At 72.5% G+C, this 55,316-nt stretch carries 55 protein-coding genes (1 of these 55 running past the window's edge); 42 read left to right on the forward strand and 13 right to left on the reverse strand.

Annotation, left to right across the window (positions count from 1 at the left end; all coding sequences use genetic code 11):
* Window positions 1-151: 151 nt before the first annotated feature.
* The 7 genes from EV684_RS10360 to EV684_RS10390 are packed head-to-tail and all read left to right on the forward strand — an operon-like array spanning window position 152 to window position 10,990.
* Window positions 152-304, forward strand: coding sequence for a rubredoxin (locus EV684_RS10360; protein WP_081487558.1), 153 nt, complete (start codon window positions 152-154; stop codon window positions 302-304).
* Window positions 305-357: 53 nt separating this feature from the next.
* Window positions 358-750 carry a response regulator gene (locus tag EV684_RS10365; RefSeq protein WP_132646901.1) on the forward strand — a complete coding sequence of 131 codons (393 nt, stop codon included), beginning with the start codon at window positions 358-360 and terminating at the stop codon, window positions 748-750.
* A gap of 46 nt (window positions 751-796) precedes the next feature.
* Window positions 797-1,162: a response regulator gene (locus EV684_RS10370; RefSeq protein ID WP_132646903.1), complete on the forward strand. Its 366-nt coding sequence runs from the start codon at window positions 797-799 to the stop codon at window positions 1,160-1,162.
* 4 nt (window positions 1,163-1,166) lie between these two features.
* On the forward strand, window positions 1,167-1,697 hold the full coding sequence (locus EV684_RS10375; RefSeq protein WP_132646905.1) for a chemotaxis protein CheW: 531 nt from the start codon (window positions 1,167-1,169) through the stop codon (window positions 1,695-1,697).
* Window positions 1,698-1,716: 19 nt separating this feature from the next.
* Window positions 1,717-4,023, forward strand: a complete 2,307-nt coding sequence (locus EV684_RS10380) for a methyl-accepting chemotaxis protein (RefSeq protein WP_132646907.1) — start codon at window positions 1,717-1,719, stop codon at window positions 4,021-4,023.
* 10 nt (window positions 4,024-4,033) lie between these two features.
* Window positions 4,034-9,964 (forward strand): Hpt domain-containing protein, encoded by a 5,931-nt coding sequence (locus tag EV684_RS10385; protein WP_132646909.1) that lies wholly within the window; start codon window positions 4,034-4,036, stop codon window positions 9,962-9,964.
* A gap of 3 nt (window positions 9,965-9,967) precedes the next feature.
* Window positions 9,968-10,990, forward strand: coding sequence for a GGDEF domain-containing protein (locus tag EV684_RS10390; RefSeq protein WP_132646911.1), 1,023 nt, complete (start codon window positions 9,968-9,970; stop codon window positions 10,988-10,990).
* Window positions 10,991-11,033: 43 nt separating this feature from the next.
* Here EV684_RS10390 and EV684_RS10395 read toward each other — a convergent pair whose 3' ends face one another.
* Together EV684_RS10395 and EV684_RS10400 are read right to left on the reverse strand one after the other, a co-directional pair.
* On the reverse strand, window positions 11,034-12,581 hold the full coding sequence (locus tag EV684_RS10395) for a methyl-accepting chemotaxis protein (protein ID WP_132646913.1): 1,548 nt from the start codon (window positions 12,579-12,581) through the stop codon (window positions 11,034-11,036).
* 134 nt (window positions 12,582-12,715) lie between these two features.
* On the reverse strand, window positions 12,716-14,218 hold the full coding sequence (locus EV684_RS10400; RefSeq protein WP_132646915.1) for a cryptochrome/photolyase family protein: 1,503 nt from the start codon (window positions 14,216-14,218) through the stop codon (window positions 12,716-12,718).
* A 33-nt stretch (window positions 14,219-14,251) separates the two neighbouring features.
* Here EV684_RS10400 and EV684_RS10405 point away from each other — a divergent pair, with 33 nt between their 5' ends.
* From EV684_RS10405 to EV684_RS10440, 8 genes are read left to right on the forward strand one after another with little or no spacing between them, the layout of a single operon-like run.
* Window positions 14,252-14,821, forward strand: a complete 570-nt coding sequence (locus EV684_RS10405; RefSeq protein WP_132646917.1) for a YqgE/AlgH family protein — start codon at window positions 14,252-14,254, stop codon at window positions 14,819-14,821.
* Between the two features lie 26 nt (window positions 14,822-14,847).
* Entirely contained in the window at window positions 14,848-15,258 is a 411-nt protein-coding gene (ruvX, locus tag EV684_RS10410; RefSeq protein ID WP_132646919.1) for a Holliday junction resolvase RuvX, read from the forward strand.
* Window positions 15,255-15,758: a bifunctional pyr operon transcriptional regulator/uracil phosphoribosyltransferase PyrR gene (gene pyrR, locus EV684_RS10415; protein ID WP_132646921.1), complete on the forward strand. Its 504-nt coding sequence runs from the start codon at window positions 15,255-15,257 to the stop codon at window positions 15,756-15,758. The genes ruvX and pyrR overlap by 4 nt, the downstream gene beginning before the upstream one ends.
* Window positions 15,759-15,801: 43 nt before the next feature.
* On the forward strand, window positions 15,802-16,764 hold the full coding sequence (locus tag EV684_RS10420) for an aspartate carbamoyltransferase catalytic subunit (RefSeq protein WP_132646923.1): 963 nt from the start codon (window positions 15,802-15,804) through the stop codon (window positions 16,762-16,764).
* A gap of 4 nt (window positions 16,765-16,768) precedes the next feature.
* On the forward strand, window positions 16,769-18,073 hold the full coding sequence (locus EV684_RS10425) for a dihydroorotase (protein ID WP_132646925.1): 1,305 nt from the start codon (window positions 16,769-16,771) through the stop codon (window positions 18,071-18,073).
* A 5-nt stretch (window positions 18,074-18,078) separates the two neighbouring features.
* Window positions 18,079-18,807, forward strand: coding sequence for a lysophospholipid acyltransferase family protein (locus tag EV684_RS10430; RefSeq protein WP_375138647.1), 729 nt, complete (start codon window positions 18,079-18,081; stop codon window positions 18,805-18,807).
* 13 nt (window positions 18,808-18,820) lie between these two features.
* Window positions 18,821-20,344, forward strand: a complete 1,524-nt coding sequence (locus EV684_RS10435) for a thymidine phosphorylase family protein (RefSeq protein ID WP_132646929.1) — start codon at window positions 18,821-18,823, stop codon at window positions 20,342-20,344.
* Complete coding sequence (locus EV684_RS10440) at window positions 20,341-21,219, forward strand: ribose-phosphate diphosphokinase (RefSeq protein WP_132646931.1); 879 nt, start codon at window positions 20,341-20,343, stop codon at window positions 21,217-21,219. The genes EV684_RS10435 and EV684_RS10440 overlap by 4 nt, the downstream gene beginning before the upstream one ends.
* A 46-nt stretch (window positions 21,220-21,265) precedes the next feature.
* Here EV684_RS10440 and gpmA read toward each other — a convergent pair whose 3' ends face one another.
* The gene (gene gpmA, locus EV684_RS10445) at window positions 21,266-22,009 is read right to left on the reverse strand and encodes a 2,3-diphosphoglycerate-dependent phosphoglycerate mutase (RefSeq protein ID WP_132646933.1); all 744 of its coding nucleotides are present in this window, start codon (window positions 22,007-22,009) and stop codon (window positions 21,266-21,268) included.
* Window positions 22,010-22,058: 49 nt separating this feature from the next.
* Between gpmA and EV684_RS10450 the strand changes: the two genes are divergently transcribed.
* The 4 genes from EV684_RS10450 to EV684_RS10465 all read left to right on the forward strand — a co-directional run bounded on the left by EV684_RS10450 (window position 22,059) and on the right by EV684_RS10465 (window position 24,615).
* Complete coding sequence (locus tag EV684_RS10450) at window positions 22,059-22,670, forward strand: rhodanese-like domain-containing protein (RefSeq protein ID WP_132646935.1); 612 nt, start codon at window positions 22,059-22,061, stop codon at window positions 22,668-22,670.
* Between the two features lie 96 nt (window positions 22,671-22,766).
* Window positions 22,767-23,024: a glutaredoxin 3 gene (gene grxC, locus EV684_RS10455; RefSeq protein WP_132646937.1), complete on the forward strand. Its 258-nt coding sequence runs from the start codon at window positions 22,767-22,769 to the stop codon at window positions 23,022-23,024.
* Window positions 23,025-23,116: 92 nt separating this feature from the next.
* The gene (gene secB / locus EV684_RS10460; protein ID WP_132646939.1) at window positions 23,117-23,587 is read left to right on the forward strand and encodes a protein-export chaperone SecB; all 471 of its coding nucleotides are present in this window, start codon (window positions 23,117-23,119) and stop codon (window positions 23,585-23,587) included.
* Between the two features lie 47 nt (window positions 23,588-23,634).
* Window positions 23,635-24,615 carry an NAD(P)H-dependent glycerol-3-phosphate dehydrogenase gene (locus EV684_RS10465; RefSeq protein WP_132646941.1) on the forward strand — a complete coding sequence of 327 codons (981 nt, stop codon included), beginning with the start codon at window positions 23,635-23,637 and terminating at the stop codon, window positions 24,613-24,615.
* Window positions 24,616-24,767: 152 nt separating this feature from the next.
* On the opposite strand, the gene EV684_RS10470 is transcribed toward EV684_RS10465, so the two are convergent.
* Window positions 24,768-25,238 carry a tRNA (cytidine(34)-2'-O)-methyltransferase gene (locus tag EV684_RS10470; RefSeq protein ID WP_132646943.1) on the reverse strand — a complete coding sequence of 157 codons (471 nt, stop codon included), beginning with the start codon at window positions 25,236-25,238 and terminating at the stop codon, window positions 24,768-24,770.
* 14 nt (window positions 25,239-25,252) lie between these two features.
* On the reverse strand, window positions 25,253-25,939 hold the full coding sequence (locus tag EV684_RS10475; protein WP_132646945.1) for a ComF family protein: 687 nt from the start codon (window positions 25,937-25,939) through the stop codon (window positions 25,253-25,255).
* 20 nt (window positions 25,940-25,959) lie between these two features.
* On the opposite strand from EV684_RS10475, the gene EV684_RS10480 reads away from it, so the two are divergent.
* Genes EV684_RS10480 through EV684_RS10505 form a run of 7 tightly spaced genes read left to right on the forward strand, consistent with a single transcriptional unit; the run spans window position 25,960 to window position 31,585 of the window.
* Window positions 25,960-26,871: a class I SAM-dependent methyltransferase gene (locus tag EV684_RS10480; RefSeq protein WP_132646947.1), complete on the forward strand. Its 912-nt coding sequence runs from the start codon at window positions 25,960-25,962 to the stop codon at window positions 26,869-26,871.
* Between the two features lie 15 nt (window positions 26,872-26,886).
* Window positions 26,887-28,098 carry a cytochrome c oxidase subunit II gene (coxB, locus tag EV684_RS10485; RefSeq protein WP_200222419.1) on the forward strand — a complete coding sequence of 404 codons (1,212 nt, stop codon included), beginning with the start codon at window positions 26,887-26,889 and terminating at the stop codon, window positions 28,096-28,098.
* Between the two features lie 28 nt (window positions 28,099-28,126).
* Window positions 28,127-29,770: a cytochrome c oxidase subunit I gene (gene ctaD, locus EV684_RS10490; protein WP_132646949.1), complete on the forward strand. Its 1,644-nt coding sequence runs from the start codon at window positions 28,127-28,129 to the stop codon at window positions 29,768-29,770.
* Between the two features lie 11 nt (window positions 29,771-29,781).
* Window positions 29,782-29,904: a cytochrome oxidase small assembly protein gene (locus tag EV684_RS24350; RefSeq protein ID WP_242478660.1), complete on the forward strand. Its 123-nt coding sequence runs from the start codon at window positions 29,782-29,784 to the stop codon at window positions 29,902-29,904.
* The gene (locus tag EV684_RS10495; protein WP_132646951.1) at window positions 29,901-30,476 is read left to right on the forward strand and encodes a cytochrome c oxidase assembly protein; all 576 of its coding nucleotides are present in this window, start codon (window positions 29,901-29,903) and stop codon (window positions 30,474-30,476) included. Before EV684_RS24350 ends, EV684_RS10495 begins: the two co-directional genes overlap by 4 nt.
* Window positions 30,473-30,685 (forward strand): DUF2970 domain-containing protein, encoded by a 213-nt coding sequence (locus EV684_RS10500; protein WP_132646953.1) that lies wholly within the window; start codon window positions 30,473-30,475, stop codon window positions 30,683-30,685. The genes EV684_RS10495 and EV684_RS10500 overlap by 4 nt, the downstream gene beginning before the upstream one ends.
* Window positions 30,686-30,706: 21 nt before the next feature.
* Window positions 30,707-31,585: a cytochrome c oxidase subunit 3 gene (locus EV684_RS10505; RefSeq protein ID WP_132646955.1), complete on the forward strand. Its 879-nt coding sequence runs from the start codon at window positions 30,707-30,709 to the stop codon at window positions 31,583-31,585.
* 11 nt (window positions 31,586-31,596) lie between these two features.
* Here the strand turns inward: EV684_RS10505 and EV684_RS10510 are convergent, their stop codons facing one another.
* On the reverse strand, window positions 31,597-31,803 hold the full coding sequence (locus tag EV684_RS10510) for a DUF2909 family protein (protein ID WP_132646957.1): 207 nt from the start codon (window positions 31,801-31,803) through the stop codon (window positions 31,597-31,599).
* Between the two features lie 42 nt (window positions 31,804-31,845).
* Here EV684_RS10510 and EV684_RS10515 point away from each other — a divergent pair, with 42 nt between their 5' ends.
* From EV684_RS10515 to EV684_RS10535, 5 genes are read left to right on the forward strand one after another with little or no spacing between them, the layout of a single operon-like run.
* Window positions 31,846-32,547 carry an SURF1 family protein gene (locus tag EV684_RS10515; protein ID WP_132646959.1) on the forward strand — a complete coding sequence of 234 codons (702 nt, stop codon included), beginning with the start codon at window positions 31,846-31,848 and terminating at the stop codon, window positions 32,545-32,547.
* A 37-nt stretch (window positions 32,548-32,584) separates the two neighbouring features.
* Window positions 32,585-33,151 carry a thioredoxin domain-containing protein gene (locus EV684_RS10520; RefSeq protein WP_132646961.1) on the forward strand — a complete coding sequence of 189 codons (567 nt, stop codon included), beginning with the start codon at window positions 32,585-32,587 and terminating at the stop codon, window positions 33,149-33,151.
* Window positions 33,152-33,153: 2 nt separating this feature from the next.
* Complete coding sequence (locus EV684_RS10525; RefSeq protein ID WP_132646963.1) at window positions 33,154-34,275, forward strand: COX15/CtaA family protein; 1,122 nt, start codon at window positions 33,154-33,156, stop codon at window positions 34,273-34,275.
* An 18-nt stretch (window positions 34,276-34,293) separates the two neighbouring features.
* Window positions 34,294-35,211: a heme o synthase gene (cyoE, locus tag EV684_RS10530; protein WP_132646965.1), complete on the forward strand. Its 918-nt coding sequence runs from the start codon at window positions 34,294-34,296 to the stop codon at window positions 35,209-35,211.
* Window positions 35,187-35,798: an SCO family protein gene (locus tag EV684_RS10535; RefSeq protein ID WP_200222420.1), complete on the forward strand. Its 612-nt coding sequence runs from the start codon at window positions 35,187-35,189 to the stop codon at window positions 35,796-35,798. The genes cyoE and EV684_RS10535 overlap by 25 nt, the downstream gene beginning before the upstream one ends.
* Before the next feature lie 55 nt (window positions 35,799-35,853).
* On the opposite strand, the gene rpoH is transcribed toward EV684_RS10535, so the two are convergent.
* Entirely contained in the window at window positions 35,854-36,774 is a 921-nt protein-coding gene (gene rpoH / locus EV684_RS10540) for an RNA polymerase sigma factor RpoH (protein WP_132646967.1), read from the reverse strand.
* 325 nt (window positions 36,775-37,099) lie between these two features.
* Here rpoH and EV684_RS10545 point away from each other — a divergent pair, with 325 nt between their 5' ends.
* On the forward strand, window positions 37,100-38,386 hold the full coding sequence (locus tag EV684_RS10545) for a hypothetical protein (protein WP_132646969.1): 1,287 nt from the start codon (window positions 37,100-37,102) through the stop codon (window positions 38,384-38,386).
* A 43-nt stretch (window positions 38,387-38,429) separates the two neighbouring features.
* Here the strand turns inward: EV684_RS10545 and EV684_RS10550 are convergent, their stop codons facing one another.
* Complete coding sequence (locus tag EV684_RS10550) at window positions 38,430-39,068, reverse strand: cysteine dioxygenase family protein (RefSeq protein ID WP_132646971.1); 639 nt, start codon at window positions 39,066-39,068, stop codon at window positions 38,430-38,432.
* A gap of 266 nt (window positions 39,069-39,334) precedes the next feature.
* Between EV684_RS10550 and EV684_RS10555 the strand changes: the two genes are divergently transcribed.
* On the forward strand, window positions 39,335-39,790 hold the full coding sequence (locus EV684_RS10555; protein ID WP_132646973.1) for a GbsR/MarR family transcriptional regulator: 456 nt from the start codon (window positions 39,335-39,337) through the stop codon (window positions 39,788-39,790).
* Window positions 39,791-39,799: 9 nt separating this feature from the next.
* Here the strand turns inward: EV684_RS10555 and EV684_RS10560 are convergent, their stop codons facing one another.
* The 3 genes from EV684_RS10560 to EV684_RS10570 all read right to left on the reverse strand — a co-directional run bounded on the left by EV684_RS10560 (window position 39,800) and on the right by EV684_RS10570 (window position 45,096).
* On the reverse strand, window positions 39,800-42,991 hold the full coding sequence (locus EV684_RS10560) for a CHASE domain-containing protein (RefSeq protein ID WP_132646975.1): 3,192 nt from the start codon (window positions 42,989-42,991) through the stop codon (window positions 39,800-39,802).
* 62 nt (window positions 42,992-43,053) lie between these two features.
* On the reverse strand, window positions 43,054-44,148 hold the full coding sequence (gene ychF / locus EV684_RS10565; RefSeq protein WP_132646977.1) for a redox-regulated ATPase YchF: 1,095 nt from the start codon (window positions 44,146-44,148) through the stop codon (window positions 43,054-43,056).
* Window positions 44,149-44,244: 96 nt separating this feature from the next.
* Window positions 44,245-45,096 carry an MOSC domain-containing protein gene (locus EV684_RS10570; RefSeq protein ID WP_132646979.1) on the reverse strand — a complete coding sequence of 284 codons (852 nt, stop codon included), beginning with the start codon at window positions 45,094-45,096 and terminating at the stop codon, window positions 44,245-44,247.
* Between the two features lie 261 nt (window positions 45,097-45,357).
* On the opposite strand from EV684_RS10570, the gene thiM reads away from it, so the two are divergent.
* From thiM to EV684_RS10615, 9 genes are all read left to right on the forward strand, one after another.
* Window positions 45,358-46,188, forward strand: a complete 831-nt coding sequence (thiM, locus tag EV684_RS10575) for a hydroxyethylthiazole kinase (RefSeq protein ID WP_132646981.1) — start codon at window positions 45,358-45,360, stop codon at window positions 46,186-46,188.
* Window positions 46,181-46,846, forward strand: coding sequence for a thiamine phosphate synthase (thiE, locus tag EV684_RS10580; protein WP_132646983.1), 666 nt, complete (start codon window positions 46,181-46,183; stop codon window positions 46,844-46,846). Before thiM ends, thiE begins: the two co-directional genes overlap by 8 nt.
* Complete coding sequence (thiD, locus tag EV684_RS10585) at window positions 46,843-47,685, forward strand: bifunctional hydroxymethylpyrimidine kinase/phosphomethylpyrimidine kinase (RefSeq protein ID WP_132646985.1); 843 nt, start codon at window positions 46,843-46,845, stop codon at window positions 47,683-47,685. Before thiE ends, thiD begins: the two co-directional genes overlap by 4 nt.
* A 63-nt stretch (window positions 47,686-47,748) precedes the next feature.
* A complete protein-coding gene (locus tag EV684_RS10590; RefSeq protein ID WP_132646987.1) occupies window positions 47,749-48,891 on the forward strand; it encodes an FAD-dependent monooxygenase in 1,143 nt (380 codons plus the stop codon).
* Window positions 48,888-49,619 (forward strand): DsbC family protein, encoded by a 732-nt coding sequence (locus tag EV684_RS10595; RefSeq protein ID WP_132646989.1) that lies wholly within the window; start codon window positions 48,888-48,890, stop codon window positions 49,617-49,619. Before EV684_RS10590 ends, EV684_RS10595 begins: the two co-directional genes overlap by 4 nt.
* A gap of 23 nt (window positions 49,620-49,642) precedes the next feature.
* Window positions 49,643-50,077, forward strand: coding sequence for a DUF3429 domain-containing protein (locus EV684_RS10600; RefSeq protein WP_132646991.1), 435 nt, complete (start codon window positions 49,643-49,645; stop codon window positions 50,075-50,077).
* 1 nt (window position 50,078) lies between these two features.
* Entirely contained in the window at window positions 50,079-51,794 is a 1,716-nt protein-coding gene (locus EV684_RS10605; RefSeq protein WP_132646993.1) for a M61 family metallopeptidase, read from the forward strand.
* Window positions 51,794-52,888 (forward strand): DUF3108 domain-containing protein, encoded by a 1,095-nt coding sequence (locus EV684_RS10610; RefSeq protein ID WP_132646995.1) that lies wholly within the window; start codon window positions 51,794-51,796, stop codon window positions 52,886-52,888. The genes EV684_RS10605 and EV684_RS10610 overlap by 1 nt, the downstream gene beginning before the upstream one ends.
* A gap of 66 nt (window positions 52,889-52,954) precedes the next feature.
* On the forward strand, window positions 52,955-53,749 hold the full coding sequence (locus EV684_RS10615; RefSeq protein ID WP_242478553.1) for an enoyl-CoA hydratase: 795 nt from the start codon (window positions 52,955-52,957) through the stop codon (window positions 53,747-53,749).
* Between the two features lies 1 nt (window position 53,750).
* On the opposite strand, the gene EV684_RS10620 is transcribed toward EV684_RS10615, so the two are convergent.
* Both EV684_RS10620 and lysS read right to left on the reverse strand, forming a co-directional pair.
* Window positions 53,751-54,296, reverse strand: a complete 546-nt coding sequence (locus tag EV684_RS10620) for a PNPOx family protein (RefSeq protein ID WP_132646997.1) — start codon at window positions 54,294-54,296, stop codon at window positions 53,751-53,753.
* 41 nt (window positions 54,297-54,337) lie between these two features.
* Window positions 54,338-55,316: the 3' portion of a lysine--tRNA ligase gene (lysS, locus tag EV684_RS10625; RefSeq protein ID WP_132646999.1), read on the reverse strand. Its footprint extends 500 nt past the window's final position; only the last 979 of its 1,479 coding nucleotides appear in the window; its start codon lies beyond the right edge, outside the window; the stop codon is at window positions 54,338-54,340.

Consider the following 55,316-nt stretch of genomic DNA (forward strand, 5'->3'; position numbering starts at 1 on the left):
GGGCCTCGTCGCTCGTCTCATAGTCGACGTCGCTCGCGCCGCGCCGAGAACTGGCAAGGTGATCAGGCAGGCTGACGAACATTTCTAATCAGGACAATCGTTGCCCATTGTAGTGAGTGACCGCCCCGCCGTGAGCCAAAGCCGAACCTGGATGTGTCTGATCTGCGGCTGGATCTACGACGAAGCCGTCGGTGATCCGGAACATGGAATCGCCGCCGGCACCGCGTGGGCCGACGTGCCGATGAACTGGACCTGTCCGGAATGCGGTGCCCGTAAAGAAGATTTCGAAATGGTCGAAATCTGAAGACCAGCGGCGGCCATCGTGGCGGCCGCGCTCTCCAACAGGTGGGCAGTGACGTGAACGAAGCCGTGTCCCCGGGCGCCAAGGTCCTGGTGATCGACGACAGCAACACGATCCGGCGCAGCGCCGAGATCTTCCTGCGCCAGGGCGGCCACGAGGTCGTGCTGGCCGAGGACGGCTTCGACGCACTCGCCAAGGTCAATGATCACGACCCGGAACTGATCTTCTGCGACATCCTGATGCCGCGGCTGGACGGTTACCAGACCTGCGCCATCATCAAGCGCAACCCGCGTTTCGCGAAGGTGCCGGTCATCATGCTGTCGTCCAAGGATGGCCTGTTCGACAAGGCCCGGGGCCGCATGGTCGGCTCCGAGGACTACCTGACCAAGCCGTTCACCAAGGAACAACTCCTGCGCGCGGTGGAGGCCTTCCGCCGCGCCGCCGCCTGAGCCCGCGGCCCTGCCGCCCCCGTCAGAACACCAACTGCGTCCGCCGATGACCATCCGCAACATCCTCGTCGTCGACGACTCGAAGACCGAGCTGCACCACCTGTCGGACATTCTCGGCAAGCGCGGCTACGCCGTGCGCACCGCCGAGAACGGCGAGGAGGCCATGCGCCGCCTCGCCGAACAGGTGCCCGACCTGATCCTGATGGACGTCGTGATGCCGGGCCAGAACGGCTTCCAGCTCACGCGCCAGATCACGCGCGATCCGCGTTACGCCGAGGTGCCGGTGATCATGTGCACCAGCAAGGGCCAGGAGACCGACAAGGTCTGGGGCCTGCGCCAGGGCGCCCGCGACTACATCGTCAAGCCGGTGCAGGCCGACGAGCTGCTGGCCAAGATCCGCGCCTTCGACTGACCCGATGGCCAAGCGCGACGCCCTGCGCGACCTGCAGAGCCGCCTGGCCCAGCGGCTGAGTGCCGTGCGCACCGAGGCGCCGGCCATGTCCTGGCTCGCGCTCGAAAGCGCCGGTGTCGGCGTGCTCGTGCCGCTGGCCGGCGCGGGCGAGATCTTCCCGGTGGGCACCATTGCGCCGGTGCCGCACACGCGGCCCTGGTTCCTCGGTGTCGCCAACCTGCGTGGCGGCCTGCACGGCGTCGTCGACTTCGCCGCCTTCCTGGGCTTGCGGCCGACGCAGACCGCCGCCGAAGGCGTGCGCGAGCAGGCACGGCTGCTGGCGCTGAACCCGGCCGTCGGCAGCCATGTCGCGCTGCTGTTCGAACGTCTGGCCGGGCTGCGCACCGCCGCCCAGATGCAGCGCGAACCCGACGACGAGCTGTCGCGCCCGTCGTTCGCCGGCCCCCGATGGCGCGACGACCGTCAGCGCGTGTGGCAGGAGATCGATCCCGCCGCGCTCGTGCAGCACGACCAGTTTCTCGGCATCGCCCGATGACGAACGCCGCGAGGACCGAATGAGCCTTCTCGACAAGCTGAAAGGCCCCGCGCGGGGCCGCCCCTCGACGCCGACGGCGCCGACCCCAGAGTCCGTCGCCCTCGCCGGCGACGCGATGGACGCGACGATCCGCCTCGGCCCCGGCACGCTGGCGCCGGCCGAGACGCGGCCGCACGTCGAGGACTCGTCGATCATCTCCGAGGCCGCGCCCTCGGAACTGGCGGGCGAGTTCGCCAACACCCGTGTTCCCGAGGAGGCCGCCGCGCCCGCGGCCACCGGGCTGCCCTTCGTCGGCGGCCTGCCGGTCGCGCGCCAGCAGCAGCTGATGGCCTTCGCCTTCGGCATCGGCCTGACCGGGCTGGTGCTCAGCGGCGGCGCCGGCATCGTCGCGGCCAACCGCAGCGCGCAGCAGGTGTCGGCCGCCGGCCAGGCCCAGACGCAGTCGCAGCGCCTGGCCAAGTCGGTCACCCAGGCGCTGCTGGGCGCGCCGCAGTCCTTCCCCGAACTCAAGGAGAGCGCCGAGATCCTGGTGCGCAACGTGCACGGGCTGGCCGACGGCGGCGACGTGCCGGCCGTCTCCGGCGACCACGCCGAGCGCGTGCAGGCGCTGCTGCCGATGGTCGACCGCGCCGACAAGAGCGCGCGCGCGGTGCTCGCGCAGCAGAAGACGCTGACCCAGGTGGGCGCTGCGCTGCGCACCATCAACCGCCAGTCGGCCGACCTGCTGGAGACCGCCGAGACGGTGTCCTCGCTGAAGCTGCAGGGCGGCGCCTCGGCCGGCGAGCTGTCGGCCGTCGGCCAGCTCGTCATGCTGACGCAGCGCATCGGCAAGAGCGCCAACGAGTTCCAGACCACCGAAGGTGTCAGCGCCGAGGCGGTGTTCCTGCTCGGCAAGGACCTGAACTCCTTCCGCGAGATCGCCCAGGGCCTGCTCGACGGCAGCCCCGAGCTGCGCCTGCCGGGCACGCGCGAGCCGCAGGTGCGCGAGCAGCTGCAGCAGCTGCTCGCCCAGTACGACAAGACGCGCGTCGAAGCCGGCGCCATCCTCGGCAACCTGCAGGGCCTGGTCGGCGCGCGCGAAGCGCAGTCGGCGATCATCCGCGACAGCGAGCCGCTGCGCCGCGGCCTCGACGAGCTGCAGGGCGAGCTCGCCGGCTCGGGCGGCCTGCGCGCCGAGATCCTGGTGCCGGGGCTGTTGTCGGCGCTGCTGCTGGCCGCCGGCGCCTTCGGCCTGCTGCGCCTGTTCGTCGCCGACCAGACGACGCGTGCCCGCCTCGCCGAGGCCCAGCGCCAGGAGGCCGAACGCGAGGAACTCGAGGCCCGGCGAGTCAACGACGCCAACCAGGCCGCCATTCTTCGTTTGATGAACGAGCTGCAGACCGTCGCCGAAGGCGACCTGACGCAGCAGGCCACCGTCACCGAGGACATCACCGGCGCGATCGCCGACTCGGTGAACTACACCGTCGAGGAGCTGCGTTCGCTCGTCACCTCGGTGCAGAGCACGGTGGCGCGCGTGACCGACACGACGCAGCAGGTCGAGCAGACGTCCTCGGAGCTGCTGGCGGCGTCGACCGAGCAGCTGCGCGTCATCCGCGAGACCGGCGAGTCGGTGCTCGGCATGGCCGGCCGCATCACCGAGGTGTCGGCCGAGGCGCAGCGCACCGCCGAGGTGGCCCGCCAGTCGCTGGAGGCCGCGGCCACCGGCCAGCAGGCGGTGCAGAACACGATCGGCGGCATGAACTCGATCCGCGACCAGATCCAGGAGACCTCCAAGCGCATCAAGCGCCTGGGCGAGAGCTCGCAGGAGATCGGCGAGATCACCGAGCTGATCTCCGACATCACCGAGCAGACCAACGTGCTGGCGCTCAACGCCGCCATCCAGGCCGCCAGTGCCGGCGAAGCGGGGCGCGGCTTCAGCGTCGTCGCCGAGGAAGTGCAGCGCCTGGCCGAACGTTCCGCCGAGGCGACGCGCAACATTGCCGCCATCGTGCGCACCATCCAGACCGACACCCAGGACGCGGTGGCGGCGATGGAGCGTTCGACCCAGGGCGTGATCGAGGGCGCGCGGCTGTCCGACGCGGCCGGCAGCGCGCTGGCCGACATCGACCGCGTGACACGCGAGCTGGCCGAGCTGATCGGCCACATCGCGGCACAGGCCACGAGCGAAGCCGAGTCCGCCGGCGGCGTGGCGCAGAACATCCAGCACATCTTCGCCGTCACCGAGCAGACCGGCGAGGGCACGCGCTCGACCGCGCAGATGGTGCACGAGCTGTCGCGCGCGGCCGAGCAGCTGCGCGCGTCGATCGCACGCTTCAAGATCGCCTGACGCCGCCGGGATGAACGCCGTCACCGACAGTCTGAGCGGCAGCGCCGACGACCTGAGCCCGCTGGCCTGGGTGCAGGCCGAACTGCGCCGGTCGCTGGAACACGCGCACAAGGCGCTGCACCGGCACCTCAAGGAGGCCGAGGCGGCTGCCGCCTCGGACGTCGACGCGGTCGACCCGGCGGTGCTGCGCACCGCGCGCGTGCACCTGCACCAGGGGGTCGGTGCGCTCGAACTGGTCGGCCTGCCGGCGGCGGCGCAGATGCTGCGCGCCAGCGAGGCGGTCGTGCAGCGCTGGGCCGCCAAGCCCGGGCTCGTCGACGCCAAGGCCGTGCAGACGCTGGAGAAGGCCTCGTTCGCGCTGCTCGACTACCTGGCGCGCCTGCTGGCGCGCCGGCCGGTGTCGCCGGTGGCGATGTTCCCGCAGTACGCGGCGGTGCAGAACCTGGCCGGCGCCGACCGTGCCCACCCGGCGGACCTGTGGCCGCACGACTGGCGCTGGCTGGAGCTGCCGGCCGAGCCCGGCGTGCGGGCGCACGCGGCCGACGACGCGGCGCGTGCGGCGATGGAGTCGCTGTCGCTGGCGCTGATGCGCCAGCCCGACCCGTCGCGGCTGGCGGCGATGGGCGAGGTCTGCGCCTCGCTGGCTGCCGGCGCCGGCGGCCGCCTGGCGACGCTGTGGCACCTCGCGGCGGCCTTCTTCGAGGCCCAGGCGCGCGGTCTGCTCGCCAGCGACGTCTACGGCAAGCGCATCGCGTCGCGCCTGCTGTCGCAGCTGCGCACGACGATGCGCGGCAGCGACGAGGTCTCCGACCGCCTGGCGCAGGACCTGCTGTTCTTCTGCGCCCGCGCGCGGGCGCCGGCCCCGGGCGAAGCGCCGCGGCTGGCCGCGGTGCGCGAGGCCTGGCGCCTGGACGACAGCGCCGCGGCCGACTACGACGTCGCCCGCCTCGGGCGTTTCGACCCGGCCTGGATCGCCCAGGCGAGGAAACGTGTCTCCGGCGCCAAGGACGCCTGGTCGGCCGTCGCGGCCGGCGAGGCGCACCGCCTCACCGGGCTGGCCGAGCAGTTCACGCTCGTCGGCGACTCGCTGCAGCGCCTGTTCCCGTCCGGCGAGGTGCTGGCCACGGTGCTGCAGGACGCCGCCGCGCAGACCGTCGCCGCGCAGGACGCGCCGCCGGCGCCGCTGGCGATGGAGGTCGCCACCGCGCTGCTGTACCTGGACGCCTCGCTGGAGGACGGCGAGTTCGACCATCCGGCCCTGCCCGAGCGCGTGCAGCGCCTGGCGCGCCGTGTCGACGACGTGCGCCGCGGCCAGCCGCCGGCCGCGCTCGAACCCTGGATGGAGGAGCTGTACCGCCGCGTCAGCGACCGCCAGACCATGGGCAGCGTCGTGCAGGAGCTGCGTGCCAGCCTGTCCGAGGCCGAGAAGCAGATCGACGCCTACTTCCGCGACCCGACCCAGCGCGAGGCGCTGATCCCGGTGCCGGGGCAGCTGGCGGCGATGCGCGGCGTGCTCTCGGTGCTGGGGCTGGACCAGGCCTCGCAGGCCGTGCTGCGCATGCGCGACGAGGTCGACACGCTGGCGCAGACCGAGGTCGACCCGACGCACGAGCCGGCGCGGCTCGGTTTCGAGCGCCTGGCCGACAACCTCGGGGCGCTGAGTTTCCTCATCGACATGCTCGGCGTGCAGCCCGGGCTGGCCAAGTCGCTGTTCCGCTACGACGCCGAGGCCGGACGCCTGATCACGCTGATGGGCCAGGAGCCGCGTGCGGCGCTGCCGGCAGTGCCCGAAGTGCCGGAGCCCGAACCGCTGGCCCCGCCGCCGGCCACGGTGCCGCCGCCGGCCGGCGACGACGACGACATGCGCGCCGTCTTCCTCGAGGAGGCCGGCGAGGTGATTCCCGCGGCGCGCGAGGCACTGGCGCGCCTGGCCGACGAGCCCGAGGACCTGGGCGAGATGACCGCCGTGCGGCGCGCCTTCCACACCCTCAAGGGCAGCTCGCGCATGGTCGGGCTCAAGGACTTCGGCGAAGCCGCCTGGGCCTGCGAGCAGCTGTTCAACTCGCGCCTGGCGCAGTCCTCGCGGCTGGACCCGGCGCTGCGGGCCTTCACCACCGAGGCGCTGGACTACTTCGAGGCCTGGGTCGTCGCGCTTGCCGCCGGCCGCGACGACGGCCATGCCTCGGCGCCGGTCGTGCGTGCCGCCGACGGGCTGCGCCTGGACGGCCAGCGCCTGGCGATCTCGCCACCGGCGGCCCCGACGGCGCCGGCTGCGGTCGAGCCCGTGTCGGCGAACCCGCCAGCGCCCGAGGTTGGCGCGGCCGAAGCCGAGCCGGCCCCCGATTTCGAGTTCGACTTCGGCACCGGCACGGCCGCGCCGACGCTGGCCGAACGGGTGCCCGAGCTGCCCAGCGCGACCGACCTCGACCTGGACCTCGGCAGCGACGGCCCCGTGCCCGACGTCGCCGCCTTCGACCTCCCCGACCTTGAGCTCGACCGCGGCGAACCCCTGCCGGCCCTGCCCGAGGGTGTGCAAGCGTCCGAGCTGCCCGAAGGATTCGAGGCCATCGAGGCGCTGCAGCCGGCCGCGCCGATGCCCGCCCCCGAGGCCGGTTACGTCGACTTCGAGTTCGAGCTCGGCGACCTCACGCCCGCGGCCGTTCCCGAGCCGCTGCCGGCCGACGAACCCGCGGCCGACGAGACCGCCTGGCCGGAGCGCCGCGACGAACCGGCCGAGCAGCCGCTGCCGCAGCCGGTGTTCGCCGACTCGGCGCCGACCCCGCTGCCGGCCGCCGAGGTGCTCGAGGCGGACGAACTCGACTGGCCGCTCGAACCCGAGCCGCAGCCCGAGCCCGAGCCCGAGCCCGAGCCCGAGCCCGAGCCCGAGCCCGAGCCCGAGCCCGAATCCCCGCCGTTGCCGGCGGGTCTCGACACCGTGCCGGCAGCGCTGCCGGCGTTCGACGAGTCCGCCTTCGAGGCGGCCGCGTTCGCCCCGGTGCCGGGCACGCCCGGCCTGGCCGAGGCTTTTGCCGAGCTGCCGTCGCTGGACGACCTGGGCGCCATCGGCGCCGAGCCCCCGGCGGTCGAGGCCGATCGCGAGGCGGGCGAGGCCTTCGCCGCCGAACCCGCGCCCGACGAGGAGCCGGTGAAGGTCATCGGCCCGCTGCGCGTGCCGCTGCCGCTGTTCAACATCTACCTCAACGAGGCCGACGAACTCTCGCGCCGCCTGGGCACCGAACTCGCCGAGTGGGCGCTCGAGGCCGAGCACCGGCCGGTGTCCGACGGCGCGGTCGCGCTGGCGCATTCGCTGGCCGGCAGTTCGGCCACCGTGGGGTATGCCGAGCTGTCGGCGCTCGCACGTTCACTCGAGCACGCGCTGATGCGCTCGCGCGCCGGCAGCCGCGGGCGCGACGGGGAGCCCGAGCTCTTTGCCGAGGCGGCCGAGGAGATCCGCCGCCTGCTGCACCAGTTCGCCGCCGGTTTCCTGCGGCCCGCGTCGCCGGCCGTCGTCGAACGCCTGGCCGAACACGAGCGCTGGCCCGCGCTGCCGCCGCGCGCGGCGCCGGACACGCTGGGCCTGGGGCCGCTGGACACCGAGTTCGACGACGAGCTCGATGCCGAGGACGCGCTCGACCCCGAGCTGTTCCCGATCTTCGAGGACGAGGCCGACGAGCTGCTGCCGCAGCTGCTGGCGCGCCTGCGCGAGTGGGCCGACAACCCGGCCGACGGTGGCGCCGGCGCGGCCTGCATGCGCACGCTGCACACCTTCAAGGGCGGCGCGCGCCTGGCCGGCGCGATGCGCCTGGGCGAACGCGCGCACCGCATGGAGACCGCGATCGAGCGCCTGACCGAACGCGGCGGCGTGCATGCCGGCGAGGTCGAGACGCTGCTGGCGCGCGCCGACGCGATGGTCGCCGACTTCGATGCGCTGCGCGCGCCGGTCGCGGCGCCCCTCGCACCCGTGGATGCGGCCGCGTCGGCAAGCGCCGAGCCGGCGCCCGAGCCGCTGCCGCAGCCCGAGCAGCCGGCCACCGGGATCGACTGGAGCCGTTTCGCGGCCGCCACCGCAATGCCGTCCGCCGCGCCCGAGCGCCCGGCGCCGGCCGGCGCGGCGGCGGTGCGCGTGCGTGCTGCGCTGCTCGACCGCATGGTCAACCACGCCGGCGAGGTGAGCATCGCGCGTGCCCGCCTGGACGGCAGCGTGCGCCAGCTGCAGGGCTCGCTGGGCGAGCTGACCGAGAGCCTGGAGCGCATGCGCGCCCAGCTGCGCGACATCGAGCTGCAGGCCGAGTCCCAGATGGTGTCGCGGCTGGAGGCGGCCAAGGCCGCCGCCGAGACCTTCGACCCGCTGGAGATGGACCGCTTCACGCGGCTGCAGGAGCTCACGCGCTTCATGGCCGAGTCGGTCAACGACGTCGCGACGCTGCAGCGCAGCCTGCAGCGCACGCTGCAGTCGGCCGAGGACGACCTGGCGGCGCAGGCCCGCCTGGCGCGCGAGCTTCAGGGCGACCTGCTGCGCACGCGCATGGTCGAGTTCGACAGCGCCAGCGACCGCCTCTACCGCACCGTGCGCCAGGCCGCCAAGGAGACCGGCAAGAGCGTGCGCCTGGACATCCTGGGCGGAGCGATCGAGGTCGACCGCGGCGTGCTCGAGCGCATGACCGGCCCGTTCGAACACCTGCTGCGCAATGCCGTCGTGCACGGCATCGAGCCGGCCGCGGCACGCGCTGCCGCCGGCAAGGACACGACCGGCACGATCACGCTGGCGATCACCCAGGAAGGCAACGAGGTCGGCGTCGAACTGCGCGACGACGGCGCCGGGCTGGACCTGGCGCGCATCCGCGAACGTGCGTTCGAGCGCGGGATGCTGGCCGCCGACGTGCCGGCCGACGACGCGGCGCTGGCGCAGCTGATCTTCGCGCCCGGCTTCAGCACGGCGGCCGACGTGACCGAACTCGCCGGCCGCGGCGTCGGGCTGGACGTCGTGCGCGCCGAGGTCGACGCGATGGGCGGGCGCGTGCAGGTGAACCACCTGCCGGGCCAGGGCACGGGCTTCAAGCTGCTGCTGCCGCTGACGACCGCGGTCACCCAGGTGGTCATGCTGCGATGCGGCGAGATGTCGGTGGCGGTGCCTTCGACGCTGATCGAGGCCGTGCGGCGGGCGCCGACGGCCGAGGTCGAGGCCGCGTACGCGAGCGGTGTCTACGACGACGGGGGCCATGCGCTGCCGTTCCACTGGCTGGCCGCGCTGCTGGACGGGCCGGCACGCGGCGCCACGGCGGCGCGCAGCCAGGTGGTGGTCGTCGTGCGCTCGGCCGAGCAGCGTGTGGCGCTGCACGTCGACGAGGTTGCCGGCAACCAGGACGTCGTCGTCAAGAACGTCGGCCCGCAGCTGTCACGTGTGCCCGGGCTGGCCGGCGTCACGCTGCTGCCCAGCGGCGCGGTGGCGCTGATCTACAACCCGGTGGCGCTGGCCACGCTGTACGGCCCGGCCGCGCGGGCGCGGCTGGAGCACGCCGCCGCCGTCGCCGCCGAGCCCGAGGTCCAGGTGCTGGCGCCGGCGGTGCCGCTGGTGCTGGTCGTCGACGACTCGCTGACCGTTCGCCGCGTCACGCAGCGCCTGCTGCAGCGCGAGGGCTGGCGCGTCGTCACCGCCAAGGACGGCGTCGACGCGCTCGAGCGCCTGGCCCAGGAGCGCCCGGCGCTGATGCTGTCGGACATCGAGATGCCGCGCATGGACGGCTTCGACCTGCTGCGCGCGGTGCGTGCCGACGCCACCCTCGCCGGCCTGCCGGTCGTGATGATCACCTCGCGCATCGCGCAGAAGCACCGCGACCACGCCGCCGCGCTCGGTGCCGACCACTACCTCGGCAAGCCCTATGCGGAAGAGGAGCTGCTGGCGCTCGTGGCACGTTACGCGGGAGCGGCGCGGCCGAGTTAGAGCGTGTCCCGGGTTGCCGACCATCTCGCGGAACTGACCGGGTTCCGTGACCGCGACGCGCTCGACGCGACGCTGGTCGGTGCGCTGCACGACCTGCTGCAGCCGCTGGAGATCGCGATCTACCGCGTGGTCGGTGAAGGCGAGGACCGGCACTGGCTGACGCGCGCGCGGCTCGCCGCCGGCGACAAGGTACCCAGCGCCGACCCGCTGTGGACCGACCTGTCGGCGCTGCCGCCGCTGGCCGAACATCCGGCCCGCCAGAGCTGCCTGCGCCAGCGCGAAGGGCTGATGCTCGACGGCCAGCCGGCGACGACGCTGCTGCCGCTGGACCTGGAGCACGACTGCGACGCGGTGCTGGAGCTGCGCAGCGCGGCGCCGCTGTCCACCGAGCAGCTGCGCCTGATCGCCAGCGTGCTGCGCGTCTACCGCAACTTCCACTCGCTGCTGGACTACAGCGAGCGCGACACGCTGACCGGCCTGCTCAACCGCAAGACCTTCGACGAGAACTTCATGCGCAGCACGATGCCGGCGCCGGTGCAGGCCGAGTCCGGCACCGGCAAGCGCCGCGGCGGGCGCAGCGCCTGGCTGGGCGTCGTCGACATCGACCACTTCAAGCACGTCAACGACTGCCACGGCCACCTGATCGGCGACGAGGTGCTGCTGCTGCTGTCGCGCCTGATGCGCGGCGTCTTCCGCCAGGGCGACCAGCTCTACCGCTTCGGCGGCGAGGAGTTCGTCGTGCTGATGCGCTGCGACGACGCGGCCTCGGCGGCGGCCGCCTTCGAGCGCCTGCGCGCGGCGATCGAAGACCATGCCTTCCCGCGCGTCGGCCGCATCACGGTGAGCATCGGCTTCACCGCCGTGCGGCCCGGCGACACGCCGAGTTCGGCCTTCGAGCGCGCCGACCAGGCGGTCTACCACGTCAAGCAGAACGGCCGCAACCGGGTGGCGAGCCACGCCGCGCTGGTGGCCAGCGGCGACCTGGTCGAGCAGCGCACGGACGGCGACGACGTCGTCCTGTTCTGAGCCGGGCGCGCCGCGGCCGGCGTGGCCGCGCGCGGCCGGGGTCTCAGCCGCGGTCCTGGGCCGGCAGCCGGAACAGCTTGACCGCCTCGTCCAGCGCGGTGGCCTGTTCGGCCAGCGCCGCTGTCTCGCTCGCCGCCTCCTGCACCAGGCGCGCGTTGTCGCCGGTCACGCCTTCCAGGCCCGAGAGCGTGCGGTTGACCTGCTCGATGCCGGCCATCTGCTCCCGGCTGGCGGCGTCGATCTCCGACATGATGTCGGTCACGCGTTTCACGCTGTCGACGATCTCGATCATGGTCTGGCCGGCGCGGTGCGCCATGCGCGAGCCGCCGCCGACCTGCTCGACCGTCGTGTCGACGAGCGACTTGATCTCCTGCGCCGCCTGCGACGAACGCTGCGCCAGCGCGCGCACCTCGCTGGCCACGACGGCGAAGCCGCGGCCGTGTTCGCCGGCGCGCGAGGCCTCCACCGCGGCGTTGAGCGCCAGCAGGTTGGTCTGGAAGGCGATCTCGTTGATGACGCGGTTGATCTCGGCGATGCGCTTGGACGCCGCGTCGATCGAGTCCATCGTCGTCACGACCTGGGCGACGACCGCGCCGCCGGCCTTGGCGACGTCGGAGGCCGAGATCGCCAGCGCGTTGGCCTGGCTGGCGTGTTCGGCGTTCTGGCGCGTGGCGTCGGTCAGGCGCGACATCGACACCGCGGTCTCGTGCAGCGCCTGGGCCTGGTGCACGGTGCGCGACTCCAGCTCCTTGTTGCCGCCGGCGATGCGCGCCGAGGCATGCGCGATGGTGTCGGTGCCGTGGCGCACGCGGCCGACGATCGACGCCAGGCTGACGCGCATCTCGTGCAGCGCGCGCTGCAGGTGGCCGATCTCGTTGCGGCTGTCGACGACGACGTCGCGCGTCAGGTCGCCCGAGGCGATGCCGTGCGCCATGTCCACGCCCGCCTCCAGCGGCCGCGTGACGACGCGGCGGATGAAGGGGTAGATGACGATCAGCACCGGGATGCAGGTGACGATGGCCATCAGGATGGTCTGCCAGCGCTGGCGCGCCATCAGCGCGTTGGTCTGCTCCAGCGAGACCTTCATGCTGACCGCGCCCAGCACCGTGCCTTCGGGCACCTGGTGGCAGGTGGTGCAGTCCTTGCCGAGGTAGTTCTTGGACGCGATGGCCGGGCGCACGACACGCAGGTACTCGCCCTTGTCGTCGGTGGCGACGTGGATCTCGGTCTTGCCGCTGGCGAGCACGGCGCGCTCGTCGGCGTCCGGGTCGCTGGCGTCGGCGCCGGTGCCGTTGCCGAAGATCTTGTTGACCGCCTCGGCGCGCAGCACGCGCAGGTCGCGGATGTTGTCGAGCTGGCGCACCTGGTCCAGCAGCACGGCGCGCTGCGCCACGGTGCCCGTCACCATCATGCCGGTCAGGCCGGCCATCGTGGCGTCGTGCATGCTGCTGGAGAAGGCCGTCGCCTGCTCGATCGCTGCCTCACGGTTGACACGGCCCTGCCAGAAGATGCCCACCGCCCAGACGACGGTGAGAGCCACCGCGATGGTCGTGATCAGCTGAACCCAGATCTTCTTTTGTGCGACGTGCATCGCGCACGCTCCTGACGTCCAATGCCGGCCCCGGATGTTGGGCCAGCCGCATCGTCATATCGGCAGGAAATGGGGTGGAATGAAGTCTGAATTCACTCCCGCCCTGCCGCACGGAGGGCCATTGTTGAGCGAGGTCAGTCGGTGCGCATGCGCGCCGCCGGACGTGGCTTGGCCGCCTTGACGGCGCCAAAACGCGCCAGCGTGCGTTCGCGCGCTTCGTCGTGCGCGACGACCGGCGCGGGGTAGTCGCGGCCGAGCACCACGCCGGCGGCGGCCAGGTCGGCCGGGCGGGCGCGCCAGGGCGCATGCAGCAGTTTGTCGGGCAGCTTCGCCAGCTGCGGCAGGTAGCGGCGGATGAAACGCCCCTCGGGGTCGAAACGTTCGCTCTGGCTGACCGGGTTGAAGATCCGGAAATAGGGCTGGGCGTCGCAGCCGGTCGAGGCCGCCCACTGCCAGCCGCCGTTGTTGGACGCCAGGTCGAAGTCGTTCAAGTGGCGCGCGAACCAGGCTTCGCCGCGGCGCCAGTCGACGCCGAGGTCCTTGCTCAGGAAGCTGGCGCTGATCATGCGCAGCCGGTTGTGCATGTAGCCGGTGCGCGTGAGCTGGTGCATCGCCGCGTCGACGATCGGGTAACCGGTGCGGCCCTCGCACCAGGCGGCGAAGAGTTCGTCGGCGTGCCTGCCGTGTTCCCAGTGGATGCGGTCGTACTCGGGCTTGAAGCAGCCGCCGACGACCCGCGGGTGGTGGTGCAGCAGCTGGTGATAGAACTCGCGCCAGATCAGCTCCGACAGCCAGATCTCGGCGCCACGCGAGCCGGCTGTCGAACGCTGGTGGGCCTCGCGCGCCAGGCGGCGGATCGAGACCGTGCCGAAACGCAGGTGCGGCCCGAGGTAGCTCGGCCCCTTGACGGCCGGGAAGTCGCGCCAGTCGGCGTAGTGGTCGATGCGCTCGAGGAAGTCGGTCAGCAGCTCGCGGCCGCCGGCCGGGCCGCTGGGCAGCTTCAGCGCGTGCAGGTTGGTGGTCTCGAAACCGATCTCGGCCAGCGTCGGCAGCGTCTCGCCGGCCGGCCGGGGCGCCAGCGCGCCGGCGTGGCGCTCGACCGGGTAGGACGCGAGGTAGAAGTCGTCGAGCTTCTTCAGCCAGGCGTTGCGGTAGGGCGTGAACACCGAGAACGGGCCGCCGCCCTGGGTCAGCACCTCGTCGCGTTCGAAGATCACGTGGTCCTTCGAGCCGTGGAAGGCGATGCCGGCGTCGGCCAGCGCGCCGCGCACGCGGGCGTCGCGCGCCAGCGCCTCGGGTTCGTCGTCGTGGCTGGCGTAGACCGCCTGCGCGCCCAGCGCCAGCGCCAGGCGCGGGATCTCCTGCAGCGGCCGGCCGTGGCGCACGATCAGCCCGGCGCCGTCGACGCCGTGCGAGGCCGCCAGCGCACGCAGCTCGGCGTCGACGCCGACGACGCTGTCGCGGATGAACTCCACGCGCCGGTCGGCGCGCGGCAACGGCTCGAGGATGTCGGTGTCGAAGACGAAGACGCACCAGACCCGGCGCGCGGCGCGCAGCGCGTGGTACAGGGCCGCGTTGTCCTCGGTGCGCAGGTCGCGGCGCAACCAGACGAGGGCATGGTCGATGCTGTTCTTCACATCCGCCAGTGTGCCCGGGAATAAGATAGGAGGATGGCCGCCATCGACCTGTCGAACCAGTTCCTCATCGCCATGCCCGGCATGGCCGACGAGACCTTTGCCGGCGCCGTCGTCTATCTGTGCGAGCACAACGAGCGCGGCGCGCTCGGGCTGGTCATCAACAAGCCGATCGACATCAAGCTGCGCAACCTGTTCGAGCGTGTCGAACTGCCGCTGGACCGTGACGAGTTCGCCGAGCAGCCGGTGTTCTTCGGCGGCCCGGTGCAGACCGAACGCGGTTTCGTGCTGCACGAGAAGACCGGCGACGGCAGCGGCTACAGCTCGACGATGTCGGTGCCCGGTGGCCTGGAGATGACGACCAGCAAGGACGTGCTCGAGGCGATGTCGCAGGGCGGCGGCCCGCGCCGCGTGCTGGTGACGCTGGGCTACAGCGGCTGGGACGCCGGCCAGCTCGAGGAGGAGATCCGCCGCAACGGCTGGCTCAACGTCGACGCCGACCCGAAGATCATCTTCGAGACCCCCGTCGAGCAGCGCTACGACCAGGCGCTGTCGCTGCTGGGCTTCGACCCGCGCATGCTGTCGCAGGAGGCCGGGCACGCCTGACGCGTGGCCCGTCGCGTCGCCTTCGAATGAGCCCGGCCGCTCCGCCTGAACCCGCGCGCAGCTTTCTCGCATTCGATTTCGGCGTGCGCCGCGTCGGCGTCGCCGTCGGCAACACCTTGCTGGCCCAGGCGCGGCCGCTGAAGACCGTCGCCGCCGAGGGCGACGCACGTTTCGCCGCCATCGCCCGGCTGATCGAGGAGTGGCGGCCCGACGCGCTGGTCGTCGGCGTGCCGTTCCATCCCGACGGCGCGGAGCACGACAATACGCGCCGCGCGCGGCGCTTCGCCCGCCAGCTGCACGGCCGCTTCCGGCTGCCGGTGCACGAGGTCGACGAGCGCTACACGACCGTCGACGCGCTGGCCGCCGGGGCCCGCGACGCCGACGCCGCGGCCGCCGCACTGATCCTCGACCAACACCTGAGAACCCTCGCCCCATGACCGTCCTGCAGCTCGATGCCGAGGCGCTCTACGCCGAACTGCGCCAGGGCCTGCGCGCCGTCCTCCCGCCCGACGCGGTGCTCGTCGGCATCTGGTCCGGCGGCGCCTGGCTGGCCGAACGCCTGCAGCGCGACCTGGGCCTGCCCGGCGCGCACGGCGTCATCTCCAGCATGCTGCACCGCGACGACTTCGGTTCGCGCGGGCTGGCCGCCGGCGGTGACCCGACCCATCTTCCGTTCTCGATCGACGGCCGCCACGTGGTGCTCGTCGACGACGTGCTCTACACCGGCCGCACGATCCGCGCCGCGATCAACGAGTTGTACGACTTCGGCCGTCCGGCCAGCGTGACGCTGGTGGTGCTGGTCGACCGCGGCGGGCGCGAACTGCCGATCGCCGCGGCGCTGGCCGCGGCGCGCATCGCCCTGCCGGCCGGCCAGCGCCTGTCGCTGGCGCGCGCCGAGGACGGCCGTTTCACCTTCGCCATCGAGGAGGCCGCATGACCCCGTGCCGCCGCGACCACGCCCAGCAGCGGGAGGCCCGCTGATGCTCTCGCGCCGCAACCCCCAGCTCAACCGCCACGGCGAGCTGATCCACCTGCTGTCCATCGAAGGCCTGCCGCGCCCGGTGCTGACCCAGATCCTGGACACCGCCGGCACCTTCCTGTCGGTCAACGACCGCGAGGTGAAGAAGGTGCCGCTGCTGCGCGGAAAGAGCGTGTTCAACCTGTTCTTCGAGAACAGCACGCGCACCCGCACCACCTTCGAGATCGCCGCGACGCGGCTGTCGGCCGACGTCATCAACCTGGACATCAACAAGAGCAGCACCGCCAAGGGCGAGAGCCTGCTGGACACGATCGCCAACCTGTCGGCGATGCACGCCGACATGTTCGTCGTGCGCCACAGCGAGAGCGGCGCGCCCTACCTGATCGCCCAGCACTGCGCGCCGCACGTGCACGTGGTCAATGCCGGCGACGGCCGCCACGCGCACCCGACGCAGGCGCTGCTCGACATGTACACGATCCGCCACTACAAGCGCGACTTCACGCAGCTGACGGTGGCCATCGTCGGCGACATCGTGCACTCGCGCGTGGCGCGCTCGGACATCCACGCGCTGAACGTGCTCGGCGTGCCCGAGATCCGCGCCGTCGGCCCCAAGACCCTGGTGCCGGGCGACCTCGCCGGCATGGGCGTGCGCGTCTGCCACGACATGGCCGAAGGCATCCGCGACGCCGACGTGATCATCATGCTGCGCCTGCAGAACGAGCGCATGAGCGGCGCGCTGCTGCCGTCGGCCGGCGAGTACTTCAAGAACTACGGCCTGACGCCGGAGAAGCTGGCGCTGGCCAAGCCCGACTGCATCGTCATGCACCCGGGCCCGATCAACCGCGGCGTCGAGATCGAGTCCTCGGTCGCCGACGGCACGCACAGCGTCATCCTGCCGCAGGTGACCTTCGGCATCGCGGTGCGCATGGCGGTGATGTCGACGATCGCCGGCAACCAGGCCTGAACCCATGAAGATCCTCATCCGCAACGGCCGCGTCGTCGACCCGGCCACCGGCCGCGACGAGACGGCCGACCTCGCGATCGCCTCCGGCCGCATCGTCGGCCTCGGCGCCGTCGGCGACTTCCAGGCCGACCGCACGATCGACGCCACGGGCCTGGTCGTCGCGCCCGGCCTCGTCGACCTCGCCGCGCGCCTGCGCGAACCCGGCCAGGAGCACGAAGGCATGCTCGAGAGCGAGCTGGCGGCCGCGGCCGCCGGCGGCGTCACCAGCCTCGTCTGCCTGCCCGACACCGACCCCGTGCTCGACGAGCCGGGGCTGGTGGAGATGCTGAAGTTCCGCGCCCGCAAGTTGAGCCGCTGCCGGCTGTTCCCGCTGGGGGCGCTGACGCGCCGGCTCGAAGGCACGACGCTCGTGGAGATGACCGAGCTGACCGAGGCCGGCTGCGTTGGCTTCTCGCAGGTCGACGTCGCGGTCCAGGACACCCAGGTGCTGCTGCGTGCGATGCAGTACGCCGCGACCTTCGGCTACGCCGTCTGGCTGCGGCCGCAGGACGGCTGGCTGGGCAAGGGCGTCGCCGCGTCGGGCGCGGTGGCCACGCGCATGGGGCTGTCGGGCGTGCCGGTGGCCGCCGAGACGGTGGCGCTGCAGACCATCCTCGAGCTGGTGCGTGTCACCGGCTGCCGCGTGCACCTGTGCCGGCTGTCCAGCGCCGCCGGCGTCCGGCTCGTGCGCGCCGCCAAGGCCGAGGGTCTGCCGGTCACGGCCGACGTCAGCATCAACTCGCTGCACCTGACCGACGTCGACATCGGCTTCTTCAACGCCGACATGCGGCTGACGCCGCCGCTGCGCCAGCAGGCCGACCGCGACGCGCTGCGCGCCGCGCTGGCCGACGGCACGATCGACGCGCTGGTGTCCGACCACAACCCGGTCGCCGAGGACATGAAGAACCTGCCGTTCGGCGAGGCCGAGCCCGGCGCCACCGGGCTGGAGCTGCTGCTGAGCCTGGCGCTGCGCTGGGGCCGCGACCACGGCCTGACGCTGGCCCAGGCGCTGGCGCCGGTGACGCAGGCGCCGGTGCGGGTGCTCGGCGAGGCCGTCGGTTCGCTGGTCTCCAGCGCCGGCCGGCTGGTCGAGGGCGGCGTCGCCGACGTCTGCGTCTTCGACCCGGCGGCCGAGTGGCAGGTCGCGCCGGCGGCGCTGGCCAGCCAGGGCAAACACACGCCGTTCGCGTTCTCGTCCACCGGCATGGCGCTGCCCGGCCGGGTGCGTGCGACGCTGGTGGCGGGCACGGTCGCCTACGAGGCCGCTTGAGCGCGGTGCTGCGCGCGCCCTGGCGCGTCGCCGGCGTGCTGCTGCACGGCCTGCGCGGCGTGGTGATGGCGCTGTGGATCTTCCCGCGGCTGGACGCCGCGGGGCGCCACCGGCGCACACGCTGGTGGGCCGCGACGATGCTGCGCTGCCTGGGCATCGAGCTGCGTGTGCAGGGCGAGTTCCGCCCCGGCGCCAAGCTGATCGTCGCCAACCACCTGTCGTGGCTGGACATCATGGCGATCCACTCGGTCTGCCCCGAGGCACGTTTCGTCTCCAAGGCCGACGTGCGCCAGTGGCCGGTGGCCAACCGCCTGGTCGACGCCGCGGGCACGCTGTACCTGGAGCGCGAGAGCAAACGCGATGCGCTGCGTGTCGTGCACCGCATGGCCGAGGCGCTGCAGGCCGGCGACACCGTCGCCGTCTTCCCCGAAGGCACGACCGGCGACGGCCGCGAGCTGCTGCCCTTCCACGCCAACCTGCTGCAGGCGGCGATCGCCACCGGCGCGCCGGTGCAGGCGGTGGCGCTGCGTTACGCCGAACCCGGCCATGCGGTCAGCCCGTCGGCCACCTGGATCGGTGCCGAGACACTGGCGGCCAACGTCTGGAAACTCGCCCGCGCGCGCGGCGTCGTGCTGCACCTGACGGTGCTGCCGGCCGAGGCCAGCGCCCACGCCGACCGTCGCGCGCTGGCGGCGCGCTTGCGCGAACAGATCGCCGCTGCGCTGCCCGGCTGAAGGCCGTGAGCCGATGAACCGTCCGACCCTCGCCGTGCGCCGCCTCGGCATCGACACCTGGCGCGAGAACGTCGCCTTCCTGCACCGCGACTGCCCGGTGGTGCGGGCCGCCGGTTTCCAGGCCCTGTCCAAGGTGACGATCGCCGCCGGCGGCCGGAGCATCGCCGCGGTGTTGAACGTCGTCGACGACCTCCGGCTGCTCGAGCCGCTGCAGCTGGGCCTGAGCGAACAGGCCTTCGCACGCCTGGGGGCTGCCGACGGCGACAGCGTCTCGATCGAACACGCCGCGCCGCCGCCCTCGCACGCCGCGCTGCGGCGCAAGATCGCCGGCGAGCGCCTGGGGCGCGAGGAGCTGCACGCCGTCGTCGCCGACATCGCCGCCGAGCGCTACACCAAGGTCGAACTGGCCGCCTTCGTCGTCGCGACGCAGCAGTACGAGCTCGACCGCGAGGAGGTGCTGCACCTGACCGAGTCGATGATCGCCGCCGGCCGGCGCCTGGACTGGAACGGCAGCGGCGGCGGCCGGCCCATCGTCGACAAACACTGCATCGGCGGCGTGCCGGGCAACCGCACGTCGATGCTGGTCGTGCCCATCGTCGCCGAACACGGCCTGCTGTGCCCCAAGACCTCGTCGCGTGCGATCACCTCGCCGGCCGGCACCGCCGACACGATGGAGGTGCTGGCCGAGGTCGAGCTCGCGCCCGAGCGGCTCAAGCAGATCGTGCACGCCGTCAACGGCTGCCTGGCCTGGGGCGGAACGGCGGCGCTGTCGCCGGCCGACGACGTGCTGATCGCCGTCGAGCGCCCGCTGGCGATCGACTCGCCGGGGCAGATGATCGCCTCCATCCTGTCCAAGAAGATCGCCGCCGGCTCGACGCACCTGGTGCTCGACATCCCCGTCGGGCCGACGGCCAAGGTGCATTCCGAAGCCGCGGCGCAGCGCCTGAAGCGGGTCTTCGAGTTCGTCGCCGAGCGCCTGGGGCTGACGCTGGAGGTGATGCTGACCGACGGCCGCCAGCCGGTGGGCCGCGGCATCGGCCCGGTGCTGGAGGCGCGCGACGTGATGCAGGTGCTGCGCCACGACCCGCAGGCGCCGCCGGACCTGCGTGCCAAGGCGATCCGCCTGGCCGGCCGCATGATCGAGTTCGACCCCGCGGTGCGTGGCGGCGACGGCGAGCGCATCGCCACGCAGATCCTCGACTCGGGCCGCGCGCTGGCGCGGCTGGAGGCCATCGTCGACGCCCAGGGCCGGCGCGCCGACCCGCCGCCGCCCGGGCCCCTGGTCTTCGACGTGCCGGCGCCGGCCGACGGCGTCGTCGCCGGCATCGACAACCTGCGCCTGGCGCGCATCGCCGGGCTGTCGGGCGCGCCGCAGATGGCCGGCGCCGGGCTGGACCTGTTCGTCAAGATCGGCGACGCGGTGCGCCGCGGCGAGCCGCTCTACCGCATCCATGCCTGCGTCGCCGCCGACCTGGAGTTCGCGCGCCGCGAGGCGCTGCACGACTGCGCCTACGTCTTCGCCGGAGCCGCCCGATGAGCCTGCTGCTCGCCTTCGACGACGAACTGACGCTGGCCCGGCCGCTGGCCGCGGTGCTGGGCTGGCCGCTGGCGGTGGTCGGGCGCCACGTCTTCCCCGACGGCGAGTCGCGGCTGCGGCTGCCGCCGGCGCTGCCGCCGCGGGTCGCGCTGCTGCGCGGGCTGCAGCGGCCCAACGAACGCCTGGCCGAGCTGATGCTGGTCGCCGGCGGCACGCGTGAACTCGGCTGCCGCGAGCTGACGCTGGTCGCGCCCTATCTGGGCTACATGCGCCAGGACATCGCCTTCACGCCGGGCGAGGTCGTCAGCCAGCGCCACCTGGGGCGCGCGCTGGCCGCCTGGTTCGACGCCGTGATCACCGTCGACCCGCATCTGCACCGGGTGGCGACGATGGACGAAGTCGTGCCCGGGCGGCGCGGCGTCGCGCTGGGCGCCGCGCCGCTGCTCGGCCGGCTGGCCGCCGAACGTGTGCCCGGCGCGCTGCTGGTCGGCCCGGACGCCGAATCCGAGCAGTGGGTGACGGTGGCCGCCGAGGCCGCCGGGCTGGAGCACGCGGTCTGCATGAAGCAGCGCCACGGCGACCGCGACGTCGACGTCGCGCTGCCGGCGGCCGAGGTCGCCGGGCGTGCCGTCGTGCTGCTCGACGACGTCGCCAGCACCGGGCGCACGCTGCAGGCGGCGGCGCGCGGGCTGCTCGAGCGTGGTGCCGCCAGCGTCGACGTCGCGGTCACGCACGCGCTCTTCGTCGGCGACGCCCTGGCCGAGCTGCGCGCCGCCGGCGTGCGCCAGGTCTGGAGCAGCGACTGCGTCGCGCACGAGAGCAACGCCGTCTCGGTGGTGCCGCTGCTGGCGCAGGCCTTGGAAGACCCGTCCTAGCCGTTCCGTGGCCGGCTCCCTCTCCCGCGTGCGGGAGAGGGGGAACTCAGGCCTTGCCCTGGCTCGCCACCGCGGCGGCGGCCTTGGCCGCGGCCTCGGGGTCGCCGAGGTAGTAGCTGCGGATCGGCTTCAGGTCGTCGTCGAGCTCGTAGACCAGCGGGATGCCGTTGGGGATGTTGAGGCCGACGATGTCGGCGTCGCTGATGCCGTCCAGGTACTTCACCAGCGCGCGGATGCTGTTGCCGTGCGCGGCGATGACCAGGCGCTGACCGTCCTTGATGGCCGGCGCCAGGCATTCGTTCCAGAACGGCAGCACGCGCGCGACGGTGTCCTTCAGGCACTCGGTCAGCGGCACCTGCTCGGGCGCCAGCCTAGCGTAACGCGGGTCCTGGCGCTGGCCACGCGGGTCGGCGGCGTCGAGCACCGGCGGCGGCGTGTCGTAGCTGCGGCGCCAGACCAGCACCTGCTGGTCACCGTACTGCTTGGCCATGTCGGCCTTGTTCAGGCCCTGCAGCGCGCCGTAGTGGCGTTCGTTCAGGCGCCAGTCCTTGACGACCGGCAGCCAGGTGCGCTCCATCGCGTCCAGGCAGTGCCAGAGCGTCCAGATGGCACGCTTCAACACCGAGGTGTAGGCGACGTCGAACTCGTAGCCGGCGGCCTTGAGCAATCGGCCCGCTTCGCGCGCCTGGGCGACGCCGGTGTCGGTCAGCGGGACGTCGGTCCAGCCGGTGAAACGGTTCTCGAGGTTCCAGGTGGATTCCCCGTGACGGATCAGGACGAGCTTGTGCATGGGCCGAATTCTATAATTCGCGCCCTCTGCCGCCTTTGACCCCGACGCCTTGAACTTCCTCATCGAAAACTGGATGCTCGTCTTCATGGCCGCCCTCTCGGGTGGCCTGCTCGTGTGGCAGACGATCCAAGGCGGCGTCGGCCGCGGTGTGCCGCCTGCCGAGGCGGTGCGGCTGATCAACCGCGAGAAGGGCGTGCTGATCGACGTCTGCGAGAGCGCCGAGTACGAGAAGGGCCACGCCGTCGGCGCGCGCAACATCCCGCTGGCGACGCTCGTCGACGCCAAGGGCCTGCCGGGCAACAAGACGCTGCCGATCCTGCTGCTGTGCGCCTCGGGCGCCCGCGCCGGTCGCGCCGCCGCGCAGCTGCAGAAGGCGGGCTACGAGAAGGCCGTCGCGGTGGCCGGCGGCAACGCCGCCTGGCGCGAAGCCAACCTGCCGATGGAAAGCGGCGCCAAGGGCGACAAGCCCGAGAAGGTCGAGAAGGCCGAGAAGACCGACAAGAAGGCCAAGCCCGCCAAGGCCGAAGCCAAAGCCCTGCCGGCGCCGGCCGCCGAAGCCCCGGCAACGCCGGCGGCTCCCGTGGACGAGCCCGCGCCGTCGGTGGCCGAAGCCCCGGCGGTCGAGCCCCAGACCCCGCCGCAGGAGCCCAAGGGCGCCTGAGCCCGGTGCGCGGCACGCCCCGCGCGCTTCTGGGTCTTGTCATCCGCCGGACAATTTGCCCCGAGCCTGCCGTTCCAGCGCGGGCGAGGAAAGTGCATGAGTCCCGTCCGGATGTACACGACCCAGGTCTGCCCGTACTGCCTGCGCGCCAAGGCGCTGCTCAAGCAGCGTGGCGTCGGCACGATCGAGGAGGTCCGCGTCGACCTGGATCCCGCCCAGCGCGACGCGATGATCGCGCTCACCGGACGCCGCACCGTGCCGCAGATCTTCATCGGCGAGACCCACGTCGGCGGCTGCGACGACCTGATCGCGCTGGACCAGCGCGGCGGCCTCGCCCCCCTGCTCGCGGGCTGATCCGCCCGGGGCGGGAGCCCCGGTTCGGTGGTCCATAATCGCCGGCCGCTGCCGCCCGAACCCGGGCGGCCACCCCCCAACACGGAAGCACCATGGCCGACGAGACCCCCGTTTTCCAGATCCAGCGCATGTACCTGAAGGACTTGTCGCTGGAGCAGCCGAACTCGCCGCAGATCCTGCTCGAGCAGCAGCAGCCGGCGGTCGAGATCAACCTCGCGATGGCCGCCGAGGTCGTCGCCGACGGCATCTTCGAGGTCACCGTCACCGCCACCGTCACGACCAAGGTCGCCGACAAGACGCTGTTCCTCGTCGAGGCCAAGCAGGCCGGCATCTTCGAGATCCGCAACATCCCCGACGAGCAGATGCAGGGCATCCTGAGCATCGTCTGCCCGCAGATGGTCTACCCCTACCTGCGCGCCATCGTCTCGGACGTCTGCACGCGCGCCGGCTTCCCGCCGATCCTGCTGAACGAGGTCAACTTCCAGGCCATGTTCGAGGCCCGCATGCAGGCCGAGGCCGCCCAGGCCAACGGCGGCTCGCCGATCATCACCTCGGCGAACTGATCGCCTTCGCGGGGCCTTCGCGGCCCCGCCTTCGCGCTGCCGACACGATGAAGATCGCCGTCCTCGGCGCCGGTGCCTGGGGCACGGCGCTCGCCGCCGCGGCCGCGCCGCGCCACGACGTCCTCTTGTGGACGCGTGACGCCGCCCAGGCCGCCGACATCGCGGCCACCGGCCGCAACACCCGCTATCTTGGCGACGAGCCGCTGCCCGCCGGCCTGCGTGTCAGCGCTGACCGCGACGCCGCGCTCGCCCACGGCGAAGGCGGCCTGCTGGTCATCGCCACGCCGATGGCCGGGCTGCGTGAACACCTGGGATCGCTGCCTGACGAGCGCCCCGCGCTCTGGGCCTGCAAGGGCTTCGAGAGCGGCACCGGCCGGCTCGGCCACGAGATCGCGCGCGAGCTGCGCCCCGGCGCCGCCGGTGGCGTGCTGTCGGGCCCGAGCTTCGCGCTCGAGGTGCTGCGCGGCCAGCCGACGGCGCTGGTCGCCGCCAGCGAGTCCGACACGCTGGCCGCCACGGCGGTCGAGGCCTTCCACAGCGACACGCTGCGCGTCTACACCTCGCGGGACATCGTCGGCGTCGAAGTCGGCGGCGCGGTGAAGAACGTGCTCGCGATCGCCACCGGCATCGGCGACGGCCTGGCCGCCACCGGGCTCAACGCGCGCGCCGCGCTGGTCACGCGCGGGCTGGCCGAGATGACGCGGCTGGGCGTCGCGCTCGGTGGCCAGGCGGCCACCTTCATGGGTCTGTCGGGCCTGGGCGACCTGGTGCTCACCGCCACCGGCGACCTGTCGCGCAACCGCAAGGTCGGCCTGGCGCTGGCCGCCGGCAAGGCGCTGCCCGACATCCTGGCCGAGCTCGGCCACGTCTCCGAAGGCGTCTACAGCGCTGCCACCGTGCTGCAGCGCGCGCGTGCGCTGGGCGTCGAGATGCCGATCACCGAAGCCGTCGTCGAGGTACTCGAAGGCCGCGTCTCGCCCGAGACCGCGCTGCGGCGGCTGATGGGCCGCCAGTCGAAGGCCGAGTAGCCTTCGGCTGTTGACCACACGGCTCCCCCGAGCCCCCTCCGAGAGGGTGCTCCAGCTCGTTCGAGCGCACCCTCCAGCCTCCCTCCGTGAGGGAGGCTCCAGTTTGTATGACGTCCGATGCGCTGCGGGTCCGCCGCGGCCTGCGCGGACGGCTATGCGGCGCCGTCGTATCCGTTCTGCCGCCAGGCGTCGAAGACCGCGACCGCCACCGCGTTGCTGAGGTTCAGGCTGCGCTGGCCGGCGCGCATCGGCAGGCGCACGCGCTGCGTGTCGGGAAAACGCGCCAGCAGCTCGGCCGGCAGGCCGGCGCTCTCGGCGCCGAAGACCAGCCAGTCGCCTGCTTGCCAGCGCTGCTCGGCCAGCGGGTGCGAGCCGCGGGTCGTGAACACAAACATCCGCGCCGGGTCGGGGCGCTCGGTCTCCAGCAGCGCGTCCCAGCAGGCGTGGCGGCGCACCGGCGCGTACTCGTGGTAGTCCAGCCCGGCACGGCGCAGCTGCTTGTCGTCCATCGAATAACCCAGCGGCTCGACGAGGTGCAGCCGGCATCCGGTGTTGGCCGCCAGGCGGATGACGTTGCCGGTGTTCGGCGGGATTTCGGGGTGGACGAGCACGATGTCGAACATCGGCCGACCATAACTCAGTCCGGCGTGCGCGCCAGGATCCAGGCGTCGACCGCCGCGGCGCCGGCTTGGCGCAAGGCGGCGGCAGCTTCTCGCAGCGTCGTGCCGGTGGTCGCGACGTCGTCGACGAGCGCGACGCGGCGGCCGGCGAGCACGGTGCGCGCGGCCGGCGGCACGTGGAAGGCCGCGCGCAGGTTGGCCAGGCGCTCGGTGCGGCCCAGTTCGGCCTGCGGCGGTGTGTCGAGCAGGCGCTCCAGCAGGTCGGCGCGCGCCGGCACGCCGCGCCGGCGGGCGCAACGCCGGGCGATCTCCCAGGCCTGGTTGTAGCCGCGCTCGGCCAGGCGCGTGGCCGACAGCGGCACCGGCACGACGACATCCGGCGCCGGCAGCGCCGCCGCGGCGTCGGCCACCAGCGGCGCCAGCGCGGCGGCGAGTTCGACCCGGCCGTGGAACTTCAGCGCCGCGACCAGACCGTCCCAGGGGAAGCCGTAGTCGGCCGCGCAGGCCGTGTGTTCGAAGGGTGGCGGCCGCTGGCGGCACTCGCCGCAGACATCGCCGGCGGCCAGCGGCAGCGCGCAGCACCGGCAGCGCGGCCGCGGCGCGGCGAAGCGTGCGACGCAGTCGGCGCACAGCGCCGCGCGGGTGGCGCTGCGGCAGACCTCGCACTGTCCGGGCAGGCGGGCGAGCCAGGCGGCCGAAAGCATGGTCTCAATATACTGGCCGCATGCCCGAGACCGACGCCGCCGAGCGCTCCGCACGCCGCCCGCTCGACGAGGCGGCGCTGGCGCGCGTGCTGCGCCGCCTGCGTGCCGCCGACGAGCCGCCCTGGCTGCACGGCGAGGTCGCGCGCCGCATGGCCGAGCGCCTGTCCGTGATCCGCAAGCAGCCGGCGCGGGTGCTCGACTGGTGGGCCGCCACCGGCGCCAGCCGCAGCGTGCTGGCCGCGGCCTATCCGTCGGCCGAAGTCGTCGCCGTCGAACCCGAAACCGCGCCGGCACCGGCCGCGTCGCCGTGGTGGTCGCCGCGGCGCTGGGGCGGCGCGCGTGCGCCGCAGGTCCAGGCCGAGGCCGAGGTCGCGCCCGGCGGCGCCGAGCTGGTCTGGGCGAACATGATGCTGCACGGCGTCGCCGACCCGCAGGCCGCGATGTCGCGCTGGCACCGCGCCCTGGCCGTCGACGGCTTCCTGATGTTCTCGACGCTGGGCCCCGGCACGCTGGAGCGCCTGCGCTCGATCTACGCCGAACAGGGCTGGACAGCGCCGTTCGCGCCCTTCGTCGACATGCACGACCTCGGCGACATGCTCGTCGAGGCCGGTTTCGCCGACCCGGTGATGGACCAGGAAACCATCACGCTGACATGGCCTCACGCGGGAGCGGCAATTGCCGAGTTGAGGACCCTGGGCGGCAACGTCGACGCGTCGCGTCACCCCGGGCTGCGCACGCCTCGCTGGCGCCAGCGGCTCGAAGCGGCGCTCGTGCACGGCGCGGCTCCCGGCGGTCGCCCGGCACTCGCGTTCGAGATCGTCTTCGGACACGCCTTCCGGCCGCCGCCGCGGCCGCGTGTCGCACCGCAGACGGCGGTGCCGCTCGACGACCTGCGAAGCATGGTTCGCGCCGGCCGGAGACCTCCCGGCTAGCGACGCGCGAGCCTGATGGAGTCCAGCGATTTGAACGACATCCAGGCGAGCGCGAACGAAACAGCAGAAGGATTTACCGCCCGGCCGCGCCTGGCGCAGGCGCTGGCCGCCGTGCTGCTGCTGTCGGCGGGGGCGGCGCAAGCCGTCGAGGACCTCGCCGGCGGCCCCGGCGTGCGCCAGCTCAACCTGCAGCCGGCGGCCACCCGCATCGCGGTCGAGCAGTACTCGCTGCACAACGTCGTGATGCTCATCTGCCTGGTGATCTTCGTCGGCGTCTTCGGGGTGATGTTCTGGTCCATCCTGAAGCACCGCAAGTCGCTGGGCCACAAGGCGGCCAACTTCCACGAGAGCGTCACGGTCGAGATCGCGTGGACCGTCGTGCCCTTCCTGATCATCATCCTGATGGGCGCGCTGGCCACGCGCACCGTCGTGGCGATGAAGGACACGACCAACGCCGACCTGACGATCAAGGCCACCGGCTACCAGTGGAAGTGGGGCTACGACTACCTGCAAGGCGAGGGCGAAGGCATCGCCTTCCTGTCGACGCTGGACCCTCGCCACCGGCAGATGTCCGACGCCGGCCGGCCCGAGGGCAACGACTACCTGCTGCGCGTGGACAACCCGCTGGTGGTGCCGGTGCAGCGCAAGGTGCGCATCGTCACCACGGCCAACGACGTGATCCACGCCTGGGGCGTGCCGGCACTGGGCGTCAAGCAGGACGCGATCCCCGGCTTCGTGCGCGACACCTGGTTCCGCGCCGAGCGCACCGGCGACTTCTACGGCCAGTGCGTCGAGCTCTGCGGCAAGGAGCACGCGTACATGCCGATCCACGTCAAGGTGCTCGGCGCCGCGGACTACGCCGCCTGGGTGCAGGCGAAGAAACGCGAGATGGCTGCCGCGGCCGACGACCCGAGCCGCACCTGGACGCTGGCCGAGCTGGTGACACGGGGTGAGCAGGTCTACGCCGCCAACTGCGCCGCCTGCCACCGCCCCGACGGCAAGGGCGGCGGGCCGATCAAGCCGCTGGACGGCAGCGCCATCGTGCGCAACGAGCCGGCGCGCCAGATCGACATCGTGCTGCAAGGCGCCGCCAACGGCGCGATGCCGTCCTGGAAGGTGCTGTCGGACACCGAGATCGCCGCCGTCGTCACCTTCACGAAGAACGCCTGGAGCAACCAGACCGGCGCGCTGGTGCAGCCCGCGCAGGTCGCCCAGGCCCGTCCTTGACGCCGCCCGCAGGCGGCAGGAGCCCCGAATGAGCGTTGTCCTCGAGCCGCCGGTCGGCCCCGCGCACGGACCAGCACATGGCGCGCAGCACGAGCACGCCCACGGCATCCCGCAGGGCTGGCGGCGCTGGCTCTACGCCACCAACCACAAGGACATCGGCACGATGTACCTGCTGTTCAGCTTCGTGATGCTGATCACCGGCGGCGTGCTGGCGCTGGCGATCCGCAGCGAGCTGTTCCAGCCCGGGCTGCAGTTCTTCAACCCCGAGCTGTTCAACCAGCTGACGACCATGCACGGGCTGATCATGGTCTTCGGGGCCATCATGCCGGCCTTCGTCGGCTTCGCGAACTGGCTGATCCCGATGCAGATCGGCGCGTCGGACATGGCGTTCGCGCGCATGAACAACCTCAGCTTCTGGCTGCTGATCCCGGCGGCGCTGCTGCTCGTCGGCTCGTTCTTCATGCCCGGCGGCGCACCGGCCACCGGCTGGACGCTGTACGCGCCGCTGACGCTGCAGATGGGCCCCAGCATGGACGCGGCGATCTTCGCGATCCACCTGATGGGCGCCAGCTCGATCATGGGCTCGATCAACATCGTCGTCACGGTGCTCAACCTGCGCGCACCCGGCATGACGCTGATGAAGATGCCGCTGTTCTGCTGGACCTGGCTGATCACCGCCTACCTGCTGATCGCGGTGATGCCGGTGCTGGCCGGCGCGGTGACGATGACGCTGACCGACCGCCACTTCGGCACCAGCTTCTTCAACCCCGCCGGCGGCGGCGACCCGGTGATGTACCAGCACATCTTCTGGTTCTTCGGCCACCCCGAGGTCTACATCATGATCCTGCCGGCCTTCGGGATCATCAGCCACATCCTGCCGGCCTTCGCACGCAAGAAGCTGTTCGGCTACACCTCGATGGTCTACGCCACGGCCTCGATCGCGATCCTGTCGTTCATCGTCTGGGCGCACCACATGTACACGACGGGCATGCCGGTCACCGGCCAGCTGTTCTTCATGTACGCGACGATGCTGATCGCGGTGCCGACCGGCGTGAAGATCTTCAACTGGACGGCGACGATGTGGAAGGGCTCGATGAGCTTCGAGACGCCGATGCTCTGGGCCATCGGCTTCCTCTTCGTCTTCACGATCGGCGGCTTCACCGGGCTGATCCTGTCGATGGCGCCGATCGACATCCAGCTGCAGGACACCTACTACGTCGTCGCGCACTTCCATTACGTGCTCGTCGCCGGCTCGCTGTACGCGATCTTCGCCGGGGTCTACTTCTGGGGGCCGAAGTGGACCGGGCGCATGTACTCCGAGTTCCACGGCAAGCTGCACTTCTGGCTGTCGCTGGTGTTCTTCAACCTGGCCTTCTTCCCGATGCACTTCCTCGGGCTGGCCGGCATGCCCAGGCGCTATGCCGACTACCCGGTGCAGTTCGCCGACTTCAACGCCGTCGCGACGATCGGCGCCTTCGGCTTCGGGATCATGCAGGTCTACTTCTTCGTCTTCGTCGTGCTGCCGATGATGCGCGGCAAGGGCGAGCCGGCGGCGGCCCGGCCCTGGGACGGCGCCGAGGGCCTGGAGTGGGAGATCCCGTCGCCGGCGCCGTGGCACAGCTTCGAGACGCCGCCGCGGCTGGACGCCAGCGCCACGCGCATCCTGCGCTGAGGGCCGCGGTGATGGCGCTCGACGAGCAGCAGACCCGCCGGCGCGCCAACCGGCGCCTGGGGCTGTGGCTGGCGGCGCTGGCGCTGGCTTTCGGGCTGGCTTTCGTGCTGCGCATGAGCTGGGGGCGCGGGTGACGGCGCGGGCGCTGCTGGCCGACAACCGGCGGCTGTTCGCCAAGCTCGCCGTCGTCGCCGCGGCGATGTTCGGCTTCGGCTACGCGCTGGTGCCGATGTACCGCGCGATCTGCGACGCGCTGGGCATCAACGTGCTGGCGCGCGCCGAGCTCAACACCGTCGGCGCCGCGGCGCCGGCGGCCAACACGCAGGTCGACACGAGTCGCACCGTGGTCATCGAGTTCGACGCCAACGCGCGCGGGCCCTGGGAGTTCCGGCCGTCCCGGCGCACGCTGGCCGTGCACCCGGGCGAACTGGCGCGTGTCGACTACGTGTTCCGCAACCGCCAGCCGGTGGCGATGACGGCACAGGCGATCCCGAGCTACGCCCCGCAGGTCGCGGCGGCGCACTTCGGCAAGCTGGAGTGCTTCTGCTTCAGCGAATGGACGCTGCAGCCGGGCGAGCAGCGCAGCTGGCCGGTGGTCTTCGTCGTCGACCCGAAGCTGCCGCGCGAGGTGACGACGATCACGCTGTCCTACACCTTCTTCGCCGTCGGCGGGCGCACGCCGCCGGCTCCCGGGGGCGGCACGTGAACGCGCCGCGCCGCCTGCCGCTGGCCCGCACGCTGCGCGCCGTCGCCTGGTCCTTCTTCGGCGTGCGCCGCGGCGCCGCACACGAGGAGGACTTGCGCCACCTGAGTCCGGCGCTGGTGATCGCCGTCGGCATCGCCGCGGCGATCGCGCTGGTCGCCGCGCTGCTGCTGCTGGCGGCCTGGGTCGTCGACAGCGGCGTCGCCGCCTGAACCGCCACACGAGGAGTCCGCATGTCCGCCCATCCGCCCGCCCGGTCCGCGTACTTCGTCCCGCCGCCGTCGAGCTATCCGGTGCAGATCGCCGGCGGCATGCTGCTGGTGATGCTCGGCGCCTCGCAGTGGGTCAACGGCGCGCGCTGGGCGCCCTGGGTCACGGCGGCGGGCCTCGCCGTCTGGCTCTGGGTGCTGTTCCACTGGTTCCGCCAGGCGGCGCACGAGAGCGAGTCCGGGCTCTATTCCGAGCAGGTCGGCGGCTCCTACCGCTGGGGCATGGCCTGGTTCATCTTCTCGGAGCTGATGTTCTTCGCCGCGTTCTTCGGCGCGCTGCTGTACGCCCGGATGATCTCGCTGCCTTCGCTGGGCAGCCTGGACCATCAGCTGCTGTGGCCCGACTTCAAGCCGCTGTGGCCCAGCGAGGCGCCGGGGCTCACGGCTTCACCGGCCGGCGTCGTCGAGCCCTTCGGGATCATCGGCCCCTGGCCGCTGCCGACGCTGAACACCGCGCTGCTGCTGAGCTCGGGGCTGACGATCACCGTCGCCCACCACCGCCTGCTGGGCGGTGAACGCACCGGCACCATCCGCTGGATGCTGGCGACCATCACGCTGGGCCTGGTCTTCCTGTGCGTGCAGGCGATCGAGTACCACCACGCCTACACCGATCTGAACCTGAAGCTGACGTCGGGCATCTTCGGCTCGACCTTCTTCATGCTGACCGGCTTCCACGGTTTCCACGTCTTGGTCGGCCTGCTGATGCTCGCCTCGATCACGCTGCGTCTGAAGGCCGGGCACTTCACGTCCGAGCGCCATTTCGGCTTCCAGGGCGTCGCCTGGTACTGGCACTTCGTCGATGTCGTCTGGCTGGGCCTGTACCTGCTGGTGTACTGGCTGTGAACGCGGCGCTGTCAGACGGCGTTCGGCGTGATCCAGCCGAGCTGCCAGGCCAGCAGCACGCCGAGGAAGAGCGCGATCGACAGCCCGATGCGCCAGGCCAGCGCGCGCGCCATGCGGCGGTCGCGGGTGGCGGCGTCGCGGCGGCCGAGCAGCGCGACGCCGGCGGCGGCCAGCGCGCCGAAGACCGCAGCGAGCAGGGCGAGGATGGCGAACTTCATCGGCCCAGCGTAGCGCGCCGCCCGGCCCGGCGGGGCGCGGGGTTGTGGCTGATCGTGACGCTGGTGTTCGCCGCGCTGTGCGTGCGCCTGGGCTTCTGGCAGCTCGACCGTGCCGCCGCCAAGCTGGCGCTGCGCGCCGAGGTCGCCGAACGCGCGGCGCTGCCGCCGCTGGCGGCGGCAGTGCTGGCTGCAACGCCCGAAGCGGCCGCGGCGCAGCACTACCGCCGCGTCACGCTCGCCGGCCGCTGGCTGGCCGATCGCACCGTCGCGCTGGACAACCGCCAGGTCGATGGCCGGCCGGGTTTCGTGCTCGTCACCCCGCTCGTGCTGGCCGACGGCAGCGCGGTGGCGGTGCAGCGCGGCTGGCTGCCGCGCGACGCGGCCGAACGCAGCCGCATCGCCGCGCCGCCGCTGCCGGCCGCGTTGGTGCAGGTGGCGGGGCAGCTGGCGCCGCCGCCGTCGCGGCTGTTCGCCTTCGGCGCCGACGCCCCGGGCGCGGTGATCCGCCAGAACCTGGACCTGGGCGCCTGGAGCGCCGAGATCGGCGTGCCTCTGCGCCCGCTGTCGCTGGTGCAGCTCGACGGCCCACGGACGGCGGCCGACGGCCTGCGACGCGTGATGCCGCAGCCCAGCGCCGACGTCTCGCGCCACCGGGTCTACGCCGGCCAATGGTTCCTCTTCGCCGCGCTGGCGCTCGTCTTGTATGTCGGAATCCTGGTCTTCCGTGCCCGCCGGCCACGCTGAGCCGCCGCCCGGCCTGGTGCGCCGACGGCGGCTGACGATGCTGGCCGTCGCCACGGTCTGCGCCGCGCCGGTGCTGGCCTCGTATCTGGCGTTCTACGTCGTGCGGCCGGCGGGCGCGCCGCGCGCCGGCATGCTGGTGCAGCCGCCGCGCGAGCTGCCGGCCGACCTGTCGCTGGCCGGCCTGGACGGCAGGCCGGTGGCGCCGGCTTCGCTGCGCGGGCAGTGGCTGCTGGTGGTCGTCGCGCCGTCGAGTTGCGGCGAGGCCTGCGAGCGGCGCCTGTTCCTGCAGCGCCAGCTGCGCGAGATGCTCGGCCGCGAGCGCGACCGCGTCGACAAGCTCTGGCTGCTGCCCGACGCCGGCCGGCCGGCGCCGGCGCTGCAGGCCGCCGTCGAGGCCGCGCCGGCGGTGACGCTGCTGCGTGCCGACGCCGCGGCGCTGGCGCGCTGGCTGGGGCCGGCCGAGGCCGAGGACGCGCTGCTGATCGTCGACCCGATGGGCCGCGAGATGATGCGCCTGCCGGCCGGCGCCGACCCGTCGCTCGCGCGCCGCGACCTCGAGCGCCTGCTGCGCGCCTCGGCCTTCTGGGACCGCCCGGGGCGCTGACGATGGCCGCCGTCGACCTCGCCCCCTTGGGCCGCCTGCTGGCGCTGGCCGCGCTGCTGGCGGCGCTGCCGCTGGGCTGGTTGCTGTGGCGCACACGCGGCGGGCGGCCGCAGGCGCGGCTGGCGGCGCTGACGACGCTGACGCTGTTCCTCGCCTTCGACCTCGTCGTCTTCGGCGCCTTCACCCGGCTGTCGGACTCCGGGCTGGGCTGCCCCGACTGGCCGGGCTGCTACGGCCACGCCAGCCCGGTCGGCGCGGCCGATCACATCGCCGCGGCGCAGCAGGCGCTGCCTTCGGGGCCGGTGACCTGGTCCAAGGCCTGGATCGAGATGATCCACCGCTACCTGGCGATGACCGTCGGCGCGTTGGTGCTGGTGCTCGCGGTGGCCAGCGTGCGCGCCCGGCGCTCGCTGCCGCACGGCGCCGGCTGGGCGCTGGCGACGCTGGTCTGGGTGCTGGCGCAGGGGCTGCTGGGCAAGTACACGGTGACGCTGAAGCTGTTCCCGGCCGTCGTCACGCTGCACCTGCTCGGCGGCCTGGGGCTGCTGGCGCTGCTGGCCTGGCAGCAGGCGTCGTGGCGCCTGGCGCGGCCGTCGGCGCCACCGGGGCTGCGGGCGTTGGCGCTCGCCGGCTTCGCCGTGCTGATGCTGCAGGCCGCGCTGGGCGGCTGGGTCAGCAGCAACTACGCGGTGCTCGCCTGCACCGGCTTTCCGGCGTGCAACGGCGAGGCCTGGCCGGCGATGGACGCCGGAGCCGGCTTCGGCCTGTGGCGCGAACTGGGCCGTGGCAGCGACGGCGCCTTGCTGTCCTTCGAGGCCCTGGTCGCGATCCACATGGCGCACCGGCTGTTCGCGCTGGTGGCCGTCGCGGTCCTGGCCGCGCTGGCCTGGCGGCTGTGGCGCGCGCCGGGCTGGCGCCGCTTCGGCGCCGTGCTGGCGGCGCTGCTGCTGTTGCAGCTCGCCAGCGGCCTGTCCAACGTCGTGTTCGGCTGGCCGCTGGCCGCCGCGCTGGTGCATTCGGCCGGCGCCGCGGCGCTGGTCGTGCTGCTGGCCAGCGTCGTCGCGCTCGCTGCGCCGGCGGGTTCGCGACGTGCCAGCGTGCAGCCGCAACCCGTCGCCGCCTGACCCCCGAGGAGACCGCCCATGGCCCGTATCGCTGCCGCCCCGTTCGTGCTGCCGTCCAAGCCGGCGCAGTTCGTGCAGCTCACCAAGCCGCGTGTCGTGCAGCTGGTCGTCTTCTGCGCGCTGATCGGCATGCTGCTGGCGCAGCCCGGCTGGCCCGACCTGCCGCGTCTGCTCGCGGCGACGCTGGGCATCTGGCTCGTGGCCGGCGCGGCCGGGGCCTTCAACTGCCTGGTCGAGCGCGAGATCGACCGGCGCATGGCCCGCACCGCCTGGCGGCCCAGCGCACGCGGCGAACTGGCCCCGGGCGAGACGCTGGTCTTCGCCGCGGCGCTGTGCACGCTGGGCTGCGCCATCCTGCTGGCCTGGGTGAACACGCTGACGGCGCTGCTGACGCTGGCCACCTTCGTCGGTTACGCGATCGTCTACACCGTCGTGCTCAAGCCGCGCACGCCGCAGAACATCGTCATCGGCGGCGCCGCCGGCGCGATGCCGCCGGTGCTGGGCTGGGCGGCGATGACCGGCGAGGTCGGCACGCCGGCGCTCGCGCTGTTCCTCGTGATCTTCCTCTGGACGCCGCCGCACTTCTGGGCGCTGGCGCTGTACCGCGTCGAGGACTACCGCCGCGCCGGGCTGCCGATGCTGCCGGTGACGCACGGCAGCGCCTACACGCGGCTGCAGATCCTGCTCTACACGATCGCCCTGTTCGCCGCGACGCTGCTACCCTTCACGTCCCGGTCGAGCGGCGGGATCTATCTCGCAGCGGCAGTCGTCCTCGGCGCACGTTTCACCGTGCTGGCCTGGCGGCTGTGGCGCGAAGGGGGCGACGCGCTGGCGCGGCAGACCTTCCGCTTCTCGATCTGGCACCTGTCGCTGCTCTTCGCGGCCCTGCTGATCGACCACTACCTCTGGCCATGGCTGTCTTCTCCCGTCGTCTGATCCTTGCCGCCGCCGCGGCGCTCACGCTGGCCGCCTGCGACAGCGGCAACAGCCCGCCGCGTGCCGGCTTCGAAGGCGTCGACATCACCGGCGCCGACTACGCGCGGGAGCTGAACCTGCCCGATGCCGAAGGCCGCCAGCGCAGCCTGCAGGACTTCCGCGGCAAGGTGACGGTGGTCTTCTTCGGCTACACGCAGTGCCCCGACGTCTGCCCGACGACGATGGTCGAGCTCGCCGAGGTCAAGCGGCAGCTCGGCGCCGACGGCGAGCGCATCCAGGGCGTGTTCGTCAGCGTCGACCCCGAGCGTGACACGCCGGAGATGCTGAAGGCCTACGTCGCCAACTTCGATCCTGGCTTCGTTGCGCTGCGCGGCACGCCGGAGCAGACCAAGGCTGCGGCCAAGCAATTCAAGGTCTTCTACAACAAGGTCGCCGGCCAGACGCCGACCAGCTACACCATCGACCACACCGCCGGCTCCTACGTCTTCGACGCCCAGGGCCGGGTGCGGCTGTTCACGCGCTACGGCGCCGGCATCGACAAGCTCAGGCACGACCTGAAGATCCTGCTCGACGAGAAGGCGGCCTGAAAACGACGCGGGCCGCCCGAAGGCGGCCCGGCGGGGGGCGGGGCGGCGGCGTGCGTCAGGCGGCCGCTTCGAGCGCCTTGCGCATCTTCTTCATCGCCGCGACCTCGATCTGGCGGATGCGCTCGGCGCTGACGCCGTAGTCGGCCGCCAGCTCGTGCAGCGTCATGCCGCCGCTGGAGTCGTCGTTCACCTTGAGCCAGCGCTCCTCGACGATGCGTCGGCTGCGCTCGTCGAGCACCGACAGCGCCTGCGCGATGCCGTCGCCCGACAGCCAGTCGCGGCGGCGCGCCTCCAGCAGCCGCGTCGGCTCGCTGGCGTCGTCGGCCAGGTAGGCGATCGGCGCGAAGCTCTCTTCGCCGTCGTCGGTCTGGGGCTCCAGCGCGACGTCGCCGCCCGAGAGCCGGGTTTCCATCTCGACGACCTCGTCGGGCTTGACGTTCAGCTCCCGCGCGACGGTCTCGACCTCGGCCGGCGTCAGCGTGCTGCGGTGCAGGTCGGCGTCGGCGGCCTCGCCCTTCAGGCCCTGCTTCATCGAGCGCAGGTTGAAGAACAGCTTGCGCTGGGCCTTGGTCGTCGCGACCTTGACCATGCGCCAGTTCTTCAGGATGTACTCGTGGATCTCGGCGCGGATCCAGTGCAGCGCGTAGCTGACCAGGCGCACGCCCTGGTCGGGGTCGAAACGTTTGACGGCCTTCATCAGGCCGACGTTGCCTTCCTGGATCAGGTCGCCTTGCGGCAGGCCGTAACCCAGGTACTGGCGCGAGACCGAGACGACGAGGCGCAGGTGCGATAGCACCAGACGGCCGGCGGCTTCGAGGTCGCCGTGCTCGCGCAGGCGCTTGCCCAGCGCCGTTTCTTCCTGCGCGCTGAGCATCGGCAGGCGGTTGACGGCCGTGATGTAGGCGTCCAGGTTGCCGATCGACGGCACCAGGGCCCACGGATCGCGGACGGTCAGGGCGGTGGTGGCAGGGTTCATGGTCGCTTGGGAGTCCTGGAAGCGGTCTCGAGTTCCGTGGAATATTAGCACTCGCTCCGGGTGAGTGCTAAAGACCGCTTCGGACGGAATGTGTGCGCAGGCTCACTTCCTCCCGCGGGCTTGCCATGCCGGCTCACGCAGCAGCCCGACGGGGTGCCCGGCGGTCTGCGGCGCCGGGCGTGCGAGTCCCGGCCGCGTGCACCGGCCGGTTTCGGCGAGCCGGAGCGTGAAGGATTCACGCGCTCTCCCCCTCAACCGGGCGAGTGGGCGCACGGTGCCCCGCGGCTACGATTCCCCTGTTCACAAAAGAGAAATAAAGATACGCATGAAACGCGCCGTGCGCTTGATCACCGAAGCGTCGCTCGTGCTGCCGCTGCTGGCGGCACTGCTCCCGAGCCACGCACAGACGCTCTTGCCGGAGGTGCTGGTCACCAAGGCGGCGATTCCGGACTTCGAGTTCGACTGGGGCCGCAACGGCAGCCTGTGCACCAGCTGCAACTACGGCGACGGCAACGCGCGTTTCGTGTTCTCGGACCCCGCGAACAAGCTCTGGCTGGGCTACGTCGACCACCAGACCGGCGCCTTCTATCCCGCCGACGGCCACGGCGTGCTGCTGGACACCGGCGCTTCGGCGGCCACCGACTTCGGCAACGGCCCCGAGTGGATCGTCACGCCCGAGGGCTCGGGCGTGATGTACACCAAGTACGACATGAGCAAGCCGAAGAAGGCGGCCAACGCCGGCATCGCGATGGCCAGGCAGGTCAACGGCGCCTGGTCCGCGGGCTGGCTGCCCAACCCGATGCAGCGCCAGTCGCCCGACGGCACGAAGAACTTCGACGACGGCGACGTGCGCTTCAGCTACTTCGACCAGCGCACCAACCTCGTCTACTGGCGCTCGCTGCTGACGCCCGACGTCGAACGCTCCCTGCCGATCAGCGACGGCCGCAAGGGCATCGCCCGGCGCTGGGTGGCGGGCACCCGCAAGGTGATCTACGCTACCCAGGCCAAGGGCAGCGACGGCGTGCTGCGCGACCAGGTCTTCCTCTACGACACCGACACCGCAAAGAAGGAGCAGCTGACCTTCGAGCCGAGCTCCAAGCTCGGCGCGTTCATGTGGCGTGCGCCCGAGTTCGGCAACGACTGGGTGTTCTTCACCGTCGCCGACCGCACCAAGCTGCTCGTCTACCGCAAGCTGGCCGACGCCAAGGGGGTGCAGCGCTGGACGGTCATCAAGACCGTCAACACGCCCGCCCAGGTGCCCTACATCTGGTCGCCGGAGCAGTTCACGCACAACGGCAAGTCCTACGTGTTCTTCCAGCTCAGCTCGAGTTCGGTGTTCAACGACACCTCGGTACCCAACCAGCTGGCGATCACCGGCATCGACCCGCTGCGGGCGAACTTCCGCATGCTGACGAACGACCCGGCGACACCGCGTGTGCGCATCGACCCGGAGTACTACATCACGGCGCGGGGCCCGTACATCTATTACACGCGCATCATCCCGTCCAACGCGACCCGACCGCCGGCGAACGACGGCGTCTGGCGCGTGGACACCGGCCTCGGGCCGCCGCTGGTGAGCAAGAGCGCGGCGATGCCCTCGTCGGGGTCCTGACCCGGCGGCGGCGACCGCGCTTCGGTGAGCCGGCCGCCAGGCCTCAGGTGCCGTGCGGCAGGGCGCGCCAGGTCGGCGGCGCCCCGGCCTCGTCCGGCCGCGGGCCGTGCCGGCGAGACCAGAGGTTCGGAATCCAGGAGTTGGCGTAGCTGAACACGTGGGCGTGGGCTTCGCCGTGTTCGTCGAAGCCGAGCGACTGCAGCCCGGCGAGCACGCCGCCATAGACGTGGATCCCGACACCCGGCGCGTCGGCGTGCGGGTTGTCGATCTGGAACATCGGCATGCGCCCGGGTTCGGGCGGCAGCACCTCGCCCGGACGCAGGCGCAGCACCTCGTCGGCCGCGGCGGGGCGGCCGTCGGGCGCACGGTCGTGCAGCCGCAGCCGGTGTTCGCCGCGCAGCATGCCGAACACGCTCCAGACCCCCGTGTCGTGCACCGGCGACCGGAAGCCGGGCGCCGTGACGTAGCTGACCACCGAAAAACGGTCCACCGGGTCGGCGTAGAGCAGGTAGGTGCTGCAGCCCTGGCGCGGCCGGGCCAGTTCGGCAGGCAGCCAGTCGTCCTGGGCGAGCAGCGTGCGCAACTGCCAGGCCAGCAGCTGCAACGGGGGCTCGGTGGCGCCGCAGGCGTTGACGGCGAGGCTGGCGGCCTGCACGAAGCGGCGAAGAGGTTCGAGGCTCAAGACGGCGGTCCCTTGCATCCGACCCGGCCCGCGGCGGAGCCGCTGGTGCCCGAACGTCCGAGATGCGAAGCGGATCGTTCAGACAGTTCAGTCTAGACTGAACATTGGTGATCCACAAGCCGAAGGCCACGGTGCGCGTGCGGGCCGCGTGTGCCGGCGAGGCTGCGCCAGCGCGGCGTTGTGACGGCCTGCTCTTCGTTCTAGACTGATTTCGTGATCGTGGCCGTGCGTTGCACGCCGTCACGCCAACCGGCTCACCGAATCCCATGCCCGAAAACGACGCGGCCGTCGAGCGCTTCATCGAGACCCACGGCCTGCTGGCGGAGGCCGACGGCATGCCCCCGATCCTCGGCCGCATGGCGGCCATCTTCATGCTCGAGCCGGGGCCGTTCAGCTTCTCGGAGATCGGCGAGCGCATGCAGATCAGCCGCGGCAGCGTGAGCACGATGACACGCCTGCTCGAGAACCTGGGTGTGCTCGAACGCATCACGCGCCCGGGCGATCGGCAGACCTATTTCCGCCTCGCCGAGAACCCGGTGCAGGTCTTCACGCAGCGTCGCATCGCGCGCCAGCAGCGCTGCGTCGAGGCCATCGACGACCTGCTCGGCAAGGCGGCACTCGATCTCGAGGCCCGCGCGCGCCTGGCCGAGATCCGCCGCCACCACGCCGAGATGCTGGCGGCAAGCCAGGCCTCGCTCGACCGGCACCGGCCCACGACGTAGCCGGCGGTGTCAGAGCAGGCCCCAGCGCGTCTCGTGCGCGGCCAGGGCCTCGTCGACGGTGCGCAGGAAGCGGCGCACATCCAGCGGCTTGGTCACGTAGTGCGCCGCCCCCAGCGTCAGCGCCTCCTGCATGCGTGCGGTCGTCGCATCGGCGCTGACGACGATGACCGGGATGTCGGCGACGTCGCGGTCCTGCTTCAGGTGGCGCAGCAGCTCCAGCCCGCTGATGTCGGGCAGGTGCATGTCCAGCAGGATCAGGTGCGGGCGGTGCTGGCGCACCGCGGCCAGGCCGTCCAGCCCCATCATCGAGACCTCCAGCGCGATCTGCGGGCGCTGGGCGAGCACGCCGCGCATGACCTCGATGTTGGTCTCGTTGTCCTCGATGTAGTGCACGCGCCGCTTGGCGTAGGGCTCCAGCGGCGAACTGATCGTCGACGGCGGCGCGCCGGCCACGAGCTCGGCACGCGGCAGCGTCAGCGTGAACACCGAGCCGCGGCCGACGCTGCTTTCGCCCTCCAGCGTGCCGCCCATCAGCTCGGCCAGCCGGCGGCTGATGACCAGGCCGATGCCGGTGCCCTCGATGCCGCTCTGCTCGCGCCCCAGGCGGTTGTAGGGCTGGAACAGCCCCGCCACCTGCTCGGGCGTCATGCCCAGGCCGGTGTCGCGCACGCGCAGCTGCACGCGCTGCACGTCGGCTGCCGCCGACTCGACGACGACGGTGCCGCCGGGCCGGTTGTACTTGACGGCGTTGGACAGCAGGTTGGTCAGCACCTGCTTGAGCCGCGTGTCGTCGGCCAGCACCGCCAGCGCCTCGGGCGCGAGGTCGGCGTCGACCGTCACGCCCATGCGCTCGGCGGCGGAGGCGATCATCTCGATGCTCGCGCCGACCGCGGAACGCAGGTCCAGCGGGCGCAGGTCCAGCTGCACCGAACCGGTCTCCAGCCGCGCCAGGTCCAGCGTGTCGTTGATCATCGCCAGCAGGTGCCAGCCGGCGCGCAGCATCTGCGTCGACCATTCGCGCTGGTGCGGGGCCAGCGGCGGGGCGCGGTCCAGGCCCAGCAGCTGGGCGAAGCCGATCATCGCGTTCAGCGGCGTGCGCAGCTCGTGGCTCATGCGCGAGAGGAACTCGGTCTTGGCGCGGTTGGCGGCCTCGGCACGGTGCAGCGCACGTTCGGACTCCTCGAGCCGGCGGTGCTCGGTGATGTCCTCGGCAACACCGGCCAGGCGCCAGGGCAGGCCGGCGGCGTCGCGCAGCAGCGTGAACAGCGTGCGGGCGTGCAGCACCGCACCGTCCGCGCGCTGCAGCCGGGTCTGGCGGCGCACGGTGCTGGCCCGGCCGCTGCGCAGTTCCTCCAGCGCCTGGCGGTCGGCCTCGCGCTCGTCGGGGTGCGAGATGTCGTCCAGCGAGCAGCGCACCAGATCCTCGGCGCTGCGGCCGAGCATCGTGCACAGGCAGGGGTTGGTGTCGACGAGGCGGCCGTCGAGGTCGGCGAACATGACGCCGATCGGCACGTTGTCCAGGATGCCGCGCAGCCGGTCCTGCACCTCGCGCATCTCCTCCTCGGCGCGGCGGCGTTCGCTGATCTCGCGCCGCAGCTCGGCAGTGCGCTCCTCGACTGCCAGGCCGATGCGGTGGGCGCGCCCGGTGACGGTGAGCAGCAGCGCGCCCAGCACCGCGGCGGCGGCCAGGCCGGCCACCGAGAACACCCAGGCGTTGGTCTGCTGGCGTTCGCGCTCCCAGGCCGCCGTCGACGACACGCGCAGCTCCAGCGTGCGCGTGGCCAGCGCGATGCGGTGCAGCGCCACCCGTCGCCCGGCACGTTCGTTCTCGCAGCCGGCCGGCCCGGCCAGGCGCGGGCGCTCGACACCCGCTTCGGTGTCGACCAGGCACCAGCGCAGCCCGTGGGCGTTGTTGCCCGGCAGTCCGGCGAGCAGGCGCTCGGCGCGCACCGTGACGAAGAGCACGCCGCTGAAGCGCTGCAGGCGGCCGGCGGCGTCGTCCGGTTTGGCGCCGTCGTACAGCGGGTAGTAGAGGACGAAGCCGGTCTCGTCGTCCTGCGGGTCGGACTGCGACAGCCGGAACGCGGCGGAGGCGGCCGGTTCGCCGCTGCCGCGTGCCATGTCCAGCGCGGCGCGTGCGGCGGCGACCGTCGTCACGTCCACGCCCAGGGCGCGCTGGTTGGGTTCGCGCGGTGCGATCAGGTCGATGATGACGGCGTCGCCCGCGCCGCCGGGGCCGCGTGTGTAGACGGTGAACCCGGCCTCGCCGGTGTCGCGCAGCCGGGCCTGGAATGCGGCGATGCCGGCGCGCTCGACGCGGCTCGCATGGCCCACCGCACGCAGCTGCAGCGGCTGCGACAGCCACCAGCGGGCGGCGTCGTCCAGGGCCTCGGCGTTCATGCCGCCGGCGGCGCGGTAGGCGCCGGCCAGGGCCTGCAGCGCCTGCATCGGTTCGTGCAGCAGGCGGTCGGCGTCGGCGGCCAGCGAGGCGGCGTCGCTGCGGAAGGCGGTTTCGAGTCGGTCGCGGTCCCAGCGGCCGACGGCCAGCGTCGCGCCCGACAGCAGCAGCGTCGTGAGCAGCAGAGGGGCGGCCACCGTGCGGCGGCGCGGCTGCCAGGCTTCGGACGGGCGGCCGACCAGCGTCAACGCCAGCGGGGCGCCGATCATCACCCCGAGCGCGTCGCCGACCCACCAGGTCAGCGCGGTCAGCGCGATCTGGGACTCGCCGATCGCGCCGGTGGCCCACAGCGCGACCGTCGCCACCAGCGGGTTGACCAGACAGGCGACGATGCCGCCCCAGACGCCGGTGGCGGTGATGTCGCGTGCGCTGTCCAGCACCAGCGGTTGCGGCACGAGCCGGCGCACCAGCGCCGCGCCCAGCCCGGCCTGCAGCATCGCGCCCAGGCCGATGGCCAGCGGCGCGAGCGGCGCGGCGACGTCGGTCTGCCCACGCGCCGCGCCGAGCACGAGATTGACGAGGAAGCTGCCGGTGAAGACCCCCGGCAGCGCCGCGCGCCCGTAGACCAGCACCGCGACCAGCGCTATGCCCGAAGGCGGGTACAGCGGCGAGGCGTAGCCCGGTGGCACCGCCAGCAGCAGGGCGAGCCAGCCGACGGCCGCGTAGCACAGCGCGGTCGCGGTGGCGACCCGCCAGGCTGGCGGCCTGGCGACGGCGGGCGGAGCGTCGGCGTTCGGGCGCACGGGGGGCACTCTACCGCCGCCCGGCGCCGCGTGCCGCGACGCTCAGGAAATGGTCGTGGGGATCAGACGTTGAACAGGAAGTTCATCACGTCGCCGTCCTTGACGACGTACTCCTTGCCTTCGGCGCGCATCTTGCCGGCGTCCTTGGCGCCCTGCTCGCCGCGGAAGGCGACGAAGTCCTCGTAGGCGATCGTCTGGGCGCGGATGAAGCCGCGTTCGAAGTCGGTGTGGATGACGCCGGCGGCCTGCGGCGCGGTGTCGCCGATGTGGATCGTCCAGGCGCGCACTTCCTTCACGCCGGCGGTGAAGTAGGTCTGCAGCCCGAGCAGCTTGAAGGCGGCGCGGATCAGCCGGTTCAGCCCGGGTTCGTCCTGGCCCATCTCGGCCAGGAACAGCGCCCGGTCCTCGTCGCCCATGTCGGCGAGTTCGGCCTCGGTCTTGGCGCAGATCGCCACCACCGGCGCGTTCTGCTTCGCGGCGTACTCGCGCAGACGGTCCAGGAAGGGGTTGTTCTCGAAGCCGGTTTCGCTGACGTTGCCGACGAACATCGCCGGCTTGGCCGTGATCAGGCACAGCGGCTTCAGGATGACACGCTCTTCCTTGCTGAAGTCGATGCTGCGCACCGGCTGCGCCTGGTCCAGCGCCGCCTGGCACTTCTCCAGCACCTTCACCAGCGCCGCTGCTTCCTTGTCGTTGCCCGAACGCGCGGCCTTGACGTAGCGGTGCAGGCTTTTCTCCACCGTGCCCAGGTCGGCCAGGCAGAGCTCGGTCTGGATGACCTCGATGTCGGCGATCGGGTCGACGCGGCCGGCGACGTGGATCACGTTGTCGTCCTCGAAGCAGCGCACGACGTTGACGATGGCGTCGGTCTCGCGGATGTGGCTGAGGAACTGGTTGCCCAGGCCCTCGCCCTTGCTGGCGCCGGCCACGAGGCCGGCGATGTCGACGAACTCGACGATCGCCGGCACCACACGTTCGGGCTGCACGATCTCCGAGAGCTTGACGAGCCGCGGGTCGGGCAGCTCGACGACGCCGACGTTGGGCTCGATCGTGCAGAACGGGTAGTTCTCGGCGGCGATGCCGGCCTTGGTGAGGGCGTTGAAGAGGGTGGACTTGCCGACGTTGGGCAGGCCCACGATGCCGCACTTGAGGCTCATGGAGGGGCTTTCGAGAAAGGGAGCGTTCGGGGCGACGGCGGCGGGCGCCGGCGCGAAGGCGGCGATTTTCCTACAGCCGGCGCCTGCCGTGCGTGTTCAGAAGGCCCAGCTCGCGTTCGCCGCCTGGCCGCGGCGCAGCGTGCGGCCGAATCCTTCGACGATCACCGCATTCATGCCGAAGGTGATGCCGCCGTCCATGCGCGCGTCGGCGCGGAAACCGGCCAGCGTCGCGCCCGGCTCGGTGCCGGTCTCGGCGCTCGCCGGGTCGACGTTGGGGATCGAGCAGCGCACGCAGGGTTTGACGAGCTTGAGCCGCACCGGGCCACCGTCGGCCTCGATGACGATCTCGTCGAGATGGTCCTCGTCGAAGGGCTGCAGGCCGTCGAGCACGAGGTTGGGGCGGAAACGTTCGATGCCCACCGGCGGCTGGCCGCGTGCCGCCAGGCGCTGGTTCAGCTCGGCCAGCGAGGCGCTGGAGGCGACGAGGATCGGGAAACCGTCGGAGAACTGGTTCTCGGCCTCGATGTCGCCGGTCCAGCGGCGCGAGGACAGCCGGCGCTGCTCGGGGTCGAAACGCAGCAGGCGCGCCGGGCGGCCGAGGAAGTCGCTGAACCACTGCGCCGCCAGCGCGCCCAGGGCGTAGGCCGCGACCTCGTCGTCCCAGACGCGGGCGCGGGTGGCGCTCTCGACGCTGTCGATCGCCAGGTGCAATGTCAGCATGCCGGGCGCACGCAGCACCAGTTCGTCGCCGCGCAGCGTCGTCGAGACCAGCGCCAAACGCGGCCACTGACGCTGGGTCAGCATCGCGCCGTTCTCGTCGGCCACCATCCAGGCGCGGTCCAGGTCGAGGCCGGTCTCGACGACGAGCGCCTCGTCGCAGGCAATGCCGGCGCAGGACTTCACCGGATGGACGAACAGCTGCGAGACGCGGCAATCGAGATCGCTCAACTCAAGACTCCGGAAGGCGGACGGGAGCGCCGATTGTGCTCGGCGCGGCCTTCTACAATGACCGTCGCCGCGCTCCGTGCGCGGTCTCGCTGGGGGTGCTGGCCCCGCCGTCGTCCGACGGCCAGGCCGGCTGAGAGAGTCCCTTAGAACCTGATTGAGGTAATCCTCGCGCAGGGAAGTCGAGTCCGGAAGGGTTGCCGCCGTGCTGCTGCGCCGCCGCTTCCGGAGCCGGCCGACCTGCCATTTCGTTTCAAGGACGTCATGGCAAGAACCACGCTCCAGGCCCGCGATCTCTGGGCCGACATCGACGCCGTGCGGCAGCGCCGCCCGCTCGTGCACAGCATCACCAACGTGGTGGTCACCAACTTCAACGCCAACGTGCTGCTGGCCGCCGGGGCCTCGCCGGTGATGACCCAGGCGCACGAGGAGCTGGAGGACATGGTGGCCATCGCCCAGGCGCTGGTCATCAACATCGGCACGCTCGACGCCTACGCCGTCGAGGCGATGACGATGGCGCTGCGTGCGGCCAACGCGCGTGGCGTGCCGGTGGCGCTGGACCCGGTGGGCGCCGGCGCCACCGCCTACCGCAACCGCACGCTGGCAGCGCTGCTGGCCGCCGGCCGGCCGACGGCGATCCGCGGCAACGCCTCGGAGATCATGAGCCTGGCCGGCGAGGCCGTGGCCACGCGCGGCGTCGACAGCAGCGCCGGTGCCGAAGCCGCGCTGGCGCCGGCGCTCGCGCTGGCGGCCAACCACGGCGCCGTGGTCTGCGTCAGCGGCGCCGTCGACCACGTCGTCGCGCCCGACGGGCGTGTGCTGCGCCTGGGCAACGGCCACGAATGGATGACGCGCATCACCGGCGTCGGCTGCTCGCTGACGGCGCTGGTCGGCGCCTTCTGCGCCGTGCAGCCCGACGCCTGGCGCGCCACCGCGGCGGCCACCGCGCTGATGGGCGTGGCCGGCGAGATCGCCGCCGAGCAGGCGCGCGCGCGCGGCGCTGGCGTCGGCACGATGGCTGCGCTGCTGGTCGACGCGCTGCAGCTGGTCGACGAAGCCGGTTTCCTGGCGCGGGCGAGGCTGGTCGATGACTGAGCGCCGCATCCCGATGCACGGCTGGGGCGTCGAGGCGCTGCGGCTGATGCTGGTCACCGACGAAGCGCTGTGCGGCGGCCGGCCGCTGGAGCAGGTCGTCGCCGCCGCGGTGCGCGGCGGCGTGCGCTGCGTGCAGCTGCGCGAGAAGCAGCTCGGCACACGCGCCTTCGTCGAACGCGCCCGGGCGCTGAAGGCGCTGCTCGCGCCCTTGCGGGTGCCGCTGGTCGTCAACGACCGCGTCGACGTCGCGCTGGCCTGCGGCGCCGACGGCGTGCACCTGGGCCAGTGCGACATGCCGGTCGAGGACGCGCGCCGGCTGCTGCCGCCCGAGGTCTTCATCGGCTGGTCGGTCGAGACCCTGGACGACCTGCGCCGCGCCGCCGCGCTGCCGCTGGACTACCTGGGCACCAGCCCGGTCTTCGCGACGGCGACCAAGACCGACGCCGCGCCGCCCTGGGGGCTGGAGGGCCTGCGCGCGGCACGCGAGGCGACGGCCCTGCCGCTGGTCGCGATCGGCGGCCTGCACGCCGGCAACGCCGCGCAGGCGATCGCGCACGGCGCCGACAGCGTCGCCGTCGTCAGCGCGATCTGCTCGGCGGCCGACCCGGAAGTGGCGGCGCGCGAGCTGGCGCAGGCCGTCGCGGAGGGCGCCCGATGACGCCGCCGCCCTTCACCCACCGCTACGCGCGGGTGCTGATCATCGCCGGCTCGGACAGCGGCGGGGGCGCCGGCATCCAGGCCGACCTGAAGGCCGTCGCCGCGCTCGGCGCCTACGGCATGACGGCGATCACCGCGCTGACGGCGCAGAACACGCTGGGCGTGCGTGCGATCCAAGGCGTGCCGCCGGCGATGCTGCGCGCGCAGATCGACGCCGTCGCCGAGGACATCGGTGCCGACGCGGTGAAGATCGGCATGCTGCACGCGCCGGAGATCGTGCACGCCGTCGCCGCCGCGCTGGACGCCCACCGCCTGGCGCCGGTGGTGCTGGACCCGGTGATGATCTCCACCAGCGGCTCGCGCCTGCTGCAGGACGACGCGGTGCAGGCGCTGGTCGCCGAGCTCTTCCCGCGCGCCGCGCTGGTCACGCCCAACCTCGACGAAGCCGGTTTCCTGACCGGCCGCCGGCTGGACGACGAAGCCGGCATGGCGGCGGCGGCCGACGAACTGCTGGCGCGCGGCGCGCCGGCGGTGCTGCTCAAGGGCGGCCATCTGCCGGGCGACGAGGTCGCCGACCTGCTGGCCACGCGCGACGGTCTCCGGCTTTGGCTGCGTGCGCCGCGCATCGCCAGCGCCAACACGCACGGCACCGGCTGCACGCTGTCGTCGGCGATCGCCGCACGCCTGGCGCTGGGCGACGGGCTGCAGGCGGCGGTGCAGACGGCACACGCCTACGTGCGCCGGGCGCTGGCCGCCGGCGCGGCGGTGCGCACCGGCGCCGGCAGCGGGCCGCTGAACCACGGCGCGGCGCCCGAGCCGATGCGGCTGATCGCGCTGTGACGCCGTCGCGGGCTTGCGCGGCGTCGACCCGGCGCGCGCGGCCCGCTCCCTACAATCCGCCGCATGGCCTCCTGCGACGTCCTCGTCCGTGGCGCCGGCGCCGTGGGGCTGGCCGGTGCTCTGTCCCTCGCCCGCCAGGGCCTGCGGGTTGCGCTGCTCGGCGCCGCGCCGCCGGTGGCGCCAGCCGGCCGCGCCGACATCCGCACCTACGCGCTCAACGCCGCCTCGGTCGCGCTGCTGCAGTCGCTGCGGGTCTGGGACGCGCTGCCGCCGGATGCCCGCACGCCGGTGCACGACATGCGTGTCGAAGGCGACGTCCCGGGCAACTCGCTCGATTTCTCGGCCTGGTCGCAGGGCGCCGACGCCCTGGCCTGGATCGTCGACGCCGCCGAGCTCGAACACGCGCTGGGCACCGCCGCCCGTTTTGCGCCGCATCTGGAGCGTGTGACGACCGAGGTGCCCGCCGAGCTGATCGTGCTCGCCGAAGGCAAGGCCTCGCCGACACGCGAGCGCCTGGGCGTCAAGATGGCGCTGCATCCCTACGGCCAGCGGGCGGTCTGCGCCCGGCTTCAGACCGATCAGGCGCACGCCGGCCTGGCGCGCCAGTGGTTCCGTTCGCCCGACATCCTGGCGCTGCTGCCCTTCGACCGGCCGCGCGCCGGGCACGGCTACGGCCTGGTCTGGTCGGTGCCCGAAGCGCGGGCGGCCGAACTGATGGCGCTGGACGACGCCGGTTTCGAAGCCGCGCTGGCCGAAGCCAGCGGCGGCGCTGCCGGCCCGCTGCGCCTGGCCAGCGAGCGCGCCGACTTCCCGCTCGCTTTCGGCCGCGCCGAACGCCTCTGCGGCCCGGGCTGGGTGCTGGTCGGCGACGCCGCCCACGTCGTGCATCCGCTGGCCGGCCAGGGGCTGAACCTGGGCCTGGCCGACGTCGCCGCGCTGTCGGCGGCGATTGCCGGGCGTGAACCGTGGAGGACGCTCGGCGACGAGAAGCTGCTGCGCCGCTACGCCCGTGAACGCGAGCTGCCGACGCGTGCGATGGGCCAGCTCACCGACGCGCTGCTGCACCTGTTCGCGAGCGAAGAACCGCTGCTCAGGGAACTTCGCAACCGCGGCCTGGATCTGGTGAACCGTCTGCCGCCGCTCAAGCGTTTTCTCACCGAGCGGGCGCTGGACCGTCCCCCCGCCGTTTCGAAGGAACCCCGATGAAGACGACGACCGCGCGGCTGGCCCTGGCCGCCGCCGCCGTGCTCGCCTGCGGCAGCGCCGCGGCGCAGGAAGCCGCGATCCGCAAGGCGCTCGCCGAACGCCTGCCGACGATGCCCAGGATCGACGAGGTGCGCCCGGCGCCGATCGCCGGCCTCTACGAGGTGCGCTACGGCGGCACCGAGATCCTCTACGCCGACGCCAAGGGCGAGTTCATCATCCAGGGCTCGATCCTGGACACCAAGACGCTGAGCAACCTGACCGAGGCGCGCCAGGACCAGCTGACGGCGATCGACTTCGCCAAGCTGCCGTTCAAGGACGCGATCACGCTGCGCCAGGGCAGCGGCAAGCGCCAGGTCGCGGTCTTCGTCGACCCGAACTGCGGCTACTGCAAACGTTTCGAGCGTGACCTCGCCGGCGTGAAGGACCTGACGATCCACGCCTTCCTGATGCCGATCCTGGGGCCGGACTCCAACGCCAAGTCGCGCGACATCTGGTGCGCCAAGGACCCGGCCAAGACCTGGCGCGCCTGGATGCTGGACAACGTCGTGCCGCCCAAGGCGATGGGCGCCTGCGACGCCGGCGCGCTGGCGCGCAACGTCGCGCTCGGCCAGCGCCACCGCATCAACGGCACGCCGGCGGTGGTCTTCGAGGACGGCACGCGCAAGCCGGGTGCGATCCCGATCGACCAGGTCGAGAAGCTGTTGGCGGCCGCCGCCCGGAAGAGTTGACGTCCGGCGGCGACAATCGCCGCATGACTGCCACGCTGTCTCCCGCCGCGCTGCGGCTCGGTTACGCCGGGCTCGTGCCCTTCGTGCTCGGTGCCGCCCTGATCTGGCTCGTGCACCCCGAGGTGCTGCCCTACGCGACCTTGTCTCTGGCCGCCTACGCCGCCACCGTCGTGTCCTTCCTCGGCGGCATCCACTGGGGCATCGGTTTCCGCGAGGCGCAGCCCGAAGGCCGGCTCTTCGTCAACGGCGTCGTGCCGCCGCTGGTGGCCTGGGCCGGCGTGATGATGCCGGCCAATGCCGGCCTCGTCGTGCTCGGCGTGATGCTCGTCGTCTGCTACCTCGTCGACCGCGGCGTCTACCCGCGCCACGGCATGGGCCACTGGCTGACGCTGCGCTTCCGCCTCAGCGCGATCGCGTCGCTCAGTTGCTTCCTCGGCGCTGCCGGCGCGGGGAGTTGAGATGCCGCGCTACCGCATCGAGTTCGCCGACCTCAACGCCCACCTGTTTCGCGTCACGCTGACGCTGCCGCGGCCGGCGGCGGCGCAGCGGCTGGCGCTGCCGGCGTGGATCCCGGGCAGCTACATGATCCGCGACTTCGCGCGCCACCTGGTCGGGCTGCAGGCGCGCCAGGGTGAGCGCGAGCTCGTGCTGGAACCGCTGGACAAGACCAGCTGGCTGGCGCGCTGCGACGGCGCCGAGGCGCTGGTCGTCACCGCCACCGTCTACGCCAACGACCCGTCGGTGCGTGGCGCCTTCCTCGACGGCACGCGCGGTTTCTTCAACGGCACCAGCGGGCTGCTGCGCGCCGAAGGCCGCGAGCACGAGCCGCACCTGATCGAACTCGGCCCGCTGCCCGCGGGCTGGGAGGTCGCCACCGCGATGCCGGCCGCCGGCCGGCGGCGCTGGCAGGCCGCCGACTACGACGAGGCCATCGACCACCCGTTCGCCTTCGGCCGCTTCTGGCGCGGGCGTTTCGAGGTCGCCGGGGCCGAGCACGAGATCGCCGTCGACGGCGCCTGGCCCAGTTTCGACGGCGAGCGCCTGCTGGCCGACATCGAGCGCATCTGCCGCTGGCAGATCCGCTTCTGGCACGGCGTGCGTGGCAAGCCGCCGTTCTCGCGCTACCTGTTCCTGCTGCACGCCGCCGAGGACGCCTATGGCGGCCTGGAGCACCGCGCGAGCACGGCGCTGATCGCCTCGCGCCGCGACCTGCCGCGCCGCGGCGAGGCCGAGCCGGGGGATGCCTACGTCGGCTTGCTCGGGCTGTTCAGCCACGAGTACTTCCACACCTGGAACGTCAAGCGGCTGCGCCCGCGTGCGCTGGTCGGTGCCGACCTGGGCCGCGAGGCGCCGACCTCGCTGCTCTGGTTCTTCGAGGGTTTCACGTCCTACTACGACGATCTGTCGCTGCTGCGCACCGGCCAGATCACGCGGGACCGCTACCTGGCGCTGCTCGGCAAGCAGTTCGCCGGCGTGCTGGCGACGCCGGGCCGGCAGGTGCAGAGCGTCGCGCAGGCCGCGGCCGACGCCTGGACACGCTACTACCGCGCCGACGAGAACACGCCCAACGCGACCGTCAGCTACTACGCCAAGGGGGCGCTGGTCGCGCTGCTCGTCGACCTGCGCCGGCGCGCCGCCGGCAGCTCGCTGGACGAGGCGATGCGCCGGCTCTGGAAGCGCCACGCCGAACGCCCGGTCGACGAGGCCGATCTGGTGGCCGCGCTGGCCGACGGCGTACCCGGTCTCGCCGAGGAGCTGGCCGACTGGGTGCACGGCACCGGCGAGCTGCCGGTGGCCGAGGCGCTGGCCGGCTTCGGCGTCGCGACGCAGCTGGGCGCCGGCACGCTGGCGCAGCGCCTGGGGCTGCGGCTCGCCGAAGGCGCGTCCGGCTCGGTGGTGCGCCAGGTGCTGCGCGGCAGTGCCGCCGAAGCCGCGGGCCTCGCCCCCGGCGACGAACTGCTGGCCGCCGGTGGCTGGCGGCTGCGCCGGCTGGAGGACGTGCTGCAGTGGCTGCCGGCCGACGCGCCGTTCGAGCTGCTGGTCGCACGCGACCAGCGCCTGCACCGGCTCCGACTGGTGCCCGGTGCCGCGGCCTCGCCGACCGTCAGCCTGGCTGCCGACACCAGCGCCCCGGCCGTGGCGCTGGCGCGCCGCAAGGACTGGCTGGGCGGCTGATGGAGCGGCGCACGCGGCGGCGGGCGGCGCTGGCGGCGCTGGCGCTGGCGCTCGTCGCCGTGCATCTGCAGCTGGCCGACGCCGTGCTGCGCACGGGCTGGGGCGGCAACGACGACCCGCCGCCCAAGCCGCTGGACGTCAGCTTCGTGCAGACCCTGCTGCCCGCCGCGCCGCCCCCGCCCCCGCCGGCACCGGCCGCACGGCCCAAGCCGCGCCGTGCGCCGGTCGTCGCCGAGGCGGCCTCGGCGCCGGCTTCGGCGCCCTCCGCGCCCGAGCCGGTGATGGCCGAGGCGGCCCCGGCCTCCGAGTCGCTGCCACCGATCGGCGACGAGGCGCTGGCGCAGGCCGACCCGGTGCCGCTGCCGGCCTCGGCGGCCTCGGCCCCGGCCATGGCCGAAGGTGATCCCGATGCCGAACCCTTCGACTGGCCGCCGTCGACGCAACTGGCCTACGACCTGAGCGGCAACTACCGCGGCCCGGTGCAGGGCCAGGCCACCGTCGAGTGGCTGCGCGAAGGCGCGCGCTACCAGGTGCACCTGGAGGTGACGATCGGCCCGTCGTTCGCGCCGCTGGTCACGCGCCGGCTGTCCAGCGACGGCGAGGTCACCGAGCACGGCCTGCGCCCGAGGCGCTACGACGAGACGACTCGTGCCGCGTTCCGCGACCCCAAGCACCAGACGGTGCTGTTCGGCGACGAGCTCATCCGTTTCGCCAACGGACGCGAGGCGCCGCGGCTGCCCGGCGTGCAGGACAGCGCGAGCCAGTTCGTGCAGCTCACCTGGCTGTTCACGACCCAGCCGGCGCTGCTGCAGCCGGGGCGATCGGTGCAGCTGCCGCTGGCCCTGCCTCGCCGCGCCGACCTCTGGACCTACGACGTCATCGGCCACGAGACGCTGCACACGCGTTTCGGCGAGCTCGAGACGCTGCATGTCAAACCGCGCCGTGCGCCGCGGCCGGGCAAGGAGCTGACGGCCGAGATGTGGGTCGCGCCGACGCTGCAGTACCTGCCGGTGCGCATCCTCATCCGCCAGGACGACGACACCTGGGTCGACCTGCTGATCCGCCAGCTGCCGCGCCAGTCGGCGCCGACCTGAACGCGCTTGCGGCATAGTCGGCGCCGAGCCCGCACGGGCGCTTCACCGACAACAGGAGACCGCCGCATGACGACCCCCGAACCGCTGGTGCTGACCGAACTGCGTGGCGACGGCGAACGCCGCACCGCGCTCCTCACGCTGAACCGGCCCAAGCAGCTCAACGCGCTGAACGATGCGCTGATGGACCAGCTCGGCGACGCGCTCGCCGCCTTCGACGCCGACGACACGGTCGGCTGCATCGTCATCACCGGCAGCGAGAAGGCCTTTGCCGCCGGCGCCGACATCACGGCGATGGCCGGCTTCAGCTTCATGGACGCCTACAAGGGCGACTTCATCACGCGCAACTGGGAGCGCATCCTGCGCGTGAGGAAACCCGTGATCGCCGCGGTCTCCGGCTTCGCGCTCGGCGGCGGCTGCGAGCTGGCGATGATGTGCGACTTCATCATCGCCGCCGACACGGCGAAGTTCGGCCAGCCGGAGATCAAGCTCGGCATCATCCCCGGCGCCGGCGGCACGCAGCGCCTGCCGCGGGCGGTGGGCAAGGCCAAGGCGATGGACATGATCCTGACGGCCCGTTTGATGGACGCCGCCGAGGCCGAACGCGCCGGGCTGGTGTCGCGCATCGTTCCGGCGGCCGCGCTGCTCGACGAGGCGCTGGCCGCCGCCGAGCTGATCAACGCCCAGAGCGGCCCGAGCGTGATGATGGCCAAGGAGTGCGTCAACCGCGCCTTCGAGGCGGGCCTGGCCGACGGCCTGGGCTACGAGCGCCGGCTGTTCCACGCGCTGTTTGCCACCGAGGACCAGAAGGAAGGCATGGCGGCCTTCGTCGCCAAGCGCAAGCCGGCGTTCAGGCAGCGCTAGCTCAGGGCGCCAGCCAGTGCCCGCCGTCGGCGTCGAAGAGCGCGCGGCGCTGGCCTTCGGGGTGCAGCTCCAGCCAGTCCAGCGCATCGACGCGCATCGTCATCATCGCGAAGTGGGCGCGGGTGCCGCGTTCGGGCACCGGCTTGACGATGCGGCTGCCCGGCGGCAGCGGCGACAGGTAGTCCTGCGCGGCAGGCGTCATCATCAGCCTGGCCCAGCGCGACCAGACGGCCAGGCCCGTGGTCTCGACCGTCACGTGCACGTGGGCGCGCAACTGCCAGCCGCGGGTCGCCGACCACAGCACCAGCACGCCTTCGGGATGCGTCTGGACGTGCGCGACCTTGGGGCTGCGCGCGTCGGTGTAGACGATCAGCGAATGCGCCGCCGGCTCGACCTCGCGCAGCACGACGCTGCGGGCGTCGGCGCGCTGGCCGTCGGTGGTGGCGAGCACGCCGACGTGCCAGTCGTGGGCCGAGTCGGTCGCGCGGCCCAGTTCGTGCCAGACGGCGTCCTCGATGGCGGCGAGGTCGTGCAGGCGTTCGTTCATTCTTCTTCGTCTCCCGCTGCCGACTCGCCACCGTCGTCGCGTCAGGCCTCCCGTCGCAGCGCCGGGAACAGGATCACGTCGCGGATGCTGGGGCTGTCGGTCAGCAGCATGATGAGCCGGTCGATGCCGATGCCGCAACCACCGGCCGGGGGCATGCCGTACTCCAGTGCGCGGATGAAGTCGGCGTCGTAGTACATCGCCTCCTCGTCGCCGGCGTCCTTGTTCGCCACCTGGGCCTGGAAACGTGCCGCCTGGTCCTCGGCGTCGTTGAGCTCGGAGAAGCCGTTGGCGTACTCGCGCCCGGTGATGAAGAGCTCGAAACGTTCGGTGATCGACGGGTTGCTGTCCGAGGCACGCGCCAGCGGCGAGACCTCGACCGGATAGTCGATGATGAAGGTCGGCTGCCAGAGCTTGTCCTCGACCGCGGCCTCGAACAGGCCGAACTGCAGCTCGGCCAGCGTCCAGTGCGCAGGCGGCTCCTCGCCCAGCGCCTTCAGCTTCGCGTGCAGCGCCGCGGCATCGTCGGCCTCGCTCTCGCTGACGCCGGCGTGCACGACCAGCGAGTTGCGCACCGACAGCCGCGCGAACGGCTGGGCCAGGTCGACCTCGCGGCCGGCGTAGCTCAGCGTGGCGCTGCCGGTGGCGGCGCGCGCGGCGTGGCGCAGGACCTGTTCGGTGAAGTCCATCAGGTCGTGGTGCGTCCAGTACGCCGCGTAGAACTCCATCATCGTGAACTCGGGGTTGTGCCGGACGCTGATCCCCTCGTTGCGGAAGTTGCGGTTGATCTCGAACACGCGCTCGAAGCCGCCGACCAGCAGCCGCTTCAGGTAGAGCTCGGGCGCGATGCGCAGGAACATCTCCTGGTCCAGCGCGTTGTGGTGCGTGACGAAGGGCTTGGCGTTCGCGCCGCCCGGGATCGGATGCAGCATCGGCGTCTCGACCTCGAGGAAGCCGTGCTCGACCATGTACTGGCGGATCGAGCTGACGGCCTTGCTGCGGGCGACGAAACGCGAACGCGCG

This window comes from Rubrivivax gelatinosus, assembly GCF_004340905.1.
Classification (GTDB): Bacteria; Pseudomonadota; Gammaproteobacteria; order Burkholderiales; family Burkholderiaceae_C; genus Rubrivivax; species Rubrivivax gelatinosus.

Bases quoted from the DNA above. Each gene is read 5' to 3' on its own strand.
- EV684_RS10360 (WP_081487558.1), top strand. From the start codon at position 152: ATGTGTCTGATCTGCGGCTGGATCTACGACGAAGCCGTCGGTGATCCG.
- EV684_RS10370 (WP_132646903.1), top strand. From the start codon at position 797: ATGACCATCCGCAACATCCTCGTCGTCGACGACTCGAAGACCGAGCTG.
- EV684_RS10375 (WP_132646905.1), top strand. From the start codon at position 1,167: ATGGCCAAGCGCGACGCCCTGCGCGACCTGCAGAGCCGCCTGGCCCAG.
- EV684_RS10380 (WP_132646907.1), top strand. From the start codon at position 1,717: ATGAGCCTTCTCGACAAGCTGAAAGGCCCCGCGCGGGGCCGCCCCTCG.
- EV684_RS10385 (WP_132646909.1), top strand. From the start codon at position 4,034: ATGAACGCCGTCACCGACAGTCTGAGCGGCAGCGCCGACGACCTGAGC.
- EV684_RS10395 (WP_132646913.1), bottom strand. From the start codon at position 12,581: ATGCACGTCGCACAAAAGAAGATCTGGGTTCAGCTGATCACGACCATC.
- EV684_RS10405 (WP_132646917.1), top strand. From the start codon at position 14,252: ATGGCCGCCATCGACCTGTCGAACCAGTTCCTCATCGCCATGCCCGGC.
- ruvX (WP_132646919.1), top strand. From the start codon at position 14,848: ATGAGCCCGGCCGCTCCGCCTGAACCCGCGCGCAGCTTTCTCGCATTC.
- pyrR (WP_132646921.1), top strand. From the start codon at position 15,255: ATGACCGTCCTGCAGCTCGATGCCGAGGCGCTCTACGCCGAACTGCGC.
- EV684_RS10420 (WP_132646923.1), top strand. From the start codon at position 15,802: ATGCTCTCGCGCCGCAACCCCCAGCTCAACCGCCACGGCGAGCTGATC.
- EV684_RS10425 (WP_132646925.1), top strand. From the start codon at position 16,769: ATGAAGATCCTCATCCGCAACGGCCGCGTCGTCGACCCGGCCACCGGC.
- EV684_RS10435 (WP_132646929.1), top strand. From the start codon at position 18,821: ATGAACCGTCCGACCCTCGCCGTGCGCCGCCTCGGCATCGACACCTGG.
- EV684_RS10440 (WP_132646931.1), top strand. From the start codon at position 20,341: ATGAGCCTGCTGCTCGCCTTCGACGACGAACTGACGCTGGCCCGGCCG.
- gpmA (WP_132646933.1), bottom strand. From the start codon at position 22,009: ATGCACAAGCTCGTCCTGATCCGTCACGGGGAATCCACCTGGAACCTC.
- grxC (WP_132646937.1), top strand. From the start codon at position 22,767: ATGAGTCCCGTCCGGATGTACACGACCCAGGTCTGCCCGTACTGCCTG.
- secB (WP_132646939.1), top strand. From the start codon at position 23,117: ATGGCCGACGAGACCCCCGTTTTCCAGATCCAGCGCATGTACCTGAAG.
- EV684_RS10465 (WP_132646941.1), top strand. From the start codon at position 23,635: ATGAAGATCGCCGTCCTCGGCGCCGGTGCCTGGGGCACGGCGCTCGCC.
- EV684_RS10470 (WP_132646943.1), bottom strand. From the start codon at position 25,238: ATGTTCGACATCGTGCTCGTCCACCCCGAAATCCCGCCGAACACCGGC.
- EV684_RS10475 (WP_132646945.1), bottom strand. From the start codon at position 25,939: ATGCTTTCGGCCGCCTGGCTCGCCCGCCTGCCCGGACAGTGCGAGGTC.
- EV684_RS10480 (WP_132646947.1), top strand. From the start codon at position 25,960: ATGCCCGAGACCGACGCCGCCGAGCGCTCCGCACGCCGCCCGCTCGAC.
- coxB (WP_200222419.1), top strand. From the start codon at position 26,887: ATGGAGTCCAGCGATTTGAACGACATCCAGGCGAGCGCGAACGAAACA.
- ctaD (WP_132646949.1), top strand. From the start codon at position 28,127: ATGAGCGTTGTCCTCGAGCCGCCGGTCGGCCCCGCGCACGGACCAGCA.
- EV684_RS24350 (WP_242478660.1), top strand. From the start codon at position 29,782: ATGGCGCTCGACGAGCAGCAGACCCGCCGGCGCGCCAACCGGCGCCTG.
- EV684_RS10505 (WP_132646955.1), top strand. From the start codon at position 30,707: ATGTCCGCCCATCCGCCCGCCCGGTCCGCGTACTTCGTCCCGCCGCCG.
- EV684_RS10510 (WP_132646957.1), bottom strand. From the start codon at position 31,803: ATGAAGTTCGCCATCCTCGCCCTGCTCGCTGCGGTCTTCGGCGCGCTG.
- EV684_RS10520 (WP_132646961.1), top strand. From the start codon at position 32,585: ATGCTGGCCGTCGCCACGGTCTGCGCCGCGCCGGTGCTGGCCTCGTAT.
- EV684_RS10525 (WP_132646963.1), top strand. From the start codon at position 33,154: ATGGCCGCCGTCGACCTCGCCCCCTTGGGCCGCCTGCTGGCGCTGGCC.
- cyoE (WP_132646965.1), top strand. From the start codon at position 34,294: ATGGCCCGTATCGCTGCCGCCCCGTTCGTGCTGCCGTCCAAGCCGGCG.
- EV684_RS10535 (WP_200222420.1), top strand. From the start codon at position 35,187: ATGGCTGTCTTCTCCCGTCGTCTGATCCTTGCCGCCGCCGCGGCGCTC.
- rpoH (WP_132646967.1), bottom strand. From the start codon at position 36,774: ATGAACCCTGCCACCACCGCCCTGACCGTCCGCGATCCGTGGGCCCTG.
- EV684_RS10545 (WP_132646969.1), top strand. From the start codon at position 37,100: ATGAAACGCGCCGTGCGCTTGATCACCGAAGCGTCGCTCGTGCTGCCG.
- EV684_RS10555 (WP_132646973.1), top strand. From the start codon at position 39,335: ATGCCCGAAAACGACGCGGCCGTCGAGCGCTTCATCGAGACCCACGGC.
- ychF (WP_132646977.1), bottom strand. From the start codon at position 44,148: ATGAGCCTCAAGTGCGGCATCGTGGGCCTGCCCAACGTCGGCAAGTCC.
- thiM (WP_132646981.1), top strand. From the start codon at position 45,358: ATGGCAAGAACCACGCTCCAGGCCCGCGATCTCTGGGCCGACATCGAC.
- thiE (WP_132646983.1), top strand. From the start codon at position 46,181: ATGACTGAGCGCCGCATCCCGATGCACGGCTGGGGCGTCGAGGCGCTG.
- thiD (WP_132646985.1), top strand. From the start codon at position 46,843: ATGACGCCGCCGCCCTTCACCCACCGCTACGCGCGGGTGCTGATCATC.
- EV684_RS10590 (WP_132646987.1), top strand. From the start codon at position 47,749: ATGGCCTCCTGCGACGTCCTCGTCCGTGGCGCCGGCGCCGTGGGGCTG.
- EV684_RS10595 (WP_132646989.1), top strand. From the start codon at position 48,888: ATGAAGACGACGACCGCGCGGCTGGCCCTGGCCGCCGCCGCCGTGCTC.
- EV684_RS10600 (WP_132646991.1), top strand. From the start codon at position 49,643: ATGACTGCCACGCTGTCTCCCGCCGCGCTGCGGCTCGGTTACGCCGGG.
- EV684_RS10605 (WP_132646993.1), top strand. From the start codon at position 50,079: ATGCCGCGCTACCGCATCGAGTTCGCCGACCTCAACGCCCACCTGTTT.
- EV684_RS10610 (WP_132646995.1), top strand. From the start codon at position 51,794: ATGGAGCGGCGCACGCGGCGGCGGGCGGCGCTGGCGGCGCTGGCGCTG.
- EV684_RS10615 (WP_242478553.1), top strand. From the start codon at position 52,955: ATGACGACCCCCGAACCGCTGGTGCTGACCGAACTGCGTGGCGACGGC.
- EV684_RS10620 (WP_132646997.1), bottom strand. From the start codon at position 54,296: ATGAACGAACGCCTGCACGACCTCGCCGCCATCGAGGACGCCGTCTGG.